This is a genomic window from Cytobacillus sp. MT66, from assembly GCF_058792595.1.
On the sequence record NZ_JBXAFB010000001.1, the window covers coordinates 453236 to 510906 of the forward strand.

Annotated in this window: 59 protein-coding genes and 1 pseudogene (2 of these 60 running past the window's edge); 12 read left to right on the forward strand and 48 right to left on the reverse strand. The window is 38.6% G+C overall.

Features of this window, described 5'->3' with window-relative positions; all coding sequences use genetic code 11:
* Positions 1-341, reverse strand: partial view of an ABC transporter substrate-binding protein gene (locus AC1Q59_RS02185; RefSeq protein WP_492364130.1) — the 5' end (the start) only. 913 nt of this gene lie to the left of the window's left edge; 341 of the gene's 1254 nt are visible here — the first part of the coding sequence; the start codon lies at positions 339-341; its stop codon lies off the left edge, out of view.
* Between the two features lie 265 nt (positions 342-606).
* Here AC1Q59_RS02185 and AC1Q59_RS02190 point away from each other — a divergent pair, with 265 nt between their 5' ends.
* The 5 genes from AC1Q59_RS02190 to AC1Q59_RS02210 all read left to right on the forward strand — a co-directional run bounded on the left by AC1Q59_RS02190 (position 607) and on the right by AC1Q59_RS02210 (position 7108).
* Positions 607-2148, forward strand: a complete 1542-nt coding sequence (locus AC1Q59_RS02190; protein WP_492364131.1) for a glycine betaine uptake BCCT transporter — start codon at positions 607-609, stop codon at positions 2146-2148.
* A gap of 511 nt (positions 2149-2659) precedes the next feature.
* Entirely contained in the window at positions 2660-3511 is an 852-nt protein-coding gene (nadC, locus tag AC1Q59_RS02195; protein ID WP_492364132.1) for a carboxylating nicotinate-nucleotide diphosphorylase, read from the forward strand.
* A 32-nt stretch (positions 3512-3543) separates the two neighbouring features.
* Positions 3544-4551 carry a TAXI family TRAP transporter solute-binding subunit gene (locus AC1Q59_RS02200; protein WP_492364133.1) on the forward strand — a complete coding sequence of 336 codons (1008 nt, stop codon included), beginning with the start codon at positions 3544-3546 and terminating at the stop codon, positions 4549-4551.
* Entirely contained in the window at positions 4548-6482 is a 1935-nt protein-coding gene (locus AC1Q59_RS02205; RefSeq protein ID WP_492364134.1) for a TRAP transporter permease, read from the forward strand. Before AC1Q59_RS02200 ends, AC1Q59_RS02205 begins: the two co-directional genes overlap by 4 nt.
* Before the next feature lie 131 nt (positions 6483-6613).
* Positions 6614-7108, forward strand: coding sequence for a L,D-transpeptidase family protein (locus tag AC1Q59_RS02210; protein ID WP_492364135.1), 495 nt, complete (start codon positions 6614-6616; stop codon positions 7106-7108).
* A gap of 458 nt (positions 7109-7566) precedes the next feature.
* Here AC1Q59_RS02210 and AC1Q59_RS02215 read toward each other — a convergent pair whose 3' ends face one another.
* On the reverse strand, positions 7567-7776 hold the full coding sequence (locus AC1Q59_RS02215) for a hypothetical protein (RefSeq protein ID WP_492364136.1): 210 nt from the start codon (positions 7774-7776) through the stop codon (positions 7567-7569).
* A 257-nt stretch (positions 7777-8033) separates the two neighbouring features.
* On the opposite strand from AC1Q59_RS02215, the gene AC1Q59_RS02220 reads away from it, so the two are divergent.
* Positions 8034-8474 (forward strand): YtoQ family protein, encoded by a 441-nt coding sequence (locus AC1Q59_RS02220; RefSeq protein WP_492364137.1) that lies wholly within the window; start codon positions 8034-8036, stop codon positions 8472-8474.
* Between the two features lie 522 nt (positions 8475-8996).
* On the opposite strand, the gene AC1Q59_RS02225 is transcribed toward AC1Q59_RS02220, so the two are convergent.
* The 5 genes from AC1Q59_RS02225 to AC1Q59_RS02245 form a co-directional block, all read right to left on the reverse strand.
* A complete protein-coding gene (locus tag AC1Q59_RS02225; RefSeq protein ID WP_492364138.1) occupies positions 8997-9758 on the reverse strand; it encodes an SDR family NAD(P)-dependent oxidoreductase in 762 nt (253 codons plus the stop codon).
* Positions 9759-9848: 90 nt separating this feature from the next.
* The gene (locus AC1Q59_RS02230) at positions 9849-10784 is read right to left on the reverse strand and encodes an NADP-dependent oxidoreductase (RefSeq protein WP_492364139.1); all 936 of its coding nucleotides are present in this window, start codon (positions 10782-10784) and stop codon (positions 9849-9851) included.
* Positions 10785-10879: 95 nt separating this feature from the next.
* Positions 10880-12247 (reverse strand): dipeptidase, encoded by a 1368-nt coding sequence (locus tag AC1Q59_RS02235; protein WP_492364140.1) that lies wholly within the window; start codon positions 12245-12247, stop codon positions 10880-10882.
* 128 nt (positions 12248-12375) lie between these two features.
* Positions 12376-13683, reverse strand: a complete 1308-nt coding sequence (locus AC1Q59_RS02240; RefSeq protein WP_492364141.1) for a hypothetical protein — start codon at positions 13681-13683, stop codon at positions 12376-12378.
* 554 nt (positions 13684-14237) lie between these two features.
* Positions 14238-15185 carry a ribose-phosphate diphosphokinase gene (locus AC1Q59_RS02245; protein WP_492364142.1) on the reverse strand — a complete coding sequence of 316 codons (948 nt, stop codon included), beginning with the start codon at positions 15183-15185 and terminating at the stop codon, positions 14238-14240.
* 363 nt (positions 15186-15548) lie between these two features.
* Between AC1Q59_RS02245 and AC1Q59_RS02250 the strand changes: the two genes are divergently transcribed.
* A complete protein-coding gene (locus tag AC1Q59_RS02250) occupies positions 15549-15857 on the forward strand; it encodes a transposase (RefSeq protein WP_492364143.1) in 309 nt (102 codons plus the stop codon).
* A 68-nt stretch (positions 15858-15925) separates the two neighbouring features.
* Here the strand turns inward: AC1Q59_RS02250 and AC1Q59_RS02255 are convergent, their stop codons facing one another.
* The 9 genes from AC1Q59_RS02255 to AC1Q59_RS02295 form a co-directional block, all read right to left on the reverse strand.
* Positions 15926-16366, reverse strand: a complete 441-nt coding sequence (locus AC1Q59_RS02255; RefSeq protein ID WP_492364144.1) for a cell wall hydrolase — start codon at positions 16364-16366, stop codon at positions 15926-15928.
* Positions 16367-16494: 128 nt separating this feature from the next.
* A complete protein-coding gene (locus AC1Q59_RS02260) occupies positions 16495-17505 on the reverse strand; it encodes a DUF3231 family protein (protein WP_492364145.1) in 1011 nt (336 codons plus the stop codon).
* A 227-nt stretch (positions 17506-17732) separates the two neighbouring features.
* Complete coding sequence (locus tag AC1Q59_RS02265) at positions 17733-19214, reverse strand: flotillin family protein (protein ID WP_492364146.1); 1482 nt, start codon at positions 19212-19214, stop codon at positions 17733-17735.
* Between the two features lie 170 nt (positions 19215-19384).
* Positions 19385-21058, reverse strand: a complete 1674-nt coding sequence (locus tag AC1Q59_RS02270) for a ribonuclease J (protein WP_492364147.1) — start codon at positions 21056-21058, stop codon at positions 19385-19387.
* A gap of 107 nt (positions 21059-21165) precedes the next feature.
* Positions 21166-21537: a YkvA family protein gene (locus tag AC1Q59_RS02275; RefSeq protein ID WP_492364148.1), complete on the reverse strand. Its 372-nt coding sequence runs from the start codon at positions 21535-21537 to the stop codon at positions 21166-21168.
* A gap of 213 nt (positions 21538-21750) precedes the next feature.
* Positions 21751-22194, reverse strand: a complete 444-nt coding sequence (locus tag AC1Q59_RS02280) for a GNAT family N-acetyltransferase (protein ID WP_492364149.1) — start codon at positions 22192-22194, stop codon at positions 21751-21753.
* A gap of 30 nt (positions 22195-22224) precedes the next feature.
* Positions 22225-23037, reverse strand: coding sequence for a pentapeptide repeat-containing protein (locus AC1Q59_RS02285; protein WP_492364150.1), 813 nt, complete (start codon positions 23035-23037; stop codon positions 22225-22227).
* Positions 23038-23107: 70 nt separating this feature from the next.
* Positions 23108-23437, reverse strand: coding sequence for a chaperone CsaA (gene csaA / locus AC1Q59_RS02290; RefSeq protein WP_492364151.1), 330 nt, complete (start codon positions 23435-23437; stop codon positions 23108-23110).
* 85 nt (positions 23438-23522) lie between these two features.
* A complete protein-coding gene (locus AC1Q59_RS02295) occupies positions 23523-24305 on the reverse strand; it encodes an arylamine N-acetyltransferase family protein (protein ID WP_492364152.1) in 783 nt (260 codons plus the stop codon).
* A 215-nt stretch (positions 24306-24520) separates the two neighbouring features.
* Here AC1Q59_RS02295 and AC1Q59_RS02300 point away from each other — a divergent pair, with 215 nt between their 5' ends.
* Positions 24521-25414, forward strand: coding sequence for an AraC family transcriptional regulator (locus tag AC1Q59_RS02300; protein WP_492364153.1), 894 nt, complete (start codon positions 24521-24523; stop codon positions 25412-25414).
* Between the two features lie 145 nt (positions 25415-25559).
* Here AC1Q59_RS02300 and AC1Q59_RS02305 read toward each other — a convergent pair whose 3' ends face one another.
* Both AC1Q59_RS02305 and AC1Q59_RS02310 read right to left on the reverse strand, forming a co-directional pair.
* On the reverse strand, positions 25560-26129 hold the full coding sequence (locus tag AC1Q59_RS02305; RefSeq protein ID WP_492364154.1) for a DUF4256 domain-containing protein: 570 nt from the start codon (positions 26127-26129) through the stop codon (positions 25560-25562).
* A 114-nt stretch (positions 26130-26243) separates the two neighbouring features.
* The gene (locus AC1Q59_RS02310; protein WP_492364155.1) at positions 26244-27107 is read right to left on the reverse strand and encodes an aminoglycoside phosphotransferase family protein; all 864 of its coding nucleotides are present in this window, start codon (positions 27105-27107) and stop codon (positions 26244-26246) included.
* A 108-nt stretch (positions 27108-27215) separates the two neighbouring features.
* Here AC1Q59_RS02310 and AC1Q59_RS02315 point away from each other — a divergent pair, with 108 nt between their 5' ends.
* Positions 27216-28127: a ferritin family protein gene (locus AC1Q59_RS02315; RefSeq protein WP_492364156.1), complete on the forward strand. Its 912-nt coding sequence runs from the start codon at positions 27216-27218 to the stop codon at positions 28125-28127.
* Positions 28128-28158: 31 nt separating this feature from the next.
* Here the strand turns inward: AC1Q59_RS02315 and AC1Q59_RS02320 are convergent, their stop codons facing one another.
* Both AC1Q59_RS02320 and AC1Q59_RS02325 read right to left on the reverse strand, forming a co-directional pair.
* Positions 28159-29361, reverse strand: a complete 1203-nt coding sequence (locus tag AC1Q59_RS02320) for an MFS transporter (protein ID WP_492364157.1) — start codon at positions 29359-29361, stop codon at positions 28159-28161.
* Between the two features lie 83 nt (positions 29362-29444).
* Positions 29445-29624 carry a hypothetical protein gene (locus AC1Q59_RS02325; protein ID WP_492364158.1) on the reverse strand — a complete coding sequence of 60 codons (180 nt, stop codon included), beginning with the start codon at positions 29622-29624 and terminating at the stop codon, positions 29445-29447.
* 529 nt (positions 29625-30153) lie between these two features.
* Here AC1Q59_RS02325 and AC1Q59_RS02330 point away from each other — a divergent pair.
* Positions 30154-30525 carry a DMT family transporter gene (locus AC1Q59_RS02330; protein WP_492364324.1) on the forward strand — a complete coding sequence of 124 codons (372 nt, stop codon included), beginning with the start codon at positions 30154-30156 and terminating at the stop codon, positions 30523-30525.
* Positions 30526-30812: 287 nt separating this feature from the next.
* On the opposite strand, the gene AC1Q59_RS02335 is transcribed toward AC1Q59_RS02330, so the two are convergent.
* The 13 genes and pseudogenes from AC1Q59_RS02335 to AC1Q59_RS02395 all read right to left on the reverse strand — a co-directional run bounded on the left by AC1Q59_RS02335 (position 30813) and on the right by AC1Q59_RS02395 (position 41366).
* A complete protein-coding gene (locus AC1Q59_RS02335; RefSeq protein ID WP_492364159.1) occupies positions 30813-31589 on the reverse strand; it encodes a sulfite exporter TauE/SafE family protein in 777 nt (258 codons plus the stop codon).
* A 109-nt stretch (positions 31590-31698) separates the two neighbouring features.
* The gene (locus AC1Q59_RS02340; RefSeq protein ID WP_492364160.1) at positions 31699-32094 is read right to left on the reverse strand and encodes a DsrE/DsrF/DrsH-like family protein; all 396 of its coding nucleotides are present in this window, start codon (positions 32092-32094) and stop codon (positions 31699-31701) included.
* A gap of 165 nt (positions 32095-32259) precedes the next feature.
* A complete protein-coding gene (locus AC1Q59_RS02345) occupies positions 32260-32643 on the reverse strand; it encodes a DUF302 domain-containing protein (RefSeq protein WP_492364161.1) in 384 nt (127 codons plus the stop codon).
* Positions 32644-32663: 20 nt separating this feature from the next.
* On the reverse strand, positions 32664-33242 hold the full coding sequence (locus AC1Q59_RS02350) for a class I SAM-dependent methyltransferase (protein WP_492364162.1): 579 nt from the start codon (positions 33240-33242) through the stop codon (positions 32664-32666).
* Positions 33243-33351: 109 nt separating this feature from the next.
* Positions 33352-34110, reverse strand: a pseudogene (locus tag AC1Q59_RS02355) (MBL fold metallo-hydrolase); the annotation flags it as partial.
* Positions 34111-34213: 103 nt separating this feature from the next.
* Positions 34214-34603 (reverse strand): DsrE/DsrF/DrsH-like family protein, encoded by a 390-nt coding sequence (locus AC1Q59_RS02360; RefSeq protein WP_492364163.1) that lies wholly within the window; start codon positions 34601-34603, stop codon positions 34214-34216.
* 16 nt (positions 34604-34619) lie between these two features.
* The gene (locus AC1Q59_RS02365; protein ID WP_492364164.1) at positions 34620-35192 is read right to left on the reverse strand and encodes a sulfurtransferase TusA family protein; all 573 of its coding nucleotides are present in this window, start codon (positions 35190-35192) and stop codon (positions 34620-34622) included.
* 179 nt (positions 35193-35371) lie between these two features.
* Complete coding sequence (locus AC1Q59_RS02370) at positions 35372-35920, reverse strand: hypothetical protein (RefSeq protein WP_492364165.1); 549 nt, start codon at positions 35918-35920, stop codon at positions 35372-35374.
* Between the two features lie 231 nt (positions 35921-36151).
* Positions 36152-38098, reverse strand: coding sequence for a CoA-disulfide reductase (locus AC1Q59_RS02375; protein ID WP_492364166.1), 1947 nt, complete (start codon positions 38096-38098; stop codon positions 36152-36154).
* Positions 38099-38315: 217 nt separating this feature from the next.
* The gene (locus AC1Q59_RS02380; RefSeq protein WP_492364167.1) at positions 38316-38885 is read right to left on the reverse strand and encodes a dihydrofolate reductase family protein; all 570 of its coding nucleotides are present in this window, start codon (positions 38883-38885) and stop codon (positions 38316-38318) included.
* 71 nt (positions 38886-38956) lie between these two features.
* Complete coding sequence (locus tag AC1Q59_RS02385; RefSeq protein WP_492364168.1) at positions 38957-39631, reverse strand: haloacid dehalogenase type II; 675 nt, start codon at positions 39629-39631, stop codon at positions 38957-38959.
* A gap of 159 nt (positions 39632-39790) precedes the next feature.
* Positions 39791-40321 (reverse strand): YbhB/YbcL family Raf kinase inhibitor-like protein, encoded by a 531-nt coding sequence (locus tag AC1Q59_RS02390; protein WP_492364169.1) that lies wholly within the window; start codon positions 40319-40321, stop codon positions 39791-39793.
* Positions 40322-40475: 154 nt separating this feature from the next.
* The gene (locus AC1Q59_RS02395; protein ID WP_492364170.1) at positions 40476-41366 is read right to left on the reverse strand and encodes a LysR family transcriptional regulator; all 891 of its coding nucleotides are present in this window, start codon (positions 41364-41366) and stop codon (positions 40476-40478) included.
* A gap of 113 nt (positions 41367-41479) precedes the next feature.
* On the opposite strand from AC1Q59_RS02395, the gene AC1Q59_RS02400 reads away from it, so the two are divergent.
* Positions 41480-42697 carry an MFS transporter gene (locus tag AC1Q59_RS02400; protein ID WP_492364171.1) on the forward strand — a complete coding sequence of 406 codons (1218 nt, stop codon included), beginning with the start codon at positions 41480-41482 and terminating at the stop codon, positions 42695-42697.
* Between the two features lie 98 nt (positions 42698-42795).
* Here the strand turns inward: AC1Q59_RS02400 and queE are convergent, their stop codons facing one another.
* From queE to norA, 5 genes are all read right to left on the reverse strand, one after another.
* On the reverse strand, positions 42796-43524 hold the full coding sequence (queE, locus tag AC1Q59_RS02405; RefSeq protein WP_492364172.1) for a 7-carboxy-7-deazaguanine synthase QueE: 729 nt from the start codon (positions 43522-43524) through the stop codon (positions 42796-42798).
* Positions 43517-43999, reverse strand: a complete 483-nt coding sequence (gene queD / locus AC1Q59_RS02410; protein WP_492364173.1) for a 6-carboxytetrahydropterin synthase QueD — start codon at positions 43997-43999, stop codon at positions 43517-43519. Before queD ends, queE begins: the two co-directional genes overlap by 8 nt.
* Positions 43999-44667, reverse strand: coding sequence for a 7-cyano-7-deazaguanine synthase QueC (gene queC / locus AC1Q59_RS02415; RefSeq protein ID WP_492364174.1), 669 nt, complete (start codon positions 44665-44667; stop codon positions 43999-44001). Before queC ends, queD begins: the two co-directional genes overlap by 1 nt.
* Before the next feature lie 188 nt (positions 44668-44855).
* Entirely contained in the window at positions 44856-45701 is an 846-nt protein-coding gene (locus tag AC1Q59_RS02420) for an LVIVD repeat-containing protein (RefSeq protein ID WP_492364175.1), read from the reverse strand.
* Positions 45702-45871: 170 nt separating this feature from the next.
* A complete protein-coding gene (gene norA / locus AC1Q59_RS02425; protein ID WP_492364176.1) occupies positions 45872-47062 on the reverse strand; it encodes a multidrug efflux MFS transporter NorA in 1191 nt (396 codons plus the stop codon).
* 114 nt (positions 47063-47176) lie between these two features.
* On the opposite strand from norA, the gene AC1Q59_RS02430 reads away from it, so the two are divergent.
* Positions 47177-48007, forward strand: a complete 831-nt coding sequence (locus AC1Q59_RS02430) for a MerR family transcriptional regulator (protein WP_492364177.1) — start codon at positions 47177-47179, stop codon at positions 48005-48007.
* A gap of 665 nt (positions 48008-48672) precedes the next feature.
* On the opposite strand, the gene AC1Q59_RS02435 is transcribed toward AC1Q59_RS02430, so the two are convergent.
* The 10 genes from AC1Q59_RS02435 to AC1Q59_RS02480 all read right to left on the reverse strand — a co-directional run.
* Complete coding sequence (locus AC1Q59_RS02435) at positions 48673-49425, reverse strand: SDR family NAD(P)-dependent oxidoreductase (RefSeq protein WP_492364178.1); 753 nt, start codon at positions 49423-49425, stop codon at positions 48673-48675.
* A 313-nt stretch (positions 49426-49738) separates the two neighbouring features.
* Positions 49739-50539, reverse strand: coding sequence for a 1,4-dihydroxy-2-naphthoyl-CoA synthase (gene menB, locus AC1Q59_RS02440; protein ID WP_492364179.1), 801 nt, complete (start codon positions 50537-50539; stop codon positions 49739-49741).
* A gap of 86 nt (positions 50540-50625) precedes the next feature.
* On the reverse strand, positions 50626-51372 hold the full coding sequence (locus tag AC1Q59_RS02445; RefSeq protein WP_492364180.1) for an ABC transporter ATP-binding protein: 747 nt from the start codon (positions 51370-51372) through the stop codon (positions 50626-50628).
* Complete coding sequence (locus AC1Q59_RS02450) at positions 51335-52054, reverse strand: ABC transporter ATP-binding protein (protein ID WP_492364181.1); 720 nt, start codon at positions 52052-52054, stop codon at positions 51335-51337. The genes AC1Q59_RS02445 and AC1Q59_RS02450 overlap by 38 nt, the downstream gene beginning before the upstream one ends.
* Positions 52051-52998, reverse strand: coding sequence for a branched-chain amino acid ABC transporter permease (locus AC1Q59_RS02455; RefSeq protein WP_492364182.1), 948 nt, complete (start codon positions 52996-52998; stop codon positions 52051-52053). Before AC1Q59_RS02455 ends, AC1Q59_RS02450 begins: the two co-directional genes overlap by 4 nt.
* Complete coding sequence (locus AC1Q59_RS02460) at positions 52985-53869, reverse strand: branched-chain amino acid ABC transporter permease (RefSeq protein ID WP_492364183.1); 885 nt, start codon at positions 53867-53869, stop codon at positions 52985-52987. The genes AC1Q59_RS02455 and AC1Q59_RS02460 overlap by 14 nt, the downstream gene beginning before the upstream one ends.
* A gap of 71 nt (positions 53870-53940) precedes the next feature.
* Complete coding sequence (locus tag AC1Q59_RS02465; RefSeq protein WP_492364184.1) at positions 53941-55176, reverse strand: ABC transporter substrate-binding protein; 1236 nt, start codon at positions 55174-55176, stop codon at positions 53941-53943.
* Between the two features lie 27 nt (positions 55177-55203).
* Positions 55204-55962: an SDR family NAD(P)-dependent oxidoreductase gene (locus AC1Q59_RS02470; protein ID WP_492364185.1), complete on the reverse strand. Its 759-nt coding sequence runs from the start codon at positions 55960-55962 to the stop codon at positions 55204-55206.
* A 12-nt stretch (positions 55963-55974) separates the two neighbouring features.
* A complete protein-coding gene (locus tag AC1Q59_RS02475) occupies positions 55975-57507 on the reverse strand; it encodes a class I adenylate-forming enzyme family protein (protein WP_492364186.1) in 1533 nt (510 codons plus the stop codon).
* Between the two features lie 64 nt (positions 57508-57571).
* On the reverse strand, positions 57572-57671 hold the 3' end of the coding sequence (locus tag AC1Q59_RS02480) for a CaiB/BaiF CoA transferase family protein (RefSeq protein ID WP_492364187.1). The gene runs 1031 nt beyond the window's last position; 100 of the gene's 1131 nt are visible here — the last part of the coding sequence; the start codon falls outside the window, past its right edge; the stop codon is at positions 57572-57574.

Consider the following 57671-nt stretch of genomic DNA (forward strand, 5'->3'; position numbering starts at 1 on the left):
ACTAATTTTTCTGTTGCTGTTTTCCCAATATTAGGCTTTTCCTGTGAATCTTCGATTACCACTTCAAGCTTTTTGCCCTTAACACCACCGGCTTCATTGATTTCATCCAACGCAAGAGAATATGCGTCCTTGAACTTTTGTCCGAACACAGAAGAACTTCCCGTCATCGGCAGTACTGCCCCGACTTTAATCGTATCGGATTCTGCAGCCGGAGTATTTGGTGAAGCAGAATTAGAACTTGAGGAATTTTCCTCGTTCCCGCCGCTGCATGCAGCCAGGACCATACTGGCCATCGTTAAACCTGAGATTACCTTTAAAAACTTTCTTTTAAAACTCATCATCTTCCCCCCTATGATAAAAGTTGCAGCCTTATGTATGTCATGTTAAGCAATGTGGACTGGCTTCCTATTACTTATGTCTATTCATATTTTTGAGAAAATTACATATATTTTTCGGAAAGTTATGACATTCAGAAAAACATTATCGTCTGGGAGGAAATTTTCGCAATAATAAGCCTAGTTTACATAACCATAATTATAGTCAATTAATTAACCACCACCTTTTGGGGAAAATAACGGTATCAATTTTTACAGGGAGTTGGCATCAGTGAAAAAGGTTTCTAACGTATTTTGGATTTCCCTTGTTATTGCAAGTATATTTGTGGTCTGGGGTGTAGTTGCCCCCGTTCAATTGGGAAAAATAATGGATGCAACAAAAGCGTTCTTTTTAAATACTTTCGGCTGGTTCTATCAAATATCAGCTACTCTATTTCTTCTGCTTGCTTTATTTTTGATTTTTAGCAAGTATGGAAAAATTAAATTAGGATCTAACGAAGACAAGCCAGATTTTAATCGGGCCACATGGTTTGCTATGTTATTCAGTGCTGGTATGGGAATTGGCTTACTCTTCTTTGGTGTATCTGAACCGATCTCCCATTTTGCCAACCCGCCCATTGGCGAAGGAGGAACGGCGGAGACTGCAATTGTCGCTTTAAGATATACGTACTTGCATTGGGGGTTTCATGCGTGGGCGATTTATTCTGTCATCGCCTTAATCCTTGCTTATTATAAATTTAGAAAAAAACTGCCAGGCTTAATGAGTGTCACCCTGCGGCCAATATTGGGTGAAAGAGCCAATGGACCTATTGGAACGGCTGTAGATGTCATCGCCGTATTTGCTACCATTTTTGGCGTGGCAGCTTCCTTAGGTCTAGGTGCAGCGCAAATTAATGGCGGCCTGCATTATGTTGCAGGTGTGCCTAATAACTTCACCATTCAGCTTATTATTATCGCGATTGTCACAGTTCTGTTTATCCTTTCAGCTAGTACAGGTCTGCAAAAAGGAATTAAGTTTTTGAGTAATGCGAATTTAGTGCTGGCCGTAATACTGCTCTTTGGCTTCTTGATCTTAAGTCCGACTGGATTTGTTCTTGACCTGTTTACAACAACATTTGGAAGCTATATACAAAACCTGCCGAGCATGGGATTAAGATTAGCTCCTTTTAATAAAGAACAAGCAGCATGGATTCAAGATTGGACGATATTTTACTGGGCCTGGTGGATTGCATGGGCACCTTTTGTCGGTACATTCATCGCCCGGGTTTCCAAAGGCAGAACGGTACGGGAATTTATGGTTGCCGTTCTAGTCATCCCCACCATTGTATGTGCCTTTTGGTTTAGCGTCTTTGGCGGCACAGCTATCTATTTTGATTATTTCCAAGGGGCCAATATAGCGGGCCAAAATTTAGAAACAGCCATCTTTCATGTGTATGATCTGCTGCCATTTTCAGGTGCTTTAGTCGTGGTTACACTATTGCTCATTTCAACATTTTTTATCACATCAGCAGATTCGGCCACATTTGTATTAGGCATGCAAACGGCACATGGCGATCTAAATCCGCCTAATGTGGTCAAAATCATTTGGGGTCTGTTTCTCGCGGCCTCTGCTGTTGTCCTGATGTTATCCGGAGGACTGAATGCGATGCAGACGGCAATCATCGTTAGCGCCTTCCCATTAACATTCGTCTTATTCGGCATGTCTGTTTCGATCTTAAAAGATTTTAGAAAAGAGGTTCCTGCTAGAAGCGGGGAAAAGAAACGGGCCAGAAAACTCAAATCGGGAGATGAGCCGGATCCAAATCTGGTCTAAAGCAGTATGATGTTATCAGTCAAAGGATTTGCTGACTGCGGGAGTCCGCTTATCGGACTCCCGATTGCTTTTTTCTTCTGCTTTGTCCGAAGAAGGCATTGCTTTGGACTCTATGCTGGCTTTTTTCTTCTGCTTTGTCCGAAGATGGCATCGCTTTGGACTCTATGCTCGCTTTTTTCTTCTGCTTTGTCCGAAGATGGCATTGCTTTGGACTCTACGCTCGCTTTTTTCTTCTGCTTTGTCCGAAGTCACCCGCTCTTCGGACTCCTGCCAGTTTTTTTCTCTCAGCTTTGTCCGAAGTCACTAGCTCTTTGGACTCCCACTAGTTTTTTCACCCAATCCTGTCCGATGTCGCCGCTTTTCTTCAGATTTGTTCCTCTATGATAAATTTTTTGTAATGACAGCAGCAGGCTTGCGTGTTAATATATGTGTCAAGACACATGTAATTTACTGAAGCTCTTTTCAATAAATCATTTGTGAAATATTTCTCAATCTACCAAGGAGGCAAATTATGAATACTTTAAAATTGCGGAAAATGCTGCAGGAGTTTTTGCTTGAGGATATAGGCGACCAAGATATGACAAGCCAGTCCATCTTTCCCCTCGATAAAAGAAGCCATGGGGTTTTTATCGCAAAAGAAAGCGGAGTTATATCCGGCTTAGAAATAATGAAAGTAGCTTATCATTTGCTGGATTCCACGATACAGGCAGAGTTCCATTTTTCCGACGGAGACCGTGTTGCTGCAGGTGATGTGATTGCAGCAGTTAACGGCCCTGTAGCCCATTTGCTCACAGGTGAACGAGTGATCTTAAATCTTATGCAAAGAATGAGCGGAATCGCAACGATCACCAACAGATGTGTAGAAGTTTTAAATGATCCCGGAATACATATTTGCGATACAAGAAAAACTGTCCCTGGACTGCGCATGCTTGATAAATATGCTGTTCGATCCGGCGGCGGGAAAAACCATCGGTATGGTCTTTACGATGGAGTCATGATTAAAGATAATCATATAGCCTATTGCGGATCGATTACGAAAGCGGTCCAAGCGGTGCGGGAAAAGGCTGGCCATATGGTTAAAATTGAGGTGGAAACGGAAGCGAAAGAAGAAGTTTTGGAAGCGGTGGAAGCTGGCGCAGACGTCATTATGTTCGATAACCGCAGCCCGGAGGAAGTGAAGGAATTTGCCCAATTAGTTCCTAAGACCATTATAACGGAGGCTTCTGGCAGAATAAATCTGGATAACTTAGCCTTCTATTCAGGAACAGGAGTGAATTATATTTCATTGGGATTTTTAACGCATTCTGTCAAGGCACTCGATATTAGCTTACAGGTCAAAGAAGGAAACAAAAAAGCATTTTAAATCCAGTGTTTTAGGCTGTGGGGGTTGGACAGATGTCAAAGAGGAATAAGACGGTCTATTTGATATTGGCCATAGGCGTTTTACTTTTAACAGGATGTAAGAATCAGGCTGAAGCAGTAACAGACAGTGCTTCAGACTCCATAAAAACGACCATCATTGGCGGACGTACTGGCGGCTCCTGGTCTGTTTTTACGGAAGGCATCGCAGAATCGATCCGCCGTGAAAATGAACACTCGATTATCACAGTAGAACCGGGCGGCATTGTAGAGAATCCTGCAAGCGTAGGGACAAACACTGTGCCCTATGGGTTGTCGTACGCAATGACTGCATACGCAGCATACAGCGGGAATGAACCCTATAAGAAAGCCTACAAGGATATTCGGGCTGTCAGTGTAGTCATTCCTGCAAATTACTATCAGCTTTTTGCAAGAGCAGATGTGACATTCGATTCATTAAAAGAAGTTAGAGAACATCAAGCCCCTCTGCGATTGGCGGTCGATCAGAAAGGTTCAGCAGGTGAAATCATCACCAGACATATTTTACAAGAATATGGTGTCACCTATAAGGATATTGTTTCCTGGGGCGGGTCGGTTGACCACTTAAGCGGATCAAAAACTATTGAGTTAATGGCAGATCATCGCATAGATGCAACCGGTGACGCCGTATCTGTTCCATCAAGTGATATTTTAGAGGCTTCCGTTACAAATCAATTGAAATTTTTCTCCTTAGATCATGATGTGCTCAAAGCGGCGGCAGAAAAATTAGGAATGGAATTAGGCACGATTCCAGCAGGAAGTTATAACTTCTTGCATCAAGATTTGGAAACATTGTATACCCCTGCTATTTTAATCGTGCATAAGGACGTGCCGGAAGATGAAGTGTATCGCATAGCAAAATCGATCTATGAAAACTTTGACTATCTAGGTACTGTTCATAGGGAATTTAAGAATCTATCAAAAGAAAACTTCAGCAAGGTTGGAAAGGTTCCCCTTCATCCAGGCGCTAAGAAGTTTTTCAGTGAGCAAGGACTGATCGAATGAAAAAAACAACCAATCTTAAAAGCTATTATTTAACAGCATGGTTAACGGAAAGTGACAAGCGAGACTTATCAGGACTTCCTTTGAAATTATTTGCCGGTTTCGCATTCATTCTATCATTGTTTCAAATTTGGTCCGTTGTTTGGGGAAAATTAGATCCCCTTCAGCTTTTAGCAACACATTTAACGTTCATTCTAGTGTTAACATTTTTGCTGTATAGTTTTTCTAAGAAAAATCACACTCATTCTGGTCCAACGAAAATAGATTATCTTTGTGCTTTGCTTGTCATGAGTGCAGGGATTTATTTCACCATCCATGCAGAACGGATCGCAGAACGAATTCCTGTTGTCGACCCATTAACCAATTGGGATATCCTATTTGGTTTAGTATTTGTCATTTTAAGTATTGAGGCTGCCCGCAGAACGATCGGTGTCCCGATAGTCATAATTGTACTGATTGGAATCAGCTATACACTTTGGGGTGATCATTTAAACGGGCTGGTTTGGCATAGGGAGTTCTCCTTATCAGAAGTGGTTGAAGATTTATCCTACAGCTTTAATGGCCTTTGGGGATCGCCTATTGCCGTTGCAGCCTCATTCGTATATATGTTTTTACTGTTTGGCTCCTTTCTGCAAAAGGCTGGAGCGGGTGAGTTTTTCTTTCAGCTTTCAACTGCGTTTGCCGGAAGGTCACAAGGGGGAGCGGCAAAGGTCGCAGTGCTTGCCAGTGCGTTTTTTGGCACTATATCAGGAAGCCCGACCGCGAACGTTGTGACAACGGGATCCTTTACGATTCCTGTGAGTAAAAGATCTGGCTATCGCCCAACTTTTGCTGCAGCAGTTGAGGCAGCTGCTTCCACTGGCGGAAGTATTTTACCGCCAATTATGGGATCCTCTGCTTTTTTAATGGCAGCCATCACACAGCTTCCCTATCGGTCGATTGTCATTGCTGCGATCATTCCTGGGATTCTATACTATCTTTCTTTGCTTTCTATTGTCCATTTCGAGGCACTAAGATTGGATTTGCCCAAAGCAAAAAAAGAGGATATTCCAAAGGTTTCAGATGTATTAAAAAAAGGATGGCACTACTTTATACCATTAATTGTACTAATCGGCTTTTTATTTAAAGGCTATAGTGCATCAACTACTGGATTTTATGGTGTTTTAGCAATTATTGCTGTCAGCTGGCTTCGGAAAGATACACGCATGGGCATTAGGAAGATTTTCGAAGCAATGGTCGAAGGGGCAAAGTCCTCCATCCCAGTCACAACTGCTTGCGCCGCAGCAGGTCTGGTCATTTCCGGAATTATGTCAACCGGACTTGGCGGAAAATTAACAAGCATTGTCCTAGGATTAACGGAAGGCATGCTGCTTCCAACCCTAATATTAGTCATGTTCATTTGCATTATTCTTGGAATGGGCATGCCTGTTGCTGCAGCATATATTTTAACTGCAATGCTCGCGGCACCGGCCCTAATGGAACTGGGGGTTTCTCTTATGGCAGCCCACTTGTTTATTGTCTATTTTTCCATTTTTTCAGCTATTACTCCTCCCGTTGCTGTGGCAGCCTATGCAGCGGCAGGCATCGCTGACTGCAACCCCAATCGGGTCGGAATCGAGGCTGTCCGATTAGGGCTAGTGGGGTTTATTGTTCCGTTTATGTTTGTTTTGGAACCTGTCCTTTTATTAGACGGCAGTCCAAGCCAAATCATTATAGCCTTTGCTACCGCAACTTTAGGTGTTATTTCATTGGGGGCTGGTGTTGTTGGCTGGCTCTTAACAAAAGCCTCCATGATTGATCGCGTGCTTATGATTGCCAGTGGCTTACTGCTTATCTACCCTCATGTTTTAGCTAGCGGGATTGGAGCAGGGTTATTTATTCTAGTTTTTGTACTGCAGAAAAAACGCAGTTATCAGCACCTGCATGCCCTGTAAGCGATGGAGATTTTACTCTATGGCTTTCAATTTTAAAAATTTTAGAGGAAATTAGTCCGTGCCGATTAGTTTCTTTTGCCCCCATGCCTGCATACAATAGGTAGTATTTCTAATACTTGGGGGCGTTTTTCATGATTCACACCGTTAAGCCGGGGGAAACTTTACATCAGATTTCCAAGGATTACCGGACTCCTCTAGCTGCGATTATTCGGGCCAACCCATCGATTAATCCTAATGTTCTATATGTTGGGCAAAAAATAACCATTCCTGGGTTTCCAAATGCAGAAACGATCCCTTATTCCATTGATATTTCACTTAATAATCGCAGACTTATGCTGTTCAGAAATGGAGGTCTTCAAAAGCAATACCCCATAGGAGTCGGAAAGATGCTGACTCAAACACCTGTAGGAAATTATATTATTATCAATAAGGCGCCAAATCCTGGCGGGCCATTTGGAACCATGTGGATGAGCTTGTCAAAAGAGCATTACGGCATCCATGGAACCAATAATCCGAGTTCGATCGGAAAATTTGTGTCACATGGCTGCGTACGGATGCATAACCGGGATGTTGAAGAATTAGCCCGGACGATTCCTATTGGCACACCTGTTCATATACATTCATGAAAATAAAACAGGATTGAATTCCCTTCGTACTCAATATAAAACTGCACCTCAAGTTTGGAGGTGCAGTTCATTCATTATGAACCTTTAATATAGAGAAAAATTATAACTATAATAATTAGTCCTATAAATATGAAAGGCATAATGCCTGAACTATACACAACATAAACCCTTATGCTGCGGATTGCATTTACGACAAGAAATATGAATAATAAAATCCCTAAAGACATAATGAGAGGCGCATATTTATTTCTTCTCAAGCTATCAGCCCCTTTTTTAAAACTGACTTATTCTTGATTAGGAAATGTGCTGCCAAAGGATATGGGGATCATTTTATTAAGGCTTTTGTAAAACAATATGTAAATCACATCTTGTATTATTCAGGAATTTTGTGGAAAAAACAAGAGACTCCCGCTACAGGAGTCTCATTTACGTTATAGCTAGCTAGATGCTTATTTTTTTTACATATCCTCATTATTTGCATTAGGATCCATAGATTCTTCTGCACCTTCGCCTGCTTTGTTTCCCAATGCACCGCCAGCAATGGCTCCAGCAACTGTACCAAGTGGCCCTAAGATAGAACCCGCTGCAGCACCTGCAACAGCACCGGCACCTGTTCCTAAGGCTTCACCTGCATTGACATCATCACGATTTCGTTTGTTGTCCGCCAAATTTAATCACTCCTTTATTAGTTTGGGCAGTGTAATATTAGCAATAAATTTCCCCCTAGTGTTAGGTTCTTCTACACATCCCTATAAGATAACTTGCCCAATATTGACATTTTTTCTCGGTTTCTTTTTGTCCTATTATTTCCAATTGGGCAAATTAACTGCGGAAGGTAAGTTCGTAACTGAATCACTTTTGTTGGAAGTTTTTATGAAATGGCTTATGCTTGGTGTAGAAATCACATTAAATGGAGGGGAACTAGATGCAATTAACAGTTTATTTAGCTGGACAAATTCACGATAACTGGAGAGAAGAATTACAGAGTAAGGCAAGGGAGAGGAATCTGCCATTAAACTTTGTTGCACCCCAAACCAATCATGATCGGTCCGATCAAATTGGTGAAGAAATTTTGGGCCAACAGCCAGGAGCATTATATAGAGATGATACTGCTTCTGATATTAACAACTTTAGAACACAGGTGCTTATGCAAAAATCAGATATTGTTATTGCTTTATTTGGTGAAAAATATCGACAGTGGAATACAGCAATGGACGCTAGCACAGCCATTGCCATGAATAAGCCAACCATTATTATCAGACCAGAATCCTTGATTCATCCATTAAAAGAGCTTTCAAACAAAGCCAATGTGACTGTTGAATCCATTGATCAAGCGTTAGATGTGATCGGGTATGTGTTTGAATAGAGATATTTTAGGGGGATTGGATTCTGACAGGACCTCGGGGGTTTCACATTACCTTGTCAGAATAAAGCTCGCTTTCTGACTGGATTTCTATTTTTCACCCTTAACTTGTCAAAATAGAGCTTGGATTCTGACAACACCTTGAGTTTTTCAAACCACCTTGTCAGAATAGACCTCGCTTTCTGACTGGATTTCTATTTTTCGCCCTTAACTTGTCAAAATAGAGCTTGGATTCTGACAACACGTTGAGTTTTTCAAACCACCTTGTCAGAATAGAGCTCGCTTTCTGACTGGATTTCTAATTTTTACCCTTGAATTGTCAAAATAAGACTTGGATTCTGACAACACCTAGAGTTTTTCACACCACCTTGTCAGAATAGAGCTCGCTTTCTGACTGGATTTCTATTTTTCACCCTTAGCCTGTCAAAATCCATCATATCTTACTTGCAAAGTTCTTTTTAATAGAGAAACACGAGGAATACTGGATTAATGTACCATTGTTCACTCGTGTTTCCTGCCCCACTTTTAAAAATTCATTTTCGATTGTCCCCCATCGACATTGATGCTGGCCCCTACGATCCAAGAGGCCTTGTCGGATGCGAGAAAAGCGGCTACATTGGCAATTTCTTCAGGTGTGCCGAAACGGCCAGCCGGAATATCATCTTTAACAAACGCTTTGATTTTTTCCGGATTTTCCTCCAGCCGTCTTTTCCAGTTTCCTGATTCGTGCAGAATGCTGCCCGGGGCAATGCTGTTTACGCGGATACCATCGGAAATGACTTCGTCTGCTAAGGATTTTGTAAAGCTGATCAAAGCCGCCTTGGCATTATTATAAGTCACTTTACCTCCGCTTTCCCTGCCGTAAACGGACGTAATATTAATAATTACCCCTTTTTTTGCCTTCTTCATTTGTTCTACAGCTAACTTGCTTAAATGAACAGCAGAAAAGTAGTTTAACTCCATGGCCTCGTAAAACAATGCCATCTCTGTGTCTGTCACTGTTCCGCCATTACTTCCCCCGGCATTATTGACCAAAACATCGATGGATCCTTTTTCTTTAATAAATGTCTCGATCAGCTTCATTCGTTCACTAGCTTTCGTAACATCAGCCTGAAAAATAGCGACCTTTTCCCCAAGCTCTTCTTTAGCTTTTATTAAAAATTCCATGCTGCGTGCAGCAATCGAAACATTTGCTCCTTCCGATAGAAAGGCACTGGCAATCGCCTTTCCAATACCTTTCGAACCACCTGTAATTAAGACGTTCTTTCCTGTTAATTGCAAATCCATGCAAATCCCTCCCTATTCTTAAAACAGGGGGCGGTTCTCATGTTTGCTAGCACTTCCCCTATCTCACAAAATGGGGCAAAATACTGCTTATCATTTTATTTTTATCACAATTTTCCCTTTTGCATGATGTGATTCGCTAAGGGCATGTGCTTCCCGCAATCCCTGTTCACTAAATTCAAAGATACTTCCAACAACAGGCTTTAATTTTCCTTTTTCCATAAGATCAGCCAATTGCTTTAATTGCTTGCCATTTGGGTTGAGCCAATGAAATTTTACGCTGATTCCCATTTCCTCAGCTTTTTTTTCATCTGGGGGCTGAACAATGGAGACTAATGTTCCCCCTTTTTTCAATACATGATAGCTTTTCGTTTGGATTTCACCGCCCATTGTATCAACGACCAAATCATAATTGGATAATTCTTTTTCAAAGTCCTGCTGATCATATTTAATGACTACATCAGCACCAAGCGACTGAAGAAACTCTTCGTTTTTACTGCTTCCTGTTGCTGCAACAAAGTAACCAAGGCTTTTGGCGATTTGGATCCCGATACTGCCAACACCGCCAGAACCAGCATGTATCAAGACTTTGTCACCTGCATGCAAGTGGGCAAAATCAACTAGGCATTGGAGTGCAGTTAATCCGGCAAGGGGAACCGCTGCAGCCTCTTCAAAGCTGATATTATCTGGTATTTTGGCAAGAAGATGTTCCTGGGTCACAATATATTCCGCGTAGGTCCCTGAAGCAGTTGTTTCAGGTCTTACAAAAACTCGGTCACCAATACTTAAGGTCGAAACTCCGGGACCGATTTCCGCCACTGTTCCCGCTGCATCCCAGCCTAAAATAATGGGAAATTCAAACGGAAACATTTCTTTAAGATAGCCCTCTCTGAGTTTCCAATCAATGGGATTAATAGAGGTTGCATGCATTTCTATTAATACTTCCCCCTGTTTAGGTGCTGGTTTCGGCATTTCCTTTTCTATCAATTTCTCTTTGCTTCCATATTTTTCAATGACTATTGCCTTCATATAATCTAATCACCTTTTTCAAAATAATAGGAGTATTATTCCAAGGCTTATTATGTTAATCAAAGTGATTTTTATACTTGGCCATTGATTTGGTTTTATTTTTGAATCAGTTCAAAAAAGGAGCAAATCGTAAGAATGCCTTTGTCAAAGTTTTCTAAGTTAAAATGTTCGTTCGGAGCATGAAGATTTTCATCCGGCAAACCAAATCCCATCAGAACAACAGGAGCATTTAGTGATTGGCTGAAATCCGATACGATTGGTATGGACCCGCCCTCTCTTTTATAGACCGGTGATCTTCCATACACAATTTGATAAGCTTCGGCAGCTTTTTGCATCATCGGACTCTCAATTGGAGTTAAAAATGGATCACCAGTATCCTGAAGCACTACTTTTACGGTACATCCCTTTGGTGCATGCTCCTCCAGATGCTTTTTGATCAATTCCTGAATTTGTGCAGGCTGTTGATTGTGTACTAAACGGCAGGTTATTTTGGCATGTGCCGCATTCGGGATTACGGTTTTTGTGCCTTCTCCTTGAAATCCGCCCCACATCCCGTTAATTTCCAGCGTTGGCCGGGAACTGATTCTCTCTGGATATGGATAATTTTGTTCTCCTCCCGTTAAATCAGTTAAACCTAACGATTGTTTTAGCTTTTCTTCATCAAATCCGAGTGCCTTAATTTGTTCCTTCTCAAATTCAGTTAATTCTGCGACATCATCATAAAAATGATCAACATTGACTTTCCCGTTTGCATCATGAAGAGTGGAAAGCAGCTGAATCAATAAATGATTGGCGTTCTGAACCCCGCCGCCAAACATGCCGGAATGTAAATCAGAATTAGCTGTCTTGAGAGAAACCTCCAATGCACATAGACCTCTTAATGAATAGGTAATAGCCGGAATTCCTCGATCCCACATATCGGAATCAGAGATAACGACGGCATCACAGGATAACTTTTCTTTATTCTCAGATAAAAATTGCGGAAGATTTGGACTTCCGATTTCCTCTTCCCCTTCAATACAAAATTTTACATTCACCGGTAATTTTCCAGTTGATTTCAATAGAGTTTCTACTGCTTTGATATGTAAGAACATCTGCCCTTTGTCGTCTGTAGCCCCTCTAGCATAAATCTTTTCATCACGAATATCAGGTTCGAATGGAGGAGTCTCCCACAGATCAATCGGATCCACAGGCTGTACATCATAATGGCCATATACTAGAACAGTCGGGGCATTTTCCTGATGAAGCCAATCAGCATATATGATGGGATGACCTTTTGTCTGAATAACTTCGACATGCTCCATTCCAATACTTTCTAATTTTCCAGAAATCCAAGAGGCCGCTCTTTGAATATCCTCTTTATGCTGGGATAAGGAACTGACGCTTGGAATTCGGAGCAATTCTTTTAATTCCTCTAGATTAGTATGATGATTACTGGATAATAACTCCGATAACTGACTCATGTTATCACCTTTTTCATTATAATTTATCTATTCTATTGTATACCAAAATGTGGTGATTACCCAAAGCTTAGGTTTTGCTGGAATAAATAGGACTAGCTCTGCTTTTGAACTAGTCCATTAAAAGTTAATCAAGCCACAGGCTCTCTTTGCTGCACTTCACTAAGATACCTTGTTATCCCCTGCTGCAGTACTGGTATTACATCAAAATGATCATTGTACGGAACAGTTAATATTGGGTCATCTTCAAGCCCATTATACATTGGAGCCGTATATTTTACTTGCCCCACCCGATTAGTGATATCCAGTCCTTCTGACATTTGGATATTTATTTTCACCAAGTTGGCTAGGTTACTTTCATACTTGAGATTTCCCTGCAAATGTGTCCGGCTTTGAACGATATCCTCTATTAATATATTCAACTTATATCGTGCTGCCAAAGCTTCATCCATCACTTTATGCCAGATTTCCTGCCCTGCTTCGTTCACAAGACTCAATATGTAGATGGTTCTTGCTGCATTATACTTTATGAAGCCTTCCCACATAATGTCGTCTGTTCCTTGTTCAAGAGCAGTATTAAATGACTTCTTCGCTTCTTTTAGATAGATAATGAACAGCTCTTTATCGTCTTCGTGCATAGAGCCTATTATCTCTTTAGCATGTTTTAAGCGCTGTAAAGAAAACATATTACCCTCGGGGAGTTCATACTTGTTTTGCAGGACAGCAATCGCTTTCTTTTGATAAAAAAGGCCTAAATAATTATAATAAACAGTCTGTGTTACAGGATTTCTAAGCATGGTCCCTCTTACTTCCAAAAGAGACGAGGCAAAATTAAAACCCTCTGAATACACATGATTTTGATAATGTAATACTGATTTGATTAGCTTTACCGACTCTTTTATTAAAACTAAGTTTCCATTACTGACCTCTATGAGGGCTGTCATTCTCTTTTCCATCAATAATAGAATTTCTTGCATCCTTCTTTTCTTCTCTTTTTCCTCTTCTTTTTTGTGATAAAGGTATGGAAGAAATACTAATATATCAATCATATATTGCAAATTGTCGGCGAACTGAATAGCTGTCCTGGATTCCTTTTTAAAAATAATCTCTAATTTTGTAAATATATGTTCTGCAAACTTTCTAGAATCAGACATCTTATACTCCCTAATTAAACTGGTAAAAGAGGTCATATAATTTTCGTTTTCAAGAACATTGCCCTCCATTTGTGAAATTTTATTCACATTATCAATTGAAAGATAGGTAAGAAAAGCCAGGACAAATGCAATGACCGAGATAATCAAACCCACAACCGTAACGGAGTATTCTGTGTTCTTGTTCTTAAAAAGTTCGAGATCATAGATTTGATAAAATGAAAGAACTAAGACAATAGCAAAGACAATAACCAAATAGACAATAATTCTTAACGTTTTAGGCCGCAAAGATAATGCTCCTCCTTTCGCTGATAACGGATATTATAGCATATCATTTGTCCCATATATATCCTGTTTTGGTACAAATGGCATATATGCTGGATTTCCTAAAGACTAGTTCTTGTGCATACGGAAATGAGTATTTTTGTATTCGAACAGGAAATCAGCTAGGATTATCGGAATGGTATTCTCATTTTGACAACTTCAACCAGAAATCAGCTAAAGCTGTCAGAATGACGATCTCTTTTTGACAACTTCAACCAGAAATCTGCTAAAGCTGTCAGAATGACGACCTCTTTTTGACAACTTCAACTAGATATCTGCTAAAGCTGTTAGAATGACGACCTCTTTTTGACAACTTCAACTAGATATCAGCTAAAGCTGTCAGAATGACGACCTCTTTTTGACAACTTCAACCAGATATCAGCTAAAGCTGTCAGAATGACGGCCTCTTTTTGACAACTTCAACAAGAAATCAGCTAAGGCTGTTAGAATCATCCCTAAATAAAATCAGGACAGCAAAAGGAGCTGCTAATAGCTGCAGCTCCTTTTCCTTGTCAGACTTATTCAAATAATGGACTGACTGCTTTTAGGTTGTGAATCCGGTCAATGGCCTCTACAAGTAATGGGGCCACAGACAGTACAGTAATTTGCTCCATTTTCTTTTCAGCAGGCAGTGCAATCGTATTGGTAACCACTAATTCTTTAATTGGAGTTGATTGAATTCGTCTGACGGCCTCACCTGACAGAACAGGATGCGTGCAGCCGGCATAGACCGCCTTTGCCCCATTATCGATTAACGCATTGACACATGTTGCAATGGTTGAGCCCGTATCAATTAAATCATCAATAATAATCGCGTTTTTGCCTTCAATATTACCAATGATATTCATGATTTCTGTAACACTATGTTCTGCTCGTCTACGATCTATAAGGGCAATAGGAGCATTCAGCAATCCTGCCAATTTTCTCGCACGCACAACTCCGCCATTATGCGGGGCAACGACTACAAGATCCTCTAATGCCTTTTCCTTAAAATAGTCCGCGAGTATCGGGATTCCTACCAGATGTTCCACTGGTATATCAAAAAATCCTTGCACTTGCGGTGAATGAAAGTCGATCGTCAGAAGTCTTGATGCCCCAGCCGTTTCTAAAAGATTGGCCATCAGCCTTGCTGTAATGGGCTCCCGAGATCTTGCCTTGCGATCCTGCCGGGCATAGCTATAATAAGGCATCACCACATTGATCATTTGAGCAGATGCTCTTTTTAAGGCATCTATCATAATGAGAAGCTCCATCATATGCTTATTCGGATCTGAGGCAGATTGAACAATATAGACCTCACAGCCCCGGACACTCTCATCAATACTGATTTGGATTTCTCCATCACTAAATTGTTTAACAGAGCATTTCCCAAGCTCGCAGCCTAACAGACTTGCCATTTCCTCTGCAAGCTCCCGGTTAGAATTAAGAGAAAACATTTTAAAATTACTTTTGAGTACGTAGGACACAGTTTTTCCTCCAAGTAAATATATTTATGAGTTTTGTTAGGCAAACAAACCTATAGCTCCGCATACTTTTTATTTATTCAAATACTTTGTCTACAGGATACTTCTTCACGTTCTTCAGAACCTTATTATGGATAAATTCAGCAAAACCTTTTCCAATATGGTTCACCGCTTTTGAAGTTGTTTGTGATTATTTTATCATAAATCCGCAAGAAAAAAGAGAGAATCTGTCGGAAACACTCGAACAATCATTAAGCAGTTAACAGATAATTGATTACAACTCTTATAAACGAACGAACCTTCCCTATGTTTGCCAATGTTTAATCCACTTTTATTTAGTGAAGAATGAGTGCTGAGGTGATCATAATGAAGTTAATTTTAGTAGCAGGCAGTATCATTGTCCCCATAATTATGGTTGCATTGCAAAAAAAATGGCTGAAGCTAAGGACTTTTTTTACTATAGCTGCCATCATAACGGCCTTAATTTTTGGTAATATTGCCTCTATCGCTATTTTCAACATAATCAAAGATGGTACTGTCTTTATGACAAAAATTCATGGTATATTTCTGAATCCCTATTTCTTAATCTCTGGCGCTTATTTAGGCATGTATTTTCTTTATTCGATGTTGCTGCGTGTATTGGATGATAATAAAAAAAATGCCGGGACCCACTGAATGAAACAGTGTTTCCCGGCATTTTTACCATCCTGTCAAATTTTTTATTCCTGCAGTCCATGTTTCAGTCATCCGCTATAAACACTATCACATGTTCCAGACGCTGGCTCATAAAAACAGTGTTGTTTAAATTGACCGGTAAAAGGCTGATTGTACCATGTAGGAGGACACGGAGCATATGGATTAAAGTACCAGAGAGCAAATTTCGCTGGGTGATCTCTCCAGTAGTCCAAATTTTGTCTTGCTAACCTTCTTTCAGACTCCCTTGCCCTTTGATAAAACACATTGCCTTTTTGCACAGCCTCAAAAGAGTAATTTCCTCCTTGTACTTGAAAAATTACTTGTCTTACGGATCTCAAATCCTTAAAGTCAGTGCAATCTGCAATTACTCGATTAACAATGACATTCCCAACATATAACATTCCTTGTTTTCCTTCGCCCTCAGCTTCTGCTCTCATCATTCTTGCCATCAAATCAACGTCTGCACTTCGGTAAGGTATCCTTGCCATTTTGCCACCCCCAAAGTATATTATGAAAAATATCCATCTTTGATGTCCTTGATTGGTAAGTAAAAAAGTTTAATTAATAAAGTTTATGTGTCCAAATATCCAAAAATTCTTTATAAATCTACATTACTTTAAAGGCCCTTTGCCAAATCTCTTCGATTAGCTGATAAAGGAGGCTGTTCTAGCCATTCATTTGCAATCATGAGATTTACTCCATCCTCGGAGAATTTTAAGATTTCTACAGTTAAGCGTGAATAATCAACCACTAGATCAGTTCTTTGGCTTTCTGAAATAGATATCCCGTAATTACCGATTCCTGCATAAATCATCAAGCTAAACTGAAACATCATTAGTTTATCTGAAAAAGGCGATTCCGTTGAATCGGTAATTTCCTGGTCAAACGACATGGGAACAGGAAGTGAATTCATTTCCAAATAACTTCTAAAAACCTTTATATGCTTTAGGGCGATTTCTTTCCCTCTTAAAATATATTTACGAACTTTATCTGATTTAGCCACTTGACTAAAAGCAGTAGCCAAACTTGTCCCTAGTTGATTTGTCTCAACATTTGCATGAAGATTCGTTACCTCTGTTCCTGTTAACGATTCCCTTCTCCCAAGCCCTTCTAATATAAATGATTGTCTTTGCACAAATTCTATTTTTTGTGGGTATGGAATAAATGGGGGGCGAACAGCTAGTCCTTTTTCTAATAAAAGCTGAGTAGTTTGGGTTTTCAATTCCAGGATTGATGTCATGCATTTTGAATAGAAAGAATGAATATCCTCACGATAAATATTCTGCAATACTCTGCCGTAAGTAACTAATCCACCCTTCACCATATTATGAATGTATCTTAAATAAAATATATCCGAAAACAAACGCTTGGCTTTCAAATTAACATCTTTTTCAGTAAATCCTTGTGGAATCTGTATCCCTTCATCTGAAAAAATTCCTCTTATCATTTCAATATGCTGCTGGGATAAATCTAAAGAGTGTGTAACAATTGATTTTATATCCTCATCCTCGATATTTTCAAGAAAATACTTTAACATACATACCGACATACTATCGGCAAGATATGAAGTCCATAAATAGTTTAATTCAGCTGCACTTAACTTAATATGACCCTGATTTCTTTCCAACGATTACACCTCCTAATTTAAAGCAATCTAGGATAATATCTCCGAAAATAGGAAAAAATATCATTGTCACCTAATAAAATCCATCAGCTGCATGTTTTAAGTGGCCAACAACATTGGTTTTAGCACAAAACAAAAAAAACCACGGGGATTTCCTCCGTGGTTTTTTTGTTTTTGTCTGACAGCTTCTTGCTTTCACAAGGGGACAGCCTCTAAACTGTCACATGTTTTTACGCTTCATTTTCCCCCGCATTTTCATTCTTGCTGTCAATGGCAGAGCTTTCCGGAAGCGTAACACTGACATGCTGATCTCCTCTGGTTTTTGAAGCGTAAGACTTAATTAATTCAGCAACATCAATTCCAGTCATTTCTTTTAGAGGTTCTTGCATATCAACCATTGTTTTGGTAATGCTTCTTCCAAAGGAAGGCACGCCCTGGCCATTGCCAGAATCAATGATTTTAACAGAGTCAATATTAGTAAGCGGCTGAGCGATTTTTTCTGCAAAGATTGGCAGCATTTCAATTAGTTTCTCAGTAATAATGACATCTCCGTGTTTTTCCATAGCTTCAGCGAGAAGTCTGCGTGATTCGGCTTCAGCCTTTCCTCGTTCACGAATAACATCTGCCTCCGCGGAACCTTCTTCTCTGCGTATTCTTGCTTTTGTTTCCCCATCGATTTCCGCCTTGCGAGCTTCTGCCTCTGCTTTACGAGTAGTTTCATAGTAGTCAGCATCTGCTTTCGCTTTACGCACTTTACTTTCCTCTTCCTCCAGCTTAACCGCACGTTCACGTTCTAAAAACTGTAGTGTTAATTCTTCTTCTTTTACTTCTTTGGCTAATTTAGCTTTTTCCAATTCGTAGGACTGTTCTGATTTTGCCCGAGCCCGTTCCGTTTCCTCTTTAAAGGCAGCATCCTTTAGATCCTTCTCTTTTTTAGATTCTGCAATTGTAATCTGGCGTTTGTATTCCTCTTCCTTTGCCTCTTGATCCATTTTTGCCCGGTGGATCCGCGTTTCCCGTTCGCTGTCTGCTTCAGCAATCTCGGCAAGCTTGCGAACCTCGGCAATCCTTGGCCGGCCCAAGTTCTCTAAGTAACCATTTTCTTCATCCGCATCACGGATATCAGTTAATCCCAAAGCTGTAATTTTAAAGCCCATTAAATCAAGCTGCTTCTGTGCTATCTCGGAAACATCGAAATTGAACTTCTCACGATCATTATTAATCTCCTCAACTGTCATTTTGGATAAAATCGCGCGCAAATTACTGCCCAGCACTTCAATAATTTCCTCTTCGATTTCCTTCTGGGCCTTCCCTAAAAATTGCTCCGCGTAGTTGGCAATTCCATTTAACGAGTCCGCAACCTTAACCATCGCAACTGCATCCGCAACAATGGGAACTCCGCCATTGGTATAAACCCTTGGTGTTGAAAGCTTTAATTGAAAGGATGTAAGGTTAACGGGTGTAGATGTCTGGAAACGCTTAAGAAGATAGCCTCCGCCGCGGATAATCTTCATCGAGCGGCCCTCTGAATCTGTAAAAATATTACTTTCTTTCTCAGGGTCCCCTAATCTTGGGCCGGTAATAATTAATGCCTCATTCGACTTCGCCGTACGGTAGCGAAATTTCACCCAAAAGAAATAAACGATCCCTCCAAGTACCCCAATAACTAAAATGGGAATTAGAACAATCAGTACGCCAAAAAATCCGGACATTCTCTCTCCCCCTCTTGTTCATTTTCTCTGCCCAACTTATCATACGGGCGAAAGTGCAGAAGGTTTCAAAAAATCCGAATTCCAAACAGCTTTGTATTTAAAAATCGTTTGTTCAAAATTGTAAAGATCATGGAGTGAGAAAAAGAAAGAGCTGCAGATGCAGCTCAGCATTAAATCTCAATGAGTATAGGAACCACCATCGGTTTTCTTTTCATTTGGTTAAACACATGCTGTTGAATAGTCTTTCTGATTTCTCTTTTTACTACATTCCATTGGTTTCGATTCTCTTCTTGCAGCTCACTGACCGTTTTTGCAGTCAGGCGGTTAACATTTTTTCGGAGTTCCGAGAAATCACTGTCTATGAATCCTCTGGATATTGTTTCGGGATCCGATAGCAGTTTTCCCTCGGCTTTGCTTATGGTTAACACTATGATGAGCATACCGTCCTCTGCAAACTTTTTGCGGTCCCGCAGCACAAATTCCCCTACATTGCCAACATCCCCGCCATCTACATAGGCATTCCCTGCTGGAACGGAGCGGGTTTGGCGGGCAATGCCGTCTTCGATATCGACAACATCCCCATTTTTAATAATAAATGTGTTTCCCCGCTCCACTCCAACGGATTCCGCTAACAGCCTGTGATGATGCAGCATTCTAAGTTCGCCGTGAATCGGGATAAAATATTTTGGTTTCATTAGAGTCAGCATTAGTTTTAAATCTTCCTGATAACCGTGTCCGGAAACATGCATACCGGATGTACTTCCTGAACCATAGATCACTTTGGCTCCAATTTCATAAAGATTGTCTACAATACTTGTTATGTTTTTTTCATTTCCAGGGATCGGTCCTGCTGCTAGAATGACCGTATCTTCTGGTAAAACTTCGACGCCGCGGAAGTTTCCAGAGGATAAACGTGCAAGTGCAGCCATCGGTTCGCCCTGGCTTCCCGTACACAAAATGGCTACCTTTTCAGGTGGCAGTTCATTAATTTCATTTTGGTCGATTAACATTCCATCAGGGACAGTTAAATAACCACGTTCCATCGCAATCGCTACGACATTTACCATACTTCTTCCCAGCAGCGCAAGTTTTCGATTGGTTTTTTGTGCTGCATTCACAACCTGCTGAACACGGCTAATATTAGACGCAAAAGTAGAAATAATAATCTTTCGGTCTGCTTTCATGAATGCCGCATCCAAATGGCCGCTTATCGTTTGTTCTGATGGAGTCAAGCCAGGACGTTCGGCATTGGTACTTTCTGATAGTAGAAGCAGGACCCCTTCCCTGCCGATTTCAGCCATTTTATGAATATCAGGACGCTCATTATTTTTCTCCGGTGTTAAATCAAACTTAAAGTCACCTGTATGTACAATATTACCGTCTGGTGTGCGAAAGACCATTCCCAGACAATCAGGAATGCTATGCGTCACTTTAAAAAAGCCCACCCTTATTTCTCCAAACGTCAATGATGAATTTTCGTTAATTTCGATAAGTTCGCTTTCCCGGAGAATTTTATGTTCTTTTAACTTGAGTTCAATTAATCCAAGTGTGAACCGGGTAGCATAAACGGGGACATTTAATTTTTTTAAGAGGAACGGAATTCCCCCGATATGATCTTCATGTCCATGGGTGACTATTAAAGCTTTGACTTTCTCTTTATTTTCGATTAAGTAAGCGATATCAGGGACAATCAAATCAATCCCTAACAAACTTTCATCGGGAAATTTATTGCCGCAGTCAATAACCACGATTTCATTGGCATATTCGATGGCATACATATTTTTCCCGATCTCATTCATGCCGCCTAAGGCAAAGACAGATAAGATATTCTCTTTGGTACTCAAATTAGTATCCTCCCACTACAAATATAACCTTAGTATGTCCTCTATTTTTTCCATTTATATGTACAAAGGAGGTTGAGATGGATATGTACTTTAGAAAGTACCTTGGCTCACATTAATTGATTATCTACTTCTGAGGTGTCGAGGTTATCACCGAACCAATCTTTCATTTTAGATTTTGCTTTATTTTTTACTTCATCGTCTATATATACAGCCACTTGAAAAAGAGCAACCCCCAATGCACCTAAATCATCACCATATCCTATACCTACAGCTACATCAGGTATTAAATCAAAAGGGAAAATAAAATAGCCTAACGCTGCAACAATAGTAGCTTTTGCTTTTACCGGTACATTTGGTTTTTGCAGTACGAAGTAAAGTAATAGGCTTGCATACACTACTGAATGCCCAGCTTTAAATGCAATTTTTCTCAGCTTTTTCCAAAACTTATCCTCTGAATAATGTTTGTCCATGCCATCCATGAAAAAACCCCTTTTAAAATTTTTATTATTGTTATTATTATATTCTTTCCTCAGTAAAATGTTTGGTTATTAAGAGAAAGGCTTTAAATGATCTTTCTTTTTGTCAAAAAAATATAAAAACCATCAACTGAATGGATGGTTTTAAAAAAATATTGCCTAATTATAACCCGCTCATTTATGTCCATTTTTTTTAAAACATCAAAAGAGACACCATTAAATGAAACTAAATTCATAATGATAAAATTGCGAATCCCGAATATACCCATTTTTTTCATACAATCTTTGAGCAGCATAATTATCTGGGGCTGTTTCCAAACTAATACTTTTTGCACCTGTTTCGATGGCAAAATCTTTTACTCTATGTAAAAGCATTTCTCCTATTCCTTGCTTTCTGGCATTTGCATCTACATACAAGTCATTTAATATCCATGCTCTTTTCATGGATATGGAGGAAAATGTGGGATAAAGCTGTGTAAATCCTACATACTTTTGTTGATCTTTAACAATGAATATTACGGAATCCTTATTTACTATACGTTCTTTTATGTAAGATTGCGTACCTTCTGGATCTGATGGCTGATGATAAAACATTCGATACGAATTAAATAACTTTGCAACTCCTTCTAAATCCTCAATCCCTGCTTGATATACTTCCATTTAGATTCCTCCTTGTAAATTGAAGCTAATTCAATTTAACCAATGTTCTGGTTTTTTTAAGTAGTTTGGTATTTTGGTATGGGTGTTCCCTTTAGCTGCATTTATTTGAGATTGTGTTAGAAAAATAGCACCCGTTAAGTTCGCATGACTTAGGTCAGCATCTCTGAGATCAGCACCTATAAGGTCAGTTTTTCTTAAATCAGCGTGTCTTAAATTAGCTGCAATCAAAAGTGTCCCTCTTAAACTTTCTCCCTTTAAATCTGCCCCTTTAAGATTTGCACCTAAATAATCTAAGCCTTTCTTTAATCTTTTCTTTTTATTATTGATAATCACATTTCCACGATAAACTTCACTTGTTTTAAGCAATAAATCATTTACTTTACTTCTATGAACAACAATGTCCAACTTTAATATCTCTTGAGGTTCTGCCATTGTCAATTCAAATGTTTCTTCATAGATATCTTGCAAACTTGAATGGAATGGCTGTGTTTCCTTTAAACTTATAGCATGGTTGAGATACCACAGCATCTCATGCAATTGCTGAACCCGCGGGAATACGGCAAACATTTCTGCGGCACATTCGGGGTTGTTTCTCCAATCAGCCCCATCATACATTCTTTGTGATACATATTGTCCTGCTCCAAAGCACTCATATGAAACGCAGCCACGAAACCCTTTTTTTCTTAATTTATCATGTACCTGACAGCGATTATCACTACATAGATTTTGGCAAGGCTCTCCACTGTCTTTATTAACTGGAAAATCTGCTGATTTAAAATAAGGCAAGGCTACGCAGCATAATCCAAAACACTGAGTGCAATCTGACTTAAAATAATCATTCATATAAAAGACACTTCCGTATTCTCTAGGTTTATTAAAAGTTTAAACTGGTATATTGAGCTTTTCTAATTCTTTAAGCGATTGGTGTACCATTTTTAACAGGCTGATCTGGCTTTAAAAGTACCACATCTCCTTCTTCTGGAACACCTCCGATGACCAATACTTCAGATTTAAACCCTGCAATACGCCTAGATGGGAAGTTTACAACAGCTAACACTTGGCGTCCAATAAGTTGTTCTGGTTCATATCTTCGTGTAATTTGAGCTGAAGAATGCTTTATGCCGATCTCACCAAAATCAATTTCTAATTTAATTGCAGGTTTTCGTGCTTCTGGAAATGGCTCTGCCTTAATTACAGTACCAACACGAATATCTAATTTCAAAAAATCCTCAATTGTTGCCATAGATATTACCTCCTTATTTCACATTTATAATCATTTAATTTTCTTATTAATTTTCAGAATAAGCAATAAAGCGTTTAACCATATTTTACTTATAAATCCCAAAATACTGTTCCAATAGCTCTTTAAACCTATCGTTGTCAATTTCTTCTTTGGTCACGGTTCCATTTGTCCACTGTGTAAATGAACGATCTGTTAATATGACATTTCCTTTAGGTGTAAGTCGTGTGATTAAAGGATTTTTGTTAAATGAAGATTCAGGATGTTCTGCGATAATCGTTTGAATCTCATTAAATTCAGCTACTTCGGTTATACGATTCTTTGAATCGAAGGCATAGCCGATTTTCCAATCTGTATCCTTATGCTTCAATTTCATTTCAAGGACATAGTCTCCATGTTTACTATCCAACTTTTTAATTCGAAACTCTCCAGTATCAGAGGCTACGGTTTCCCCGGTAAAAGGGACTGGTTTTAATGGCAAATTCCCTCCGAACCCTGTATCTATTAAGTATGTTTGTTGCTCGTGAGTGAGAAGAATGGTTACATGAGTTCTTCCAAGTGTATGAAACTCTTGAGCAGCATGATTGTAAACAACCCCGCGCGCTAGGACAGCGTTAAAACCATTTTCTATTAAAAAGTAGTAGAAAATCGAATTCAATTCATAACAAAGACCCCCAACTTGTTTTACTAATATTTTATTGGTTAAGTTTTCTTTCGTAATATCACTTGTTTTATTTTCAATAATACATAAATTTTCAAAAGGGATCTTTTGTGCTGTTTTTTCAAGAATATAATTCAGCGATTGGAAGGTAATATCCTCTTTTTCTGGAATACCAATTCTTTGACGAAATAAAGTATTGAGATCACTCATTGTTCTAACCTCCAATAATCATTCTTTAAATTATTTACTTATACGAATAAGGTGTACCTTCAGTGTTTTAGTATACTGAACTGCTTTATTTCCTATTTTTCCGTATAATTCCACTGCTTTCAAGCGTCCTGCATATGTTCTAGGAGAATATAGCAAAAAATGTTAAGAACAAGGATTCTTTAGCTGTTATAGTGAATGTAGGGCAGGTGACGGGAATGGATTATGTATATTGTATACAACTTACACTTGATTATATTGAAGAAAATCTGCAGGAACAAATAACTCTGGAAGAGTTAGCAGAGATTGCTTGCTTTTCCCCTTTTCATTATCATCGGGTCTTTCAGGCGATGGTGGGAGAATCTGTGATGGAATATGTAAGAAAAAGAAGGCTAACTCATGCAGCAAAACGTTTATTCTACAGTGATGAAAAGGTAATTGATATTGCCATCGATGTTGGTTTTCAGTACCAAGAATCGTTTAACAGGGCGTTCAAGAAATACTATCATGTCTCACCAATGCAATACCGGAGTGCAAAGAGACTCTCAGGACCACTGCGCGGAAAAGCCTGCCTAACCATTAATCATTTTACAGGAGGATATAGGATGGAACCAAAATTAGTCACTAAACCTGCTTTTCACCTAATTGGCTATGAACTGAAAACGAAAAATGAAGGGGGTCAAAACAATCAGGATATTCCGGAGTTTTGGCAGCAGTATATTCAAAATCAATTAGGGCATAAAATTCCAAACCCTTTACACAAAAATGTGGAGCTTGGCATTTGCACCGACTTTAATCCTGAAACAGGCGAGTTCGTTTATGTCATCGGAATGGAGGTAGCAGAGGGGTCCCTGGCACCTGAGGGAATGGTGTATAGAAGTTTCCCTGAGCTGGAATATGCGGTGTTTACGACGCCAAAATCTAATGATGAATCATTCAGCACTTCGATTCAGTCCACATGGAATTATATTTTTGCAGAATGGTTTCCACAATCGGGTTATGAACATTATGGATCAATGGAATTCGAGCTGTATGACGAAAGATGCTACGGGTCCGCGAACAAAGAGATGGACATCTACATTCCTGTAAAAAAACAGACTGTTCAGGCATAGCTTGTAGCCTCCTATTCAATGAAGTTAACCAATACTCTATGAAGGAGCACAAAAGCCCTATCTCAAGTTTATCAGTGAGATACAGGGCTTCTTTATTTTCTAGGTAATCCCTTTTGAAATCACAATTTAGCCATTAGCTCCAAATTTAGACCCTCAGTGAACCGCGAAAACCCCTGGCCGCATAATAAGAATCCGCACCGTTGTGATACACAAAGACGTGCCCAAAGCGGAAATCGCAAAAAAGAGCGCCGCCTAGTTGTCTAATATCTGCAGGCGTCTGCACCCAGCTTGATGTTTTCTTATCAAAATTTTCAAGTTCCTGCAATGCCCGATATTGTTCCTCTGTTAAAAGTTCAATACCCATAGCAGCCGCCATATCGATAGCGCTATTTTCAGGTTTATGTTTTTTTCTTGACTCTAGCGCTTCGCGGTCATAACATAAACTTCTGCGCCCTTTAGGACTTTCCGCTGAACAATCATAAAATATGTACTTATCTTTCTCTTCATCATAACCAGCCACATCTGGTTCTCCGCCGGTTATTTCCATTTCATTAAGCGACCACAGCTTTTCTGGATTGGCCTCCAGCTTCTCTTGAACATTAGCCCATTGGAGATCTTTATGGCGGTGCATATTTTTCTCAAAACGTGCTTTCAATGTGGTCAATAATTCTTCGCGCAGTTCTAGTGACAACTCGGTATTCTTGCTAGATGTCATAGCAATTCCCTCCCTTACTGATTTTACTCATAGTGGTAAAAAATAGTTCTTTTTGACATGAATAAATACTTGCCTATTCCTAGCTTAAACAAAAGCTAGGAGTTTGAACAGCAATTATAAAGATACATTTTTGATAACGCCCTTCCAGTATTGCCACCACTTTAAATATTCATTAAAATCTTGTGGATGATGTTTAATACATGCACTTATCCTAAAATATAGCCCTATCATTACTTCCGAATACATAAACGAATGGTTATTTCCATTATTGAACCTCAATTGTTTTACTGCTGAGTTTATGGATTCTGTTGTCAAATCATCAGGAGAAGAGCAAAAGGCATATATTAAATCGTAAAGAGGATCCCCAATGATCGGGGTTGGATCAATCACACCAATTAGCTGCCCATCATTAAAAATAAAATTATGAACCCCACAATCACCGTGTAATAAGTATGGTTTTCTATTTGTGCTAATCTTTTGGCATAAGTTAAGAACGAGGTTATGGTCGTCCATTGCTAAGCGCGAATCAATTATTTTATTTGCCTCCATAAAATTGTTCATTAGAAAAGACTGCCAAGAAGGTGCTGGCTGATCTAACCATCCCCAACCTATATTAGGAGCAGACTTATAGTGATTTAGAAGTCCCTGCACAAGGGCTTTTAGCATTTCCGTTTTATTATTTTTAACATAGTTGGTTGAGCCTTCCATAAAAGAATAAACGATATACTTGAATGATTCTTCAACGAATAGAAGTTTAGGCAGCAGATTGGATTCCTTGTAAGAATGAAGAAAATTGGCTTCTGATTCAATTATACTTGGTTCATTTAATTTAACGACAAATTTAGTATCACTATGATGAAGGAGGTACAACTCGCTAACAGTACCTCCATTCAACTTCTCATATTCTATTGGTTTTGAATGATTAATCCCGATAATCCCGCAGTTAACTAGGTCTAAAGCAATCTTTTGAATATCCATAATTCTCCTCCAACTTCTTCCCACATTTCCTAGCCAAATTGAAACCAGGCACTAAAGCCCTTTTTAGCACATATGATATGTTGAACTTTAAACCTAAGGAGGACAATCATGTTTTCAAATCAGCCCTATCATGTCCCGTCCTATACTGATTTTTATCGAATGGCACTTGATACTCAACTAATTAACGATATCCAAAAAGCTATTAATGCCGAGTATAGCGCGATTTCATGTTATGAGAAATTAGCCAAAATGGCACCCGCACCAGATGAACGGGACAAAATATTAGAAATACAAAAAGATGAAAAACGGCATCTTTCAGAGTTTAGCAGAATTTATACAAATTTAACAGGGCAACAGCCATCCTATCAAATTACCGAGGAATGCCCGGACAATTATGGGGCAGGCATTGAATTTGCCTTTAAAGATGAACAAGGAGCAGTAGATTTCTATTTAGATATCGCAGATAAAGCACAGGATCTAGCGATAAAAGATCGATTCCGACGCGCAGCATCCGATGAACAAAATCATGCGGTGTGGTTTTTGTTTTTTTTTCGAAAAACGCAGATGTTAACCCCTAGCCAAAGGCAACCGGAAGATTATGGTGCAAAGGGAGCGTTAAACGCTCCATCATTGTCACTAGAGCAAATGCTGACTTATGCTCTTCAGGACGAGTATTTGGCTCAAGCAAGATATAATAATATTATCAGAACCTTTGGCAACGTCAAAACATTTGTCCAGATTAGAGAAGCAGAAAAGAGGCATATAAGTGCATTATTGCCGCTTTTCGAACGTTATCAAGTACCAGTACCTAATGATAATTCTCAATCTTTTATAACAACCCCAGCCAATCTAAAGAGTGCCTATGCTGCAGGCGTTCAAGGAGAAATTGATAACATAGGCATGTACGATAGGTTTTTATCACAAAACATACCTAATGATGTTAAAATAGTCTTTTCCCAGCTGCGCAGTGCCTCTTTAAACCATCTGGCAGCATTTAAAAAAGGGCTTGCAAGAAATTAATTTCATTCAGCAGGTTGAACCTGGCACCGAATTACACGGCTTTATGTGTTGGTTCAGGTTCTCCTCTATATTCCCCGCTCTGCCAAAAAGTCTTTTTGGAAAAAATGCTAAATAGGATGGGAACAACTAATAACACAATGGTTACATAAATGATAAAGTGTACCGAGAGCTGATCTAAAATCTTGCCGCCAAGGGCACTGCCAAACACAATTCCAAAATTAAAGGTACTGGACTGGAGAGAAGTTGCCACATCTTTTCCAGTTTCTACTTGTCTAGTTACTGCGGCCTGAAAGATCGTCACAAGTGCTCCAAATGAAACACCCCATAAAAGGAAAGCAAAATGTGAGACGAAAGGCATCCCCTTAAAGCCTGCAAATAATAGCATTGAGCCAAACGCCAGCAGCAGCATGAAAACGGTCAGTGATCCAAGATGAATGTCTATTACTTTCCCTGCTAATACGACAGATATAATGGTCCCTATTCCAAACAGAATGGAAGCCAACTGAATTCCACCGGCAAAATTAAAATAGTCTACAAGCGGTGAAATATACGTATACAAACCATAATGAGCCATAATTGTTAGGAGGGTCACAACCAAGCAGATGATGACGGATTGATTGCGAATGATGTAAAATGGCGAATTCGCCGTTGTTCGTTTTTCTCCTTCAACAGAAGGCAAAATCATCTGCCCCAAAATAGCAATGATCATAATAATCAGGGCAAGAACGCCGAATTCTATTCTCCATCCAAGCTCTGTACCGATGGTTGTCATAATCGGCAACCCAATCCCAAGTCCTAGGGTGCTACCTGCCATTGTTACCGCAATCGCACGGCCATGGTATTTAGACGGAACCAGCCGCATGGCATAGGCAGAAACCATTGGCCACAATACTCCTGCACTGATTCCTCCAATAAGTCTGGCAGCTGCTGTTAAGTAATAGGTTGGAGAAAATGCAATGACTAAATTAGAAATCCCAAATATATACATTAATAGCGTCAACAGTTTCTTTCTATTCATCTGCATGGTGTAAGTAATTAACGGAATCGTTCCGACAGCAGAGGCAACGGCATAAATGCTCACTAAAAACCCAATAGACGAATAAGATACATGCAGCCCTTCACTCATCTCAGGCAGAATCCCTGATGGCACTAACTCTGACAATATCCCCATAAAAGTAACACTTGAAAGCAGCAATAAATATAGCCACGGAAATTTTTCTTTCTTTTGTTCCATAGTTCCTCCATTCCACCTTTTAATGCAATCTATCAAATTATAGGACGGGAAACAGAAACGATCAATCATACCCCGTTTTTCCCTTATCTTAGATAAACAAAATGCTTTTTCAGTTCATCCTCTGAAACAGCAATTCTATTAGTAAGATCCGCTGTCCTCAGTACGAATTCTTTTACCCCAATAAACTCAGACTCTGCTACAACATAAAAGATTGTTCTCTTTTTAAATCCTTTAAATGGATGCTTTAAACCGTATCTCTTCATTATAAAACCTCTGGTGTTCCCTTCTATTCCGCTTTCTTTATGGAGTTTCAAAGATCTAAAAATATCTATCTGTTTTTACATACCAACAATGATAACGTTGTTTATTATAGACGTTTACATCAACAAATCCAAGCAGCAACAAAGAAAGAACGCTCTTATGGACAGTGACCTACGAAAATAACGTCCCAGTGTCTATGAGAACCGCTCTTATGGACAGCGAACTTCGAAAACAGCTTCCCAATGTCTATGAGAACCGCTCTTATGGACAGCGAACTTCGAAAACAGCTTCCCAATGTCTATGAGACTCGCTCTTATGGACAGGACCCAACAAAAAAAGATTCCAAGTGTCTATGAGCAGTTTTGTCTGAAAAAAGCGACACTAATATAAAGGAATCTTTATGAGTTAAATCGAAATCAACATTACAGTTTTCAGTTTGTCTGTACAGACAATGGAGGGTATGTTGATGATTAAATTCATTATTGCGTCTTAGCACTGATTGGCGGGTCTGGCCTTGCCGTACAAAGTCAAATAAATGCTGAATTTAGCAGGAAAGTTGGCGTATTAGAGGGAGCTACTGTTTCTTTCGCTGTTGGGGCGCTTGCGCTATTCTTTGTGTCTTTCTTCTTCGGGAAAGGTAATTTTCTACTAGTTTTTAGTGCTCCTAAATGGCAATTAATCGGGGGTTTATTTGGGGCGTTATTTATTGTCATTAATATTTTTTCTGTCAATCTTATCGGTGTGGCTTCCACCTTTATGGCGGTTGTCATCGGGCAACTTATAGCTGGGGCGATTATTGACCATTTTGGACTTTTTGGAGGAGTTACCTATCCTATAAACAAATCCAAACTCATTGCCCTTGCATTTATGTTTGTTGGGATATATTTATTTAATAAATCATGAAATAATAAGAATAGTCCTAAAGTACAAGACAAAAAGGAAACCCTTACCTATTGGGTTTCCTTTTATTTCACTTAAAATAATTTATTAAATAGGATAATAACTCCTGCCAGGAGCCAAATGAAAACCCCAGGTCATATGGGCGGTATAAATTTAGAACGGGGTTTTTCATTATTCATTCCTCAAGTGCCGCTGCCGCAATCCTGCTGATGCTTATTTTTCATAGCCATTCCCCCTTTTATGATCTCTGCTTTTACCATTTATCCTCTGTTAAAACATCAATGATAAATTTATAAAATTTCTATCCATGTCTTAATAGCTGTAGCAAGGATTAAAATACCCATAATGATTTGTAAAATTTTGGTATTTACCTTTTTCCCAATATTTGCTCCAATTGGTGCAGCAATTAAACTAGCAATAACTACGATAATTGATGGGAGGATTTCCACATGTCCTGTTGCAATTTTTCCAGACACGGATCCAATGGATGAAATCAGTGTAATAGCTAAGGAAGAGGCAATGGTCATCCGTGTTGGGATTTTTAACACAGTCAGCATAACCGGTACTAACAAGAAGGCGCCGCCTGCCCCTACAATACCAGCTCCAACTCCAACTATGAAAGCAAATAGCGCGGCGAGCCATTTATTATATTTGACTTGATCTAAAGGAATATCATCAATACCTTTTCTTGGAACAAACATCATAATAACCGCAAGCAATGCTAAAATTCCATACACGATATTAATGCCGCTCTCAGGCATATGAGAAGATCCGAATCCCCCAATAAAGCTTCCTATCAAAATACTGATGCCCATGTAAGCAATAAGGGTCTTATTTAAAAATCCACTCTTACGGTAAGCCAAAACACCGCCAATGGTAGCAAAGAAAACTTGGATTGCCGTAATTCCTGAAACTTCATGTGCTGTAAAATGCGCAACCCCTAGCAAAGCAGGAATATACAATAACATCGGAAAATTAATAATGGCACCGCCGATTCCCAGCATCCCTGAAATAAAGGAACCGACAAATCCAATTAGGAAGATCGTAATGATGAAGGCAATATCCACGCAGTTTCCTCCTTTAAAAAAAGGAACCTATTAATGGTTCCTCTTATTTTAACCTTTTCAGCCAAAAACATTACCCCATATGGTATGTTTTTCTTTAAAAAAATATTCATTAAAATGTCAATGTGATGTCCGCATCCTTAGCAAACTCTAAAAAGGTTACCGCTCCGCCTACATCTACTCCATCAATAAATGCTTCTTTTTCTAATCCCATTACATCCATGGTCATTTGACAGCCAATGAATGTAACACCCATCTCTTGCGCTATAGCAACAAGTTCGGGGATAACAGGAACATTTGCTTTTGCAAACCCTTCTGCAAAATGCTCTTTTCCCTCTGGCATTGGAAGTTGCTTATATGCTTCCTTATGAATGAGATTCAACCCTTCAAATGTAAAGAAAATCGCTACTTCTTGATCGGTCGCTGCAGCTGCCGTTGCAATATTAAATACTTTATAGGCATCGAACAATCCACCATTGCTTGCAATAATCGCTACTTTTTTATTCATTTTTGTTCCTCCTAAATGTATAATTGATTTATCGTTTATTACCTTTACCCCTATGGGTATAATACTAATAAAAAAATTTATGGGTGTCAACCCTTTTTTATCACCTTTACCTTAAAAGAAGGATCGCCGCAACGATCCTTCTGCATTTCATTTCAACAAGTCTATTTAAATAGAATGATCAAGGCAAGTAATTAAACGATCTTCAATATCTTTTGCCAATTGTTTCAACGCCTCATCGTTGAGAAGACTAATAAGCGCCGTTGGTCTCGGCATCCCAATTTTTGTTTTTCCTTGATCTTCATAAACAACTATTTTACAAGGCAAAAAATATCCTGCCATTTGGTTTTCAGTTAATACCTTTTGTGCTTCCATTGGGTTACATACTTCAAGAACTTTAAATTCTTTCTGAAAGTCCAGGCCCTTTTCCTGAAGCTTGTCCTTAATATCAAAGTTCCACAGCACACCAAACTTTTCTTTTTTCAAGCTTTCCTCTATGCTTTGAATGGCTTCATCCATATTCTTTTCTGTGACAAGCGTATAATCAAACATGATAATCTTCCTTTCAACGCTTATTTCATATCAATCAAAACAGCATACATCATTTGATTCAGTGAAATAACTTCTGACTGTAAGCCATTTTCCAGCAGGAATTTTTGCAAATCTTCCGGCGGTATTCTTTCATGGAGAGGCGGGCCCATTTCAGATTCGACAGCTTTCCATTCAAGTATGCATAATCGGCCGCCTTCGCTGAGAATTCTTTTACTTTCAGCCACCGCTTTTTTGGTATCTGGTATCTCATGCATTACGAATGCCATAATGGCTTTGTTTGCACTATTATCATTAAGCTTAATATTTTCTAAGTCACTTTGGATGTATTCGATATTTTTTATATTAGCCAAATCAGCTCTTTCCTTTAACAAATCAAGCATCTTTGGTTCAATATCTATAGCATATACAGTTTCATTCGTTTGTTCTGCTAACGGAATGGTAAAGTATCCATTCCCTGCTCCTAGATCGGCAATCCTGTCATTTTTTTGTATATTAAGGATATCAATCACTTTTTCTGGAGGAATTAATTCTTGGCGTTTTGGGTCCAGTAATTTTTCCGCTTTTTCAGGTCTAAATCGATGACCAGCCAATTGCCTCATCTCCTTTTATTTTCCGTCACTTTAAGAGATCCTTTTCATAATTTAGCAGTTATTATCTTGAGAATGATGAAAAGGTAACCGTGACAGTTACCTTTCGTACCACCGTATATTATCTCACCGCACAGCGATTCGGTCCGATTTCCATTTCTCTTTGCTGTTCTTCATCGGGAATAACTTTTCCCATATTTGTTTTACGAATCTCTTGATAAGCATTTGGCTGCGGCGGCAAGTTTTCTGTCACTGTTTTTCTAAACTCGGTTTCATCTTGAATATTTAATCCATGGTTTTGTTGATATAAAACACCAAGTTTTTCGGAAACACTGCCGTCTTCATTCATTTCTTTAATGCCCATATAATGAGCCGACAATACTATTAAATCATCTACAAGCTCTTTATATCTGTGATATAAGGTATTTCTTAAGTCTCCTACCCAATCTTCAGCTTTCCCTGCTAAATCCGGACGGCCAATAGAATCAATGAACAAGATATCTCCTGTTAAAAGATATTGATCATCGATGACAAATGATGTACTACCAATCGTATGTCCAGGAGAATAGATAGCTTTAATGGTTGTATTCCCTACTTTATACTCATCGCCATCATTGATTTGCTGATAGATAAACACAACTTCCTCCGCATCTTTTGGCGGAAGACAGTATGTTGCATCAAGTTTTTCTGCCAATCTTCTCCCACCAGAAATATGGTCTGCATGCAGATGAGTATCAAGAACATATTTGAGTGTAATCTGATAATCTTTTATAAAACCTTCGTATGGGTCCAGCATCCGGATGGTGTCAATCATTGCACCTTCCCCATTCGATTCAACTAGATAAGACAAACATCCTTTTCCAATACGAACAAATTGATAAAATAAATATTTCCTCATGCTTCAAGATTTTCTTCGTTAATTCTTTTGCTGTAATTACTTTAACAGATCCTTCCACTGGCATAATTCTCCTTATAGAGATTCATTAAAATGTTAATGTAACATCAGCATCTTGTGCAAAAGTCAAAAATGTCACAGCACCGCCTACATCAATTCCTTCAATAAAATGTTCTTTTTCCAAGCTCATTACATCCATCGTCATTTGACAGGCAATGATCTTAACACCCATCTCCTGTGCCATAGAAACAAGCTCAGGGATAGAAGGAACATTTGCTTTTTTAAACCCTTCTTGAAAATGTTCAGTTCCAGCTGGCATAGGCAAATTTTTATGTGCCTCTTTATGAATCAGATTTAACCCTTCAAAAGTAAAAAAGATTCCTACCTCTGCATCTGTGGCTGCAGCTGCTGTTGCGATATTAAATACCTTATATGCATCAAACATTCCGCCGTTTGCTGCGATAATCACTACCTTCATTGCTGAATCCTCCTATTTAATGATTGGTTTGGGTTGGACCTGTCCAATCCTTCATACCTGGTACAACGTTTTTTACGTTTTTCAATCCTTTTTGCGTTAAATTTCGTGCCGCAAAGTCACTGCGGTTACCGGTTCTGCAAATGATATGAAGGTTTTCATGACTTTTTAATTCTTCAAAACGCTCTTCCAGTTCACCAAGGGGGATATTAATAGCACCTGGAATATGCCCAAATGCGTATTCTGCTGGTTCTCTAACATCTAAAACCGTAATCTTTTCATTGCCATTTATTTTATTTAAAAGATCCTCTAGACCAACAATATCAGGATGTTTGGCTTCTGGCTTTTCCTCTTCATTACTAGCTTTGCGGAGATAATGTTTTAACACATCTCCCTCTTCAACTGTCCCTAAATACTGGTGGCCTGTACTTCCTGCCCAAGCTTTAATGTCAGCCGTTGAGCCTTTGTCGGTTGCTTGGATTTCCATCACCTGCCCAGCCTCTAGTGTTGTCATTTCTTTTTTGGTTTTTACAATCGGCAAGGGACAAGCAAGGCCCTTTGCGTCTAATACCTTATTCACCGTAATTTCCATCGGATCTCCTCCTTTCTGCCTTATTTTTTTCTAATTTCCATTTTCCATTCACTTGCAAATCTTGCTGATATAACTAAGATATTTAACCAATAAAAAAAAGCACTTTCTTATGTGCATAGAAAGTGCTTTTTTATCTTATTTGTTTTGGGCACAAAGGCTCAAAGACTAACAATGTCATGTTATTTTGCTCGCTTTAACCGTAAAACCTCTGCTCTCGTTTCTAACAATCCACTTGATAAAACCTCAACCTTGGAATCCATGAAATCAATTTTTTCACCAAGATTCTTTTCCACAAAATCAATCCGCTCGATCAATTCGTATTTACTATTCCTTACTTCGCTGGATAAATCATCGACTCTATTTGATAAATCATCTCTGTTTGACAAACCATCGATTCTATTTGATAAATCATCGGTTCTGTTTGACAATCCATCAACTCTATTTGATAAATCATCGAATCTGTTTGACAATCCATCAACTCTACTTGATAAATCATCGGTTCTGTTTGACAATCCATCAACTCTACTTGATAAATCGTCAAATCTGTTTGACAATCCGTCAACTCTACTTGATAAATCGTCGAATCTGTTTGACAATCCATCAACTCTATTTGATAAATCGTCCACTTTTTTAGATAATTCGGTTAAACCGTTCTGGTTTTCCTTCATTTGTTTGGATAACTCCAAGATAGCTTGTAAAATGGCTTGGTATTCTTTTTCCTGTCCCATCGAATTTCTCCTTTTGAAGATATTTTCGTGAGGTAGATTTGCGATTCATGAAGCTAGTTCAAGGTTTGTTTTTTTGAAGTTCTAATGAGGAATGTTATTTTTGAAGGCAGTGAAGTGATACAACTGTTTACTTAAATATTATACGATAAAAAACGACATCTATCTACATAAAACAAGAAACCACTCTAAACCCGAGAAGGCAAAGAGTGGTCAATTGGTGTTTAAGCTAATTTATTTCTTCTCAATCCAAAACTTAATAACATTTTCATCTTGTTCAGTTTTAAGCAGCGTATGACCAGCATTTTTTGACCAGGCTGGCAAGTCGTTTAATGCTCCTTTATCGGTTACGTGGATTTCTAATACTTGCCCGCTGTTTAATGTTTCAATTTCTTTTTTCAGTTTTACAATTGGCATCGGGCAAGTTAAACCTGTAACATCCAAAACCGTATCGGCATTTTCTTTATTTGTATCTTTAACGACAGTCTCTCCTAGATCGTTTGCTGACGTTTCGATATTTTCTTTTTTAATATTGCTTCCGAAAACGGATGAATACGTTTTCCAGCCGCCATCGACATTTTTCACTTTAAATCCGTTATTTGTTAAGATTCGGCTAGCTAAATATCCTCTTAAGCCAACTTGGCAACTGACATAAATTGTTTGGTCTTTTGGAAGCTCCTCTAATCTGTTTCTAAGATCATTTAATGAAATATTCATTGAGCCTTCGATAAATCCAAATTCCCGTTCCATTGGCTCACGAACATCGATCAATAGACCTCCGTCTGCAATGATTTGGTCCACTTCATGCCATTGAATATGTTCTAATTCGCCATCCATAATATTGGCTGCCACATAACCTGCCATATTGACCGGATCTTTTGCTGATGAAAATGGCGGTGCATAAGATAATTCTAAGTTAGTCAAATCTTCAACTGTTAATCCGCCCTTTATCGCAGTTGCAATAACATCAATGCGCTTATCTGCTCCATCCGCCCCTACTGCTTGTGCTCCATAAATTTTGCCTGTTTCTTTATCAAAAATTAACTTTAACGCAATAGGTGCTGCTCCTGGATAATAGCCAGCATGGGAACTTGGGTGAATGTGAACCACTTCATAAGAGATCCCCAATCGTTTTAATATTTTTTCGTTATTCCCAGTAGCTGCAACGGCAAGGTCAAATACTTTTGCAATGGAAGTACCCATTGTTCCTTGATACTTCTCTTTTTTACCCATAATATTATTTGCGGCAATACGCCCTTGGCGATTGGCTGGACCAGCAAGTGGAATCATTGCTTTTGTGCCGCTGATATAATCAACAACTTCAACTGCATCTCCCACCGCGTATATATCTGGATTAGAAGTTTGCAGATATTCATTGATGAGGATACCTCCTCGTTCACCCAAATCAAGCCCTGCTGATCTTGCCAATTCATTTTCAGGTCTTACTCCGATAGAAAGGATCGTCATATCAGTCTCAATCTCGGCTCCATCAGATAGAATGACCCTTCTGCCTTCATCGGCAAATGCTTGAACACCATTTTCTAAAATTAAATTTACTCCTCTTTCTTTTAAATGGGTGTGCAGGATACTGGCCATTTCAAAATCAATTGGAGCCATAATTTGATTGGCCATTTCAATAATGGTTACCTCTATGCCTCTTTCAACTAAGTTTTCAGCCATCTCAACTCCAATAAAGCCACCGCCAACGATAACAGCTTTTTTCGGATGTTGGGCATCAACATAATTTTTAATTTTATCTGTATCTGGAATATTTCTTAACGTAAATAATGTTTGGTTCTCCTTTAATCCTGGGATTGGCGGTACAATTGGTCTTGCACCAGGAGAAAGCAGCAGCTTATCATAGGATTCTTCATAAACTTCACCAGTTCTTAGATTCTTAATTGTAACGGTTTTGCTTTCTGGCTGGATGCTGACCGCTTCGCTTAAGTTACGAATATCTAGATTAAATCGGTCGGACATTCCTTTGACTGTTTGTACTAACAGCTTGCTTCTGTCTTTAATAGTTTCACCAATATAATAAGGTAAACCGCAGTTCGCAAATGAAATATGTTCACCACGTTCTACGAGAATAATTTCCGCTTCTTCGCTAATTCTTCTTAATCTTGCAGCTGCTGTTGCACCACCGGCAACCCCGCCAATAATAATAACTTTTTGTGCCATATACAATTCCCTCCAGTTATATGTCTAAATTCCCCAATTTTATTAAAAATGTTTGTTTATAATACCTATCAGGGTATGATACCCATATAGGTATTATATGACAATATAAATGAATGTAAAGTGGTTTATTGGAATTTCATCATTTGTTCACAATTGCACACTTATGATATAAAAAAACCCCTTAGTTAAGTAAGGGGTATGGTAATTTTCGTCTATATTAATTCCTATCCAAATGGTAGATAAGCTGTACAACCCCAGAGGAAAACGTTCTTGTATTCACTATTTTTAGATTCACCCTCTGTTTAATGTCAATAAACAATGGTTTTCCTTCGCCCAAAATTACAGGATGCACGGACAATCTTAGTTCATCAACAAGTCCTAAGTTAATAAACGTCGTAATCAGGCTTGCTCCGCCGTATAGCCAAATATCTTTACCGGGCTTGTTCTTTAATTTATTTACTTCTTCGATAATATGATCATTTATGTATGTTGCTTTATTTCCATTTCCTTTTTGCGTTCTGGAGAACACATATTTTTCTTTGCCATGCACTAATTGCCACATTTCTTGTTCAGTATCTATACAGTCTTTGTCTGGAGAAAATTGGCCCCATAAATCGTAGCTTTTTCTGCCATACAAAATCGTATCGATTTGCTTTAAAAAATCAATAAATCCCATCTCAGCTTCCATAATGCACCAATCAACTTCCCCGTTTTTCCCCTCAATAAAACCATCTAAAGTAACGGCTAAATCTAAGATAATTCTTCTATGTATTACGTTATTTGACATAAGCTTCCTCCAAATTAAAATTAATCTCCGGATGTGAAAAATGCAAAAACTAAAAAAACTCCACTGGTCTGTTAAGTATGTTTAAGGAGGTCTGTTAAATCGCCGAACTTAAAAGTTGGCTGATAAGAAGAGTCTATTGGAGGGAGATTATTCCGATTTGACCATGCAGATGGGATACCGGCAGATATCGCCCCAAGAATATCAATCGGCGAGCCAGCTACATGCAGGATTTCTTCTTTTTTCACACCTGCTTTACTGTATGCAAATTGATAAATTTTTGGACTTGGCTTATAGGAACCTGCTTCTTCAGCTGACAAAATAAAACCAAACTTAACCTTACAATGGGTCTGTAATTTCAATAACATTTGAATGTCCCCATTTGAAAGCATTCCAACTAAATATCCGCGATGCTTTACCTCCTGTACCACTTGTTCAGCCTCGCTCCAAAATTTGAGTTGATTCCAGTTTTCAATTAAACGTTCTCGATCATTTTTGGCCAGCTCAATATTATACAGCTGCAATGTGTTTTCCAAGGTTTTTCTTGTAATATCTTCAAAACTCATAAATTCTCTTTCTAATGAGTTATGTATGATTAAATACTCGTATTGTTTCGATCTCCATGCTTGGAAAAATGTTTTCACATCCACGTCCTTAAACGGCTTAAGTTTTTTGAGCAAAGGAATGAATGTCCCCTGAATATCACATAAAGCACTGAATACGTCAAATGTAATTAGTTTGTATCGCAACTTATTCCCCCCTTAATTTCTTCTCAGAATTCTCGCAGATGTAAAACAACAAAAAAGAAGATAGAATACATAATTGTCCTATCTTCTTTTTTAAAGGAATTTTTAAAAGATATAATTACAGTTGTATTTATGTAAATATACTCCTGCGCTTAACACCAATTATCTTCCGAAGGTTGCAAGTAAGACTGCACGGCCAAGTGTATGGCCAAACATGTTGAAGCCGAGAAATGCCGGAGTCGCACTGTCAGGTACGCCGATATCTTCAACATCTAATGCGTGTACGACGATATAATATCGGTGAACTCCATGTCCGGGAGGCGGTGCTGCACCCAAAAAGCTTTTCAATCCTGCATCATTTGCTAACTGATAGGCACCCTCTGGCAATCCCGTTCCTTCAGAATTGCCAGCACCTGAAGGTAATTCTGTGACAGAAGCTGGAATATTTGCCACTGCCCAATGCCAAAAACCTGAACCTGTAGGTGCATCAGGGTCATAAACCGTAATGACAAAGCTTTTCGTTCCTTCAGGAGCACCTGACCACGATAAATGAGGCGATTTGTCCTCTCCGCCTTCCACTCCAAAAATGCCAGATAATTGTGGTGTGGAAAAAGTCCCTTTGTGTTTAACATCTTCACTTGTGACTTGAAACTCAACTGCTCCAGGAATTGATTCAAAATGATGATCTGTCATCTATCTTTCCTCCTATTTTTGAATAATCAAAATAATTATAACATATAAATATTCAGAATTAGGCAGCAATTATAACTCGATCATCTATATTGCAATCTGTTTTTATCCCATCTTCTAATTGGTCCTCCACGATATCTAGTGCGTTTAAGTATGGTTATATGTTCTCCAAAAATTTCTCAATCAGTGGCATACGGCCGCTGTTTTTCTTATGAAGAATGCCAAATTGAATTTGAACATTCCACCCTAATCGAACTGGGACCGTAATAATAGCTCCCCCATTAATATAAGGATCATCTTTTAACATTAAATTTGTAAGGATACTTATCCCAAGTCCTTCGGCTACCGACCTTTTGATTACTTCCGTGTTTGATGTTTTAAAAATAATGTTAATATCCGGTACTTCTTTTTGAAAGTCCTCCATTACTTCATGAAAAAACTTGCGATCGTACATGATAAATGGGTAATTTCTAATATCTTGAATGGTTAAATATTTTTTAAGTGCCAGCTCAGAGTTTTTAGGAACGATTGCAGTAAATAATCCATTCGTTTGGAGAGGATGAAATACTGTTTGCTGGTTCATTTTTTTATTAAATGTACTAAACAAAGCAATAAACCCTAAATCAATTTCTTCTTGCTGAACGCCTGCAATGATGTCTAAGTTTTCCATTTCGACTACGTTTACTTTTATTTGTGGATAATCTCTCTGAAAGCTTGCCAGCATTCTCGGCAGATATGTCATAAAAATACTCGGAATCGTTGCTACATTCATTTCACCAATATATGAAGAGTTAATCGATTGGATCTCTTCCTGCAGCTCATCAAACTTTTGAAGCGTTTCTAAAATTTTATATAAAATGGGTTTTCCTTCTTCTGTGGGAATTGTCCCCTGTCTAGAGCGATGGAAAAGCGGTATACCTACTTCCTTTTCAAGAAACGTAATGGACTGACTAATTGCTGATTGTGTAACATGTAAATTTTCAGATGCAATGGTAATCGATTGTGTACGAAGAATTTCACGTACATAAAGCAATTGATCAAGGTTCATTATTTCCACCTCTTACTTAAATTAAATTAATCTTAACATTAAAATTAGTGATTTTACATTAATTTTCATTAAGAATATAATGAAGAAACAGTATTGTATAAGGGGAAAAAACAATGAACCGTACCGAACGTTTATGGACAAAAGATTTTATCATCATTTCAGCCATGAACTTCTTCTTAACATTAGTAGTATTCTTGCTTATCGTAATGATCAGCGGATATGCAACAAGCACCTTCAATGCTTCCACCAGTCAAGCTGGACTGATTTCTAGTATTTTCATAGTAGGTGTATTACTGGGACGGTTATTTATTGGGCGATATATAGAAAAAATCGGCTATCGTAAAATACTATTTCTTGGTTTAATTTTATACACACTTTCATCTGCATTATATTTTATTCAAATTGGTATCCCATTCTTAATTTTAACAAGGGTTATTCACGGCATGATGTTAGGTATTGCTGTCACTGCCACTACTACTATTGTGGCGCTTATCATTCCTGGTTCTCGGAAAGGAGAGGGCATCGGTTATTTTAGTTTAAGTACCATTATTGCTACAGCTGTTGGCCCATTTCTAGGTATACTATTGGCACAGCACACCAGTTATTACTTTATCTTCTTTGGTTGTTTTGTGCTTGGAATTGCAAGCATGGTTATCGCTTTATTTGCAAAGATTCCAAAACCTGCAGGTACAGCTAACCCAGGAAAAGAATCATTTAGTTTTAAAAATTTCATTGAACCTGCAGCTTTACCCATTTCAATTGTCATGTTAGTACTTGGATTTTGTTATTCCAGTGTATTAACCTATATCAATTTTTATGCAATTGAATTGGATCTTGTAAACGCGGCAAGTTTCTTCTTTATCACCTATTCTGCAGCCATTCTCATTTCACGTCCGTTCTCTGGACGTTTATTAGATATTAAAAATGCAAATTATGTTATGTACCCTACTATCCTTTTATTTGCAGCAGGCCTGTTTATTTTAAGCAATACACATAGTGGTTTTCTTTTAATTTTATCCAGCATTATAATAGGATTTGGATATGGTAATATACAATCCTGCTGCCAAGCGATTTCCATTAAATCAGTACCGCCTGAAAAAGTTGGGTTATCTACTGCGACATTCTCTATCTTTTTAGATATCGGTCTTGGATTCGGGCCATATATTCTTGGTCTCTTCATTTCAATCATATCTTATAGTCGTTTATATGGGCTTTTATCAGTTGTTGTTTTACTTACAATAGCCTTATACTATGTACTCTACGGACGTCATATAAAAAAATCTTATCAAATTCTCGCTAAGAATATTTCTAATTCCCATATTGAGCAATAAAGGTTGATCAGAGTCATGCAGTAAAAAAGGTTGCCCTAAAGGCAACCTCTTTTTCTAGCAGTTATCTTAAAAAAGTCTTTTTGAGAACTCCATTATTCTCAAACCCCGCGCTTATTCCCCCAAATATACGTATGAAGCTGAGGCAATACTTTCACATTTCTTAACTCATGATCCAGCATCGCTTTATTAATCAGCCATTCATATTTTTGCAGCAGCTGAGAGATTAGTTGCTGATTGTCTGTTGTTTGGTTATCTTCATTTCCTGTTTGCAGGAAAAATGGGATGTCCGGATAACGTTCATGCACTTTTTTTGCATAGTCGTAATCATGATCATCAAGTACAACCACTTTTAAACTAGTATGCTGCGCTGGGCCTGCTTCCTTTAGTTTATGAATAATCATATCTAAAGCATCGAAGTTTGTTATCATCCCAGAACTTGGCGGTTTAGGGGAAATCGTTAATTCATCAATTTTTAAAAACCAGTCCTGCCACTTGCTTCCCTGTGTTTCCAAAGCCACTTTTATATGATTGGCTTTTAATAAATCAATAAAGGAATCTAGGTTTTTTAACAGGGCAGGGTTCCCACCAGAGATGGTGACAAATGAAAATCCATCACCGCCTAATGTTTGAAGTTCTTGCCAAATTTCCTCTGCATCCATTTGTCTTATTAAATCTTTTCCCGAGCCGTCCCATGTAAAGGCAGAATCACACCATGAACAGGAGTAATCACAGCCAGCTGTTCGAACAAACATGGTCTTTTGGCCGATCACCATTCCTTCCCCCTGGATCGTAGGGCCAAAAATCTCCATTACCGGAACTTTACTCAACTTCCATCCACTCCCGTCTTGCTTCTGCATAACTTGTTGGTGTTTCATATAAACGTACAAATTCCAATCGTGCATCATTCTCTGGTCTTTTATTCAGAGACTCTATCATTTTTTCATATATCCAAACCACCATATTTTCAGCAGTTGTATTCATTTTTGGCAAAGTCTCATTAAGATAGCGATGATCCAGATGTATTTCGATTTCCTGTTTCCAGATCTCTTTAATATCCCCAAAATCAATCACTAGGCCGATTTCATCTGTAAAACCGCTGATCCCAAAGACAACCTTATAAGTATGCCCGTGAAGATTTTTACACTTCCCTTCATAACAGTGAAGGTGGTGGGCAGCATCAAACGTGAACTCCTTACTTACAAGGACGCGTTTACGATGGTATTTAAGTTCGCTTTTTTTAATATCTCGGTCCATTTTCTGCAGATTTTCAACGATTTTAAAACCAAAGAAGCCGTTCTCCATTATACCTCTGCACCTTCTTTTGAGCTGAGATATTTTTCTAACCCGCGCTTTCTCAGTTTGCATGCTGGGCACTCCCCGCACCCATTACCGATAACCCCTTCGTAACAGGTTAACGTTTTCTCACGAACATAATCCAGTGCATCCAGGTCATCTGCTAGTTTCCATGTTTCTGCCTTATCCAGCCACATTAATGGAGTATGGATGACAAACGGCTGATCCATTGATAGATTAATGGAGACATTTAGGGATTTAATAAAAGCATCTCGGCAATCAGGGTAACCGCTAAAATCGGTTTCACACACGCCAGTAATAATATGCTTAGCATTGACTTGACTGGCTAAAACGGCTGCAAAAGATAAAAAGATCAGGTTTCGTCCCGGAACGAAAGTGGATGGCAGCCCTCCATTTTCTCCTTCTTTAATCTCAATATCATCTCTGGTCAGTGCATTAGGAGCTAACTGATTTAAAAGCTGCATGTCTAGTATATGGTGTTTTACATTTAACCCTTTTGCAATATGTTTGGCACACTCAATTTCTTCTATATGCCTTTGATTGTAGTTAAAAGTGACAACTTCAACTTCTTTAAACGTTTTTAATGCCCAAAACAAGCATGTCGTACTGTCTTGTCCCCCACTAAAAACCACGATCGCTTTTTCATCCTTTAACATAAAAAACTTCCTTTCCAAAAGAAAAAACAGTACCCCAAGATGAAGTACTGCTTCTTCTTAGTTTTTTTAAAGAGGGGTGCTAGAACCTCTGCCGCGTATGCGGTATTTTAAATTGTCCGTAATATTATAACATAGAAACACGGGGATAGTTCTGCCGTTTTTCACAAATAAACCAGTGCCAAATAGCTTTAAATGACTTGGATTAAGCCAAAAGGAGTATTTAATTCTCCTCCGCCAAACACCATGACAGGCTCTGGATCTCTTGGATCAGCGAGATCAAAAATCGAGACAGTCCCATTGTTCAGATTGACCACGTAAAGTAAGTCATCAATAACAGCTATTTCAGTCGGTCCGCTCAATCCCCCTGAGTCAAATCTCCTTACAAATGCTGGATTTAATGGATCTGTCATGTCATACATAGTCACAGTGCTGGCAAAACCAAATTGAAAGTTGGCTACATACATGGTGTTGCCGCTTATTGCTAGTCCGATAGGGTTACTTAACTGCGTTGCATCACCAAACGCCTTTATATGATCCGGATGAAATGGATCGGAAATATTGTAAATGGTTATAGTCTGATTGCCAGAATTTGATACATAAAGTAGGTCACCCAATATAACAAATCCGTTTGGCCCATTTAATTCTCCCTCACCAAACCTGTCAAAATGAATAGGATTAATGGGGTCAGTGATATCATATATTTCAATGGTATCAGGAATTAGATTTGTTACGTACAGAGCGTTTCCAGCAATAGCCAATGCATTTGGATTGGTTAACTCCCCTGGTTCACCGAACTTCTTCACATGTCTAGGGAAAATTGGGGAAGAAATATCATAAATTTCAACCGAGTTATCCCCTGCATTGGCTACATAAAGAATATCATCTGTAACCATAAACCCACTAGGAGCACTTAATTCTCCAATATCTCCAAACTCCCTTACATGAGTTGGGTTTTCTGGATTGGAAAGATTAAAAATATCAACATTATTTCCACGAATATTAGAAACGTATAAAAGCCTAGGTCGAATTCCCAAAATATCGCCTCTCTTCATCTATTTAAGATCATCGTATGTAAAAATATAGATAAATGTATAGGAGTCCGTCCTTTTGGGAAATCCCATTTTTTATAAAAATGATAAGGGAACTATCGCAATGACAGCTCCCTGTTGTTGTACAAGAAATGCACTTATTTGACTGTAGATGCTTAATTCACTGCACTAGTCTTCACTTTGTTCATCGATGTTGCTTGTTTTTTCCATACCAATGTTAAAATAATCCCAAAAGCTAATACGACCGTGGCAAAATAATAAGGATAATCAATATCTATATCAAATAATATTCCCCCAAGAATGGGTCCGCTAATGTTCGCCAAACTTGTAAACATAGAGTTCATGCCGCCAACAAAACCTTGTTCATTTCCGGCAATATTCGAAAGATAAGCAGTTACAGCTGGGCGGAATAAATCGAAACCTACAAAAACAAGAAAAGTAACAAGTAAAATAGAAAAATAGGAATGAACGACCGTCATTAAAAAGACAAGGATGGCCGATAAAACTAAGCTGTAACGTATCAGTCTAATTTCACCCCAGATTCTGGTCAGTTTATCAAAAAGGATTACTTGCGCAACAGCACCAACAATGGCGCCGCCTGTAATCACAATGGCTATATCTGACGGTGTAAATTTGAATTTGTGGTCAACAAATAAACTAAAGAACGATTCGAAAGCGGCCAAGCCAAACGAAGCAATAAAAATCAGCAAAAACGCAATGAAATATTTTCGTTCAAAAATGCGACTGAAACTATCCTTGCCTTCTAAGGATGGGTCAGAATTTTCTGTTGAGCGATCTGGCTCTGCTATTAAAATCATCGTTAGGATGGCCGCGATCGTACCTAGTGCACCTGCAAAGAAAAATGGTAATCGTGTTCCAAATTCGGCCAAAAAACCGCCGATCCCAGGGCCAATAATAAAACCAGTACTGATGGCAGCAGACATATAGCCCAATGCCTTGGGGCGAGTATCCGAGTTTGTAATATCAGCAATATAGGCAGTCACACCTGGCATAATAAAGGCAGCACTGACTCCGCCTAAAACTCGAGAAATAAATAACATTTCAATCTCTTTCCCAAGTCCGAATAATAATTCTGACAGGCCGAAAATAAATAAGCCAAGAACGATCATAATCTTTCTTCCCCATTTATCAGCAGCTTTCCCTGCAAATGGCGAAACAATCAATTGAGCAATGGCAAAGGCAGCTGTCAGATAGCCAATCGTCGTCCCATTTAGCCCTAACTCATTCATCAGTGTGGGCAAGACAGGGATAACTAGGCCAATTCCTAAAAACGCGATAAATAAATTCAATAATAATAATCCTAAGGTTATTTTATAAGTCTTCATTTTATTCATTCTCCTTAACAAATCAAATGACAAAAAACATATCCATTTGATTCCTTTACAGCTATTATCCTAGTGTATATAGTAACTATATAGTCAAGGATGGTGATGTAAAAAGTGAATGAAAAAAATGTAAAATATTTAACCACTGGTGAATTCGCCAAGCTTTGCAAAGTGAACAAACAGACGCTCTTTTATTACGATCAAATTGGTCTATTGTCTCCGGTGTTTAAAAATGAAAAAGGCTATCGGTTTTATTCGATTAACCAAATTGAATTATTTTATGTAATTGATTTATTAAAAGACCTTGGCATGTCGCTTAAGGATATTCAGCAATATACGCAAAATAAATCGCCGGAAAGCTTTTTAACACTAATGTATCAGAAAAAAGACGAAATCGTAAAAATGCGCCAGGAAATTGAAATGAAGGAAAAACTGATTGAAACAAAAATAACATTAATGGAAGATGCTTCACAGCTTGACTTTGATCAAATTACCCTTGAACACTTACCAGAAGCCACACTGTATTTAAGCAGAAACATTGAAAATATTTCCGATGAAGAATTTGTGGAGGTGCTTTCCGAATTTATTGGTGAATTGAACGAATCACAGCTTGATACTGGATATCCTATAGGCGGTATCACGAAGCGGGAGCATGTTTTAAAGGGGGAGTACTCTAAATATAGCTATTTATACATGGAGCAGCCACATCCGAAGGAAGGCTATCCATACTTCAAGGCTGTAAAAGGTGATTTCCTCATCGGATACCATATCGGCGAGGATAAAACCATCCATCATACATACAAGAAACTTTTTTCAGAGATGGATCGTTTAGGTTTAACCTTTGGAGATTATGTTTTTGAAGAATACGTGTATGATACCGTTGTAAAGAACTTAAAAGAACAATACGTGACCAAAATTATGATACAGGTTTCGTTTTCATCTTAAACATTTGATGTAAATTTTATTAAAATGAAAAGCTAATACTTGAAAAAGACTAGATATGTCCATGAGAGCCTCGCTCATGGACATGGGCCCTTTGAAATTGGCATATTGTGTCCATGAGAATCCCGCTCATGGACAAGACCCCACTGAAATTAGCTAGATTTGTCCATGAGAAACTTGCTCATGGACAAGTAACCTCTGAAAATAGCTAAGTGTGTCCATGAGAGCCTCGCTCATGGACATGAAACCTCTGAAACTAGCTAAGTGTGTCCATGAGAGCCTCGCTCATGGACATGAACCCTTTGAAATTGGCATATTGTGTCCATGAGAACCCCGCTCATGGACAAGAAGCCTTTGAAAATAGCTAAGTGTGTCCATGAGAAACTCGCTCACAGACAAGAACACTTTGAAAATAGCTAAGTTTGTCCATGAGAATCTCCGACCATGGACAAGACCCTACTAAAATTAGCTAAATTTGCACATGAGAAACTCACTCATGGACAAGTAACCTCTGAAAATAGCTAAGTTTGTCCATGATTACCTCGCTCATGGACCAAGAACCCTTTAAAAATAACAAATCGTGACCATTATTAATAACAAAAAGACCGCCGCAGCGATCTTCCAGCTTGATTTCAAATAAAAACCCTTTTTCCAAGAGGCATCATATCTTATCCTATCATACTATACCCGCCATTTATGGGAAAAACCTGTCCAGTTATCCAATTAGAAGAATCTGACAGTAAAAACATGATCATTCCTGGTACATCTTCTGCTTTGCCGAGTCTTTTCAAAGGGTATTGATTAATAATTTTTCCCATTGTTTCTTCATTATAATCCCATTCCCCTTGGTCAATCATTCCTAATGACACGATGTTACATTGAATATTATTCCTCCCAACCTCTTTTGCTAGGGACTTTAAAAAGCTAATTGTTCCGCTCCTGGCAGCGGCTGAAATAATTAGGTTACGGTCTCCTGTCCTAGCTGAATCACCAACAATATTAATTAACTTTCCCTGATTCTTTCTTTGCATATCCGGTATAAATGTATGAGCTAGGTTAAGTACACCATAAAAATTAATATCAACTTCCTTTTTCCATTCTTCCGGCTGATACTTAAAGAAAGACTTAAATTGAACCCAACCAGCATTATTGACTATATAATCCACTCCTCCCAACTCATTATTGATCAGCTCTTTCATCCTTTTTACATCATCAATGTTAGCCAAGTTTCCTTTAACAAGACATACCTTTCCCCCATAGGCTTCTATTTCTTTGCCTGTTTCCCCAGCCTCCCTTTCAGATGAATGATAATGTAACGCAATATTTGCCCCTTCTTTGGCGGCTGTCAATGCTATTACTCTTCCAACCCCTTTAGCGGCACCCGTAATAAGAATATTTTTCCCATTTAAACCAAGTTCCATTAGAATCTCCTCCTAGAAGTTTTCCTTCTTTTAATTTTAGTAATCTATTTCTTATACTTTGGCTCTGTTATATTTGGCCTTGATTTCCTCTCCAGGCACTTCGCTTTCCGGGGGGCGTTTTGCGAGCCTCCTCGTCGCTAGCGCTCCTGCGGGTTCTCGCTTCAACGCTGATCCCCCAGGAGTCTACGCGACAGCAGCGAAGATCAACTAAGGAGTTAAAATCATTATTTAGCTTTAACACAGCTTTTACTTCTATCACTAGAAGACAGCCCAATCTGCATGACCCTGGGCTGTCTTCATTTATTTCAAAGATTTAATTCCTAAATTGTTTAAAATTCACTGGCCTTTTTTCAACAAATGCATTCTTTCCTTCATGTGATTCTTCTGTGTTATAGAACATTGCCAGACCGCCGAAAGACAGCTGGGTTATCCCAAGGATACTTGCACTATCTGCATTAAATGAATATTTAAGCATCTTTATCGCAGTTGGGCTTTTCTCTAAGATTTTTTCTGCCCACTCCTCGGCTGCCTCCTGGAGCTGCTCAGGCGGGACAATTTTATTAACTAAGCCCATTTCTTTCGCTTCTTGTGCAGAATATTGTTCACACAGGTACCAAATTTCTCTTGCCTTCTTTTCCCCGACGATCCGAGCTAAATACGCAGATCCAAAGCCTGCATCATAGCTTCCTACCTTTGGACCGACTTGCCCAAATTTCGCTGTTTCTGAGGCGATTGTTAAATCACAAACGACGTGTAGGACATGCCCGCCGCCAATTGCATATCCATTTACCGCAGCAATAACGGGCTTTGGAATATTCCGTATGGTCTGTTGTAAGTTTTCTACTTCTATCCCGATTCCGTTCCCTAACCCTCCTGAATAACCATAACCGCCTTGTTCTCCTTTTTCTTTCTGGTCTCCTCCAACAGAAAACGCCTTATCTCCTGCCCCGGTTAGGATAACAACTCCAATTCGGTTATCGTCCCAAGAATCACGAAGCGCCCAAATTAATTCTTGAACCGTTTTAGGACGAAAGGCATTATAAACGTGTGGCCGATTAATGGTTATTTTTGAAATACCGTTCTTTTTTTCATATAAAATATCTGTTAACTCCATCAATATCTCCTCCGAAAGTTTATGGTTATAAGAACATTCTGATTTTTTACTCGCATATATAATCGTCATTGTAAGTTTCTTTTCTTCTAAATCCCTAAATAAGCCACCTTCACCTGCTCATTTTCCAAAAGCTCCTGCGAGTAACCAGCAAGGTCTATTTGCCCATTTTGAAGTACGTATCCATATTCAGAAAGTGTTAAGGCAGTATGGGCATCTTGCTCTACCAATAGAACACTTACTCCAGTTTTATTTATTGTTTTAATAATTTCAGAGATTTGCTGCACAATAATAGGTGCCAGGCCTATTGATGGTTCATCTAAAATTAACAATTTTGGCTGGGACATTAATGAGCGTCCAATCGCCACCATTTGCTGCTGCCCGCCACTTAGTCTTCCTGCTTCTTGATTTAATTTTGCCTTTAAATCTGGGAAAAAAGATAGGATCTCTTCAATAGAGTCTGCTATTTGCTTTTTATCCTTTTGCAGATAGGCTCCAAGCTCCAGATTTTCTAAAACAGTCATTTCCGGAAATAATCGTCTTCCCTCCGGAACAAGGGCGATTCCTCTTTTAACAATTTCGGATGACTTGTATTTGTCAATTTGCTCATTATCAAAAATAATGGTTCCTTCCCTTGCTTTTAAAAGACCCGTAATCGCTTTTAATATCGATGTTTTCCCAGCCCCATTCGCACCAATTAAAGTGGTAATGCTTCCTCTTTTTACACATAAATTTACCCCTTTCACGGCTTCGGCTGATCCATAATTGATATACAGGTTTTTTATTTCTAATAGATTGCTAGCTTCCGCCAAGGTATGCTCTGATAACTTCTTCATTGTTTCGCACCTCCTCTGGAGTCCCTTCAGCAAGCTTTTTCCCATAACTGAGCACAACAATCCGATCACATAATTCCATGACAGCCTTCATGTTATGTTCAACAATAACAATCGTTATATTTTTTTCCGTTCTTAGTTTATTTAAAATAGAAACAGCTTCATTAATTTCTACCATATTCATGCCGGTTAAAGGTTCATCGAGAAGCAGCAGCTTTGGTTGAGTGGCTAGTGCGACACCAATTCCCAGCATTCTTTGTAAACCATGCGGCAGATTTTTGGTAACTTCGTCTTTAACATGAAGAAGATTTAAGAACGTTAATAATTCTAGAACCAATTCTTCCTTTTCTTTCTGTTTCATCTTGTTTAGAACCGTACCCATAAACACATTTTCATACACGGTCATTTCATTAAAAAGAACATTATGCTGAAAGGTCCTAACCAAACTTTTTTTATTTAAATATTCCGGCGGCTTATTGGTAATATTCTCTCCATCACAGTAAACAGCACCCGATGACAGCTGGTAAAAACCTGAAATCAAGTTAAAAGTGGTACTTTTTCCAGCCCCATTTGGGCCTATTAATCCTAAAATCTCACCTTCTCTAACTTGAAACGAAACATTGTTAACCGCTGCAACCCCGCCAAAATATCGAGTTACATCTTTTGCTTCAAGAATCGGCTTCATACTTTAGCCTCCTCTCTGCTTTTTGATTTTGAACTTTTTAATTTAATTAACCTTAAAGATTGTAAAGTGCCAGCTATACCCTTAGGCATAAACAGCATCGCCAGTATAATAGCCAATCCATAGGCCAAAATCTCATAAGAACCAAAGCCTCTTAAATATTCAGCTACAAGAACCAGCAATACTACTCCAATGACAGGTCCGATAAAGTGGTCTCGGCCGCCAATGATGACAAAGCTTAAAATAATAATTGATAAATGGAAGGTAAAATCTTCGGGGCTGATAACAAAATTAAAGTGAGCAAACATAGATCCGCTCATCCCAACTAAAAGTGAGGCAACCACTAATGAAAGAACCTTATATTTCATACTGCTTATGCCAATTGATCTTGATAAATCTTCAGAGTTCCTAATGGCTATCAAAATTTTCCCAAGTTTTGACTTCTCTAAAAAATACATCGTGTATAGGATAAGAAGAGTAACGATTGCGATAAAGCCATAAAATTCTCCCATTGGTGATGTTATTCCCGCAATCCCAGTAACCCCGCCTAAAACATCTGTCCATGCATTCTGGAAAAACAAGCGAATAACTTCTGCAAAAGCAAAGCTTAATAACAGAAAGAAATGTCCTTTTACACGAAAAGCAATGGCACCAAATAGGATGCTAACAATGGCTGCAATGATACCGCTGACAAAAAATGCCACGATAAAGGGAACATTAAAATGGATGGTCAATGCAGCAGAAGTATAGGCTCCTATTCCAAAAAAGCTCGCATGGGCAAGATTGATCTCTCCGCAGAGCATAATAAATCGAAAACTTACAGCTAATATGGAGTAAACACAAAGCAGTGCAAATAGATGAGCCAAATAAGGATCATTCAGCATAAATCCAAAAGCAATGACGATCACCGACACAATAAGCCATCTAATATTATTACCTTGAGACATGTCCCATCAGTCCTTGTGGTCGAATTAAAAGCATGAGCATTACCAAAATAAATGATAGTGCGGTAGCAAACGCAATATCGAAATAGAAAATTCCAAAACTTTCAATTATACCTAATAGAAACCCTGCCAAAATACAGCCAGGGATACTGCCCATACCACCTAAGATGATGATGATAAAGGCCTTCATTAAGTATGCTTCCCCTATATATGGATCAACCACTGATGCTGGTGAAACAAGTACACCTGCTGAAGCAGCTAGGACTATACCAACAACGAATCCCCATCTCGTAATGGATTTATAATCAATCCCTTGGAGTTCAGCAGCTTCTTTATCCTGTGAAATCGCCCTCATGGCTTTACCAAATTTTGTTTTCTTAATAATAAGCGTCATACCAACTGTAAAAAGTAAAGCTAGAATAAAAATGGCAATACGTTCATTTGATATAGACCCGCCAAACAAATGGCTAGTTCCTTTGAAAATAGAAGTAATATTTTTTGGGTTGGCCGTAAACATCAATAAGTAAATCGTTTGCATAACCATAGATAACCCGATCGCAACAATCAAACCCGAAACCATATCGCCATGAAATCTTGAAAATATCGTCATTTCTACTAGATAACCAACGATTCCAACAATTAATATGGCGAATACAAAGGCAAGAAAATAGGCAACATAAATATTTATACTGGAAAACAGTCCCCACTTATCTATAAATAAGTAAGTTAGAAAGGCTCCAGCTGTATAAAATTCACCGTGTGCAAAGTTTACTATTTTCATCACACCAAACAAGAGCGTTAAACCAAGTGAAAAAATGACATAAATAGCCCCTGATTGTAAGGCATTGACAATTAATTGAACAAAAGTATCCAAAATGGTTTCACCTCTTCCTTAACTTGTTACATGGAAGGGGGCGAAAGCTTATTCGCCCCAATTTTTTACTTTTATTTATTAGTCGAAATTCGCTTAACTTCCACCGCAGCTCCATCTATTATTTGAGTAACTGTTACCGGAAGTAACAATTGTTGAGGAACACCATATATATCCTCTCCGCCAAACTTTGTAACGCCAAAGGAGCTATTGACTTCTACTTTTGCCAAAGCCTCTTTTATCTTATCCGCATCCAGAGTTTGTGCTTCGTCTATTGCAGCTTTAAGAGCCATCATAGATTCATAAGACTGCATTGAAATGGAGTTTAAGGTTTCATTGATTTCTTCTTTTGCTCTTTTTGCTAAATCTTTTTGTATGTCCGTAGCTGTATCACCACTAAAGTCTGGGGCTAAGCCTAGATAAACGCCTTCTGCTGCTTCCCCTGCTGCATCTACCAATTGGTCACCGCTTGTTCCTGCACCAATTAATTTAACTCCATCCCAGCCTTGTTCTTCCAGTGATTTTAAGATTAACCCTGCATCACCAGGAGGAGTTGCGCCTAAATCGATCACATCGGGTTTTTCCGCCAAGATTTTTGTAACAATTTGGGAAAACTCAGTAGTTCCTCTTTCATAATAATCTTCAACCACAATATCAATGCCTTTTTCTTTCCATACTTTAAGTGCGACTTTAGCTGTATCAAGTCCTGTAGCATCATTAGGATTAATGACCGCAACAGATTTCAAACCCTTGTTTTGTTCAAGAATATAAGAGGTTAATGGTTCAATAACCTCATAGGGTGTATTTAATGTCGTATAGGTGTAAGGGAAGTCTTTGCCCTTAATTGCTGGTGACCATGCAGAAGTAAAATGGAGAATTTTTGCTGGCTCACTTAAAGTTTGTAAAGCTTGTGTCGGTGCACTTCCAATTGACCCAACAACAAACTTTACTTTATCCTTGTTAATTAATGTCTGAGCTACTTGTGCTCCACCTGTTGAATTGTATTTGTTATCATAAGCTACTACCTCGAAAATATATTTTTTCCCATCAGCTGTTACTCCGCCATTCTCGTTTATTTCTTTGGCTGCTTCTTTGGCAACCCACTCTTGGGTAATTCCCCAGTTTGCGGCAGAACCTGACATTGGGGCAGTAATTCCTACTTTTATAACCTCTGCCTTTTCATCCGTTGTTCCTGATCCGGAATTCGAGGAAGATGATGATTCATTTCCGGAACAAGCAGAAAGGAATAATAACGGAACTAAAGCTGTAATCCCCAAAATTTTCTTAAAATTTAATCGACCATTCTTCACATCAGTTCACCTCTTGCTTTCATATTTTTATAAATGTGGCCAAACCCCGCCAGAAACTGGCATTATATGTCCCGTTATATAGGATGACTCATCACTAGATAAAAATAGTGCTGCATTCGCTATATCAATAGGTCTGCCTAAACGCCCTAACAAGGTCTGCTTACGATATTCCTCAAGAATTTCATTATCCATTCGTTGAACAACCGACGTTTGGATTAATCCTGGTGCAATACAATTCACATTAATATGTGGACTAAATTCCTTTGCAGCAGTCTTGGTAAAGGAGGCAACTCCAGCTTTTGCCGCTCCGTAGTCTGAATATCCGTCAGCCCCCTCAAAATGTATGGAGGATATATTAACAATTTTTCCGTACTTATTCTTTAGCATCATTGGAGCCATAATCTTCGTAAAATTAAGGCATCCCTTTAAATTTAAGGCCATCGTTTGATCCCAGCGTTCTTCTTCTATTTCCAGAATCGATCTCGTTAAACTCTGATCACGAATTCCGCCGACAACATTAATTAATATATCTGCTTTTTGGAATTCATGTTTTACTAGTTCCTCAATCTCTTTCAATTCTTCTAAAACTAATGCATTGGCTCGAACTGCCAAAACCTTGTTATTGTCTGTTTTCTCCAAGAGCTTTTGCTTTGTTTCATTCAGCCTTCTCTCAGATATATCTGTGATCAATAAGTTAGCTCCCTCTTCAGCGAAGCGTAAAGCAATCGTTTGCCCCATTGGCCCGCCTGCACCCGTAATAACAGCAACTTTATCTTTAAGACGCAAACTTTTTCCCCCTTAATTTGGCTGTTTGTTTGTATGCCAGTTTCTAAGTTCTCTTTTTAAAATTTTTCCATTAAGATTCATAGGCATTTCTGAAATAAATTCGACCATTCTTGGAACTTTATAAGCAGAAAGATTTTTTCGGCAATAGGAAATAACCTCTTCCTCGGTTATTTTAGCTCCCTCATTTAGAACTAAGAATGCCTTAGGAATTTCACCCTTTGCGTCATCTGGAATACCCACAACTGCTGCTACTCCAACTTCTGGCAAAGAATATAAAACATCCTCCACTTCGATTGGGAAAATATTATTGCCTCCGCAAATAATTATGTCCTTCTTCCGATCCACAATATAGAGATATCCATCTTCATCAACATATCCTAAATCTCCGCTATACCAACCGTCTTCTTTAAAAGCCTTTTTTGTCGTCTCGATATCTTTCCAATATCCTTTTCCAACTGGGTCCCCTTTAACGACAACTTCACCAATTTCACCTGCTGTCAATTCTTCTCCCTCTTCATTGACAATTTTGATTGTAATGCTGCCAATAGGGACTCCTGCTGATCCTTTTTTTCTAATGCCTACAAGAGGTTCTGCGGTATTTGCTCCAGAGGTTTCTGTTGCTCCATAAATTTGTACAACTGTTACATTCAATTCTTTTTCTACTTTTTCAATGATTTCTGGAGGAACAATAGATCCGCCTGTAATTAAAAGTTTTAATGATGATACATCATATTTCGCTGCATTAAATTTTTGTATTAAGTAAAGGAACATGGTAGGGGTTCCCGCAAAAAATGTGGCTTTTTCGGTTGTAATCGCTTCTAAGACTTTCTCCGTATCCCAGCGTTTTATTAAAACCATCGTACCGCCATTAAAGATGGCTGCATTCATGTTAACGGTTGCTCCAAAATTATTAAAAATCGGCAATACCCCAAGGATGACTTCCTTGCCGTGTTCAAACTTCCAAAAAACCTCCATATCCCTGATTGTTGAATAGATGCTTTTATGAGTTTGCATAGCACCTTTTGGCAGCCCTGTCGTACCCGATGTAAAAAAGAGTACTGCTACATCATCAATGTCGCACTTTACCAACTCGATTTTTCTGCTAGATTGCTGTATTAATTGTTCCATTGACAGCAAACCAGAATTTTCGGGTGCCCCAGATACAATAATTTCTTTTAATGTATCTACTCTTGATTGTACTTCCTGGACAATACTATAGTTATCCATAGATGTTACAATAACTGGCATGGAGGTGCGGGAAACTACATTATCTACTTCCCTGCCTTTAAACATGGCACTCATAGGATTGGCAATCGCCCCCAGCTTTTGACAGGCATAATAACCTATGGCTAATTCAGGACAGCTTGGCAGATAAAGACCAACTACATCTCCTTTTTTAACTCCTAAGCTTCTAAGCGCATTGGCAAATTGTGAGGTCTTCTCATCAAATTCCTTATAAGTGATTCTTTGATCTTCATACACAATAAACGTTTTATCCGGATAACGGTCAGCCGTGTTTTTCAATAACTCAGAAAGCGTTTGCATAGTTTTCCTCCCTTTTTTTAAAACGTCTCAGATAAAAGTAATATCAAAAAATCCCATTCCTTGGTTATTCTTTAACCATATCCTCTATCTCTATTTGGTGCTCACCTAAATCAGGAGATGGTTCAAATGACTGTGCATACTTTCCATTGATTGAAATGGGCGTT

Excerpts from the sequence above, each read along its gene's own strand:
- AC1Q59_RS02400 (WP_492364171.1), top strand. The coding sequence starts at position 41,480 with ATGAACCGTACCGAACGTTTATGGACAAAAGATTTTATCATCATTTCA.
- csaA (WP_492364151.1), bottom strand. The coding sequence starts at position 23,437 with ATGGCAACAATTGAGGATTTTTTGAAATTAGATATTCGTGTTGGTACT.
- AC1Q59_RS02255 (WP_492364144.1), bottom strand. The coding sequence starts at position 16,366 with ATGGCAAGGATACCTTACCGAAGTGCAGACGTTGATTTGATGGCAAGA.
- AC1Q59_RS02320 (WP_492364157.1), bottom strand. The coding sequence starts at position 29,361 with ATGGAACAAAAGAAAGAAAAATTTCCGTGGCTATATTTATTGCTGCTT.
- AC1Q59_RS02395 (WP_492364170.1), bottom strand. The coding sequence starts at position 41,366 with ATGAACCTTGATCAATTGCTTTATGTACGTGAAATTCTTCGTACACAA.
- AC1Q59_RS02205 (WP_492364134.1), top strand. The coding sequence starts at position 4,548 with ATGAAAAAAACAACCAATCTTAAAAGCTATTATTTAACAGCATGGTTA.
- AC1Q59_RS02295 (WP_492364152.1), bottom strand. The coding sequence starts at position 24,305 with ATGAGTGATCTCAATACTTTATTTCGTCAAAGAATTGGTATTCCAGAA.
- AC1Q59_RS02380 (WP_492364167.1), bottom strand. The coding sequence starts at position 38,885 with ATGTCAAATAACGTAATACATAGAAGAATTATCTTAGATTTAGCCGTT.
- AC1Q59_RS02235 (WP_492364140.1), bottom strand. The coding sequence starts at position 12,247 with ATGAGTCAGTTATCGGAGTTATTATCCAGTAATCATCATACTAATCTA.
- AC1Q59_RS02370 (WP_492364165.1), bottom strand. The coding sequence starts at position 35,920 with ATGGGACAGGAAAAAGAATACCAAGCCATTTTACAAGCTATCTTGGAG.
- nadC (WP_492364132.1), top strand. The coding sequence starts at position 2,660 with ATGAATACTTTAAAATTGCGGAAAATGCTGCAGGAGTTTTTGCTTGAG.
- AC1Q59_RS02445 (WP_492364180.1), bottom strand. The coding sequence starts at position 51,372 with ATGAAGAAGTTATCAGAGCATACCTTGGCGGAAGCTAGCAATCTATTA.
- AC1Q59_RS02390 (WP_492364169.1), bottom strand. The coding sequence starts at position 40,321 with ATGACAGATCATCATTTTGAATCAATTCCTGGAGCAGTTGAGTTTCAA.
- AC1Q59_RS02225 (WP_492364138.1), bottom strand. The coding sequence starts at position 9,758 with ATGGATTTGCAATTAACAGGAAAGAACGTCTTAATTACAGGTGGTTCG.
- AC1Q59_RS02360 (WP_492364163.1), bottom strand. The coding sequence starts at position 34,603 with ATGAAGGTAGTGATTATCGCAGCAAACGGCGGAATGTTTGATGCATAT.
- AC1Q59_RS02230 (WP_492364139.1), bottom strand. The coding sequence starts at position 10,784 with ATGAAGGCAATAGTCATTGAAAAATATGGAAGCAAAGAGAAATTGATA.
- AC1Q59_RS02310 (WP_492364155.1), bottom strand. The coding sequence starts at position 27,107 with ATGGATATTCAAAAGATTGCTTTAGACCTAGTTAACTGCGGGATTATC.
- AC1Q59_RS02285 (WP_492364150.1), bottom strand. The coding sequence starts at position 23,037 with ATGAATGATTATTTTAAGTCAGATTGCACTCAGTGTTTTGGATTATGC.
- AC1Q59_RS02475 (WP_492364186.1), bottom strand. The coding sequence starts at position 57,507 with ATGCAAACGCTTTCTGAGTTATTGAAAAACACGGCTGACCGTTATCCG.
- menB (WP_492364179.1), bottom strand. The coding sequence starts at position 50,539 with ATGGAGTTAACAGATATTTTATATGAAAAAAAGAACGGTATTTCAAAA.
- AC1Q59_RS02315 (WP_492364156.1), top strand. The coding sequence starts at position 27,216 with ATGTTTTCAAATCAGCCCTATCATGTCCCGTCCTATACTGATTTTTAT.
- queD (WP_492364173.1), bottom strand. The coding sequence starts at position 43,999 with ATGGAGAACGGCTTCTTTGGTTTTAAAATCGTTGAAAATCTGCAGAAA.
- AC1Q59_RS02210 (WP_492364135.1), top strand. The coding sequence starts at position 6,614 with ATGATTCACACCGTTAAGCCGGGGGAAACTTTACATCAGATTTCCAAG.
- AC1Q59_RS02220 (WP_492364137.1), top strand. The coding sequence starts at position 8,034 with ATGCAATTAACAGTTTATTTAGCTGGACAAATTCACGATAACTGGAGA.
- AC1Q59_RS02435 (WP_492364178.1), bottom strand. The coding sequence starts at position 49,425 with ATGGAACTTGGTTTAAATGGGAAAAATATTCTTATTACGGGTGCCGCT.
- AC1Q59_RS02455 (WP_492364182.1), bottom strand. The coding sequence starts at position 52,998 with ATGTCTCAAGGTAATAATATTAGATGGCTTATTGTGTCGGTGATCGTC.
- AC1Q59_RS02450 (WP_492364181.1), bottom strand. The coding sequence starts at position 52,054 with ATGAAGCCGATTCTTGAAGCAAAAGATGTAACTCGATATTTTGGCGGG.
- AC1Q59_RS02340 (WP_492364160.1), bottom strand. The coding sequence starts at position 32,094 with ATGAATAAAAAAGTAGCGATTATTGCAAGCAATGGTGGATTGTTCGAT.
- AC1Q59_RS02200 (WP_492364133.1), top strand. The coding sequence starts at position 3,544 with ATGTCAAAGAGGAATAAGACGGTCTATTTGATATTGGCCATAGGCGTT.
- AC1Q59_RS02350 (WP_492364162.1), bottom strand. The coding sequence starts at position 33,242 with ATGAGGCAATTGGCTGGTCATCGATTTAGACCTGAAAAAGCGGAAAAA.
- AC1Q59_RS02345 (WP_492364161.1), bottom strand. The coding sequence starts at position 32,643 with ATGTTTGATTATACGCTTGTCACAGAAAAGAATATGGATGAAGCCATT.
- AC1Q59_RS02325 (WP_492364158.1), bottom strand. The coding sequence starts at position 29,624 with ATGAAGAGATACGGTTTAAAGCATCCATTTAAAGGATTTAAAAAGAGA.
- AC1Q59_RS02250 (WP_492364143.1), top strand. The coding sequence starts at position 15,549 with ATGAAGTTAATTTTAGTAGCAGGCAGTATCATTGTCCCCATAATTATG.
- AC1Q59_RS02265 (WP_492364146.1), bottom strand. The coding sequence starts at position 19,214 with ATGTCCGGATTTTTTGGCGTACTGATTGTTCTAATTCCCATTTTAGTT.
- AC1Q59_RS02375 (WP_492364166.1), bottom strand. The coding sequence starts at position 38,098 with ATGGCACAAAAAGTTATTATTATTGGCGGGGTTGCCGGTGGTGCAACA.
- AC1Q59_RS02365 (WP_492364164.1), bottom strand. The coding sequence starts at position 35,192 with ATGGAAATTACGGTGAATAAGGTATTAGACGCAAAGGGCCTTGCTTGT.
- norA (WP_492364176.1), bottom strand. The coding sequence starts at position 47,062 with ATGAAGACTTATAAAATAACCTTAGGATTATTATTATTGAATTTATTT.
- queC (WP_492364174.1), bottom strand. The coding sequence starts at position 44,667 with ATGTTAAAGGATGAAAAAGCGATCGTGGTTTTTAGTGGGGGACAAGAC.
- AC1Q59_RS02300 (WP_492364153.1), top strand. The coding sequence starts at position 24,521 with ATGGATTATGTATATTGTATACAACTTACACTTGATTATATTGAAGAA.
- AC1Q59_RS02280 (WP_492364149.1), bottom strand. The coding sequence starts at position 22,194 with ATGGAAGTATATCAAGCAGGGATTGAGGATTTAGAAGGAGTTGCAAAG.
- AC1Q59_RS02305 (WP_492364154.1), bottom strand. The coding sequence starts at position 26,129 with ATGACATCTAGCAAGAATACCGAGTTGTCACTAGAACTGCGCGAAGAA.
- AC1Q59_RS02275 (WP_492364148.1), bottom strand. The coding sequence starts at position 21,537 with ATGGATGGCATGGACAAACATTATTCAGAGGATAAGTTTTGGAAAAAG.